Annotated in this window: 62 protein-coding genes (2 of these 62 cut by a window edge); 39 read left to right on the plus strand and 23 right to left on the minus strand. The window is 63.5% G+C overall.

Going from position 1 to position 53,359, the window contains the following annotated elements; translation table 11 throughout:
• The 4 genes from RBA95_RS08570 to msrA form a co-directional block, all read left to right on the plus strand.
• Positions 1-859: the 3' portion of a S8 family serine peptidase gene (locus RBA95_RS08570; protein WP_306016436.1), read on the plus strand. The gene continues 2,786 nt to the left of window position 1, outside the view; the window shows 859 of its 3,645 coding nt (coding positions 2,787-3,645); its start codon lies off the left edge, out of view; its stop codon occupies positions 857-859.
• A 130-nt stretch (positions 860-989) separates the two neighbouring features.
• A complete protein-coding gene (locus RBA95_RS08575) occupies positions 990-1,430 on the plus strand; it encodes a phosphoribosyltransferase (protein ID WP_306016437.1) in 441 nt (146 codons plus the stop codon).
• A 111-nt stretch (positions 1,431-1,541) separates the two neighbouring features.
• A complete protein-coding gene (msrB, locus tag RBA95_RS08580) occupies positions 1,542-2,015 on the plus strand; it encodes a peptide-methionine (R)-S-oxide reductase MsrB (protein ID WP_306016438.1) in 474 nt (157 codons plus the stop codon).
• Positions 2,012-2,542, plus strand: a complete 531-nt coding sequence (msrA, locus tag RBA95_RS08585) for a peptide-methionine (S)-S-oxide reductase MsrA (protein ID WP_306016439.1) — start codon at positions 2,012-2,014, stop codon at positions 2,540-2,542. The genes msrB and msrA overlap by 4 nt, the downstream gene beginning before the upstream one ends.
• Before the next feature lie 55 nt (positions 2,543-2,597).
• Here the strand turns inward: msrA and RBA95_RS08590 are convergent, their stop codons facing one another.
• Genes RBA95_RS08590 through RBA95_RS08600 form a run of 3 tightly spaced genes read right to left on the minus strand, consistent with a single transcriptional unit; the run spans position 2,598 to position 4,844 of the window.
• Positions 2,598-2,912: a hypothetical protein gene (locus RBA95_RS08590; protein WP_306016440.1), complete on the minus strand. Its 315-nt coding sequence runs from the start codon at positions 2,910-2,912 to the stop codon at positions 2,598-2,600.
• Positions 2,913-2,931: 19 nt separating this feature from the next.
• Entirely contained in the window at positions 2,932-4,236 is a 1,305-nt protein-coding gene (locus RBA95_RS08595; protein ID WP_306016441.1) for a pyridoxal phosphate-dependent aminotransferase, read from the minus strand.
• Positions 4,233-4,844 (minus strand): TetR/AcrR family transcriptional regulator, encoded by a 612-nt coding sequence (locus RBA95_RS08600; protein WP_306016442.1) that lies wholly within the window; start codon positions 4,842-4,844, stop codon positions 4,233-4,235. Before RBA95_RS08600 ends, RBA95_RS08595 begins: the two co-directional genes overlap by 4 nt.
• A gap of 166 nt (positions 4,845-5,010) precedes the next feature.
• Between RBA95_RS08600 and RBA95_RS08605 the strand changes: the two genes are divergently transcribed.
• The 3 genes from RBA95_RS08605 to RBA95_RS08615 all read left to right on the plus strand — a co-directional run bounded on the left by RBA95_RS08605 (position 5,011) and on the right by RBA95_RS08615 (position 8,444).
• The gene (locus RBA95_RS08605; protein WP_306016443.1) at positions 5,011-5,784 is read left to right on the plus strand and encodes an outer membrane protein; all 774 of its coding nucleotides are present in this window, start codon (positions 5,011-5,013) and stop codon (positions 5,782-5,784) included.
• Positions 5,785-5,954: 170 nt separating this feature from the next.
• Positions 5,955-6,929 carry an NADPH:quinone oxidoreductase family protein gene (locus tag RBA95_RS08610; protein WP_306016444.1) on the plus strand — a complete coding sequence of 325 codons (975 nt, stop codon included), beginning with the start codon at positions 5,955-5,957 and terminating at the stop codon, positions 6,927-6,929.
• A 126-nt stretch (positions 6,930-7,055) separates the two neighbouring features.
• Positions 7,056-8,444: a serine hydrolase gene (locus tag RBA95_RS08615; RefSeq protein ID WP_306016445.1), complete on the plus strand. Its 1,389-nt coding sequence runs from the start codon at positions 7,056-7,058 to the stop codon at positions 8,442-8,444.
• Here the strand turns inward: RBA95_RS08615 and RBA95_RS08620 are convergent.
• The gene (locus tag RBA95_RS08620) at positions 8,441-9,430 is read right to left on the minus strand and encodes a LysR family transcriptional regulator (RefSeq protein WP_306016446.1); all 990 of its coding nucleotides are present in this window, start codon (positions 9,428-9,430) and stop codon (positions 8,441-8,443) included. The genes RBA95_RS08615 and RBA95_RS08620 overlap by 4 nt on opposite strands.
• Before the next feature lie 101 nt (positions 9,431-9,531).
• On the opposite strand from RBA95_RS08620, the gene RBA95_RS08625 reads away from it, so the two are divergent.
• The 5 genes from RBA95_RS08625 (at position 9,532) to RBA95_RS08645 (ending at position 12,973) form a co-directional block, all read left to right on the plus strand.
• Positions 9,532-10,116, plus strand: a complete 585-nt coding sequence (locus RBA95_RS08625) for a hypothetical protein (RefSeq protein ID WP_306016447.1) — start codon at positions 9,532-9,534, stop codon at positions 10,114-10,116.
• 14 nt (positions 10,117-10,130) lie between these two features.
• A complete protein-coding gene (locus RBA95_RS08630; protein ID WP_306016448.1) occupies positions 10,131-10,784 on the plus strand; it encodes a GNAT family N-acetyltransferase in 654 nt (217 codons plus the stop codon).
• The gene (locus RBA95_RS08635; RefSeq protein WP_306016449.1) at positions 10,781-11,365 is read left to right on the plus strand and encodes a cysteine hydrolase family protein; all 585 of its coding nucleotides are present in this window, start codon (positions 10,781-10,783) and stop codon (positions 11,363-11,365) included. The genes RBA95_RS08630 and RBA95_RS08635 overlap by 4 nt, the downstream gene beginning before the upstream one ends.
• Positions 11,366-11,507: 142 nt before the next feature.
• Positions 11,508-12,557 (plus strand): isoaspartyl peptidase/L-asparaginase family protein, encoded by a 1,050-nt coding sequence (locus tag RBA95_RS08640; protein ID WP_306016450.1) that lies wholly within the window; start codon positions 11,508-11,510, stop codon positions 12,555-12,557.
• 2 nt (positions 12,558-12,559) lie between these two features.
• On the plus strand, positions 12,560-12,973 hold the full coding sequence (locus RBA95_RS08645) for a hypothetical protein (protein WP_306016451.1): 414 nt from the start codon (positions 12,560-12,562) through the stop codon (positions 12,971-12,973).
• Between the two features lie 45 nt (positions 12,974-13,018).
• Here RBA95_RS08645 and RBA95_RS08650 read toward each other — a convergent pair whose 3' ends face one another.
• Entirely contained in the window at positions 13,019-13,252 is a 234-nt protein-coding gene (locus RBA95_RS08650) for a hypothetical protein (protein WP_306016452.1), read from the minus strand.
• Between the two features lie 145 nt (positions 13,253-13,397).
• Here RBA95_RS08650 and RBA95_RS08655 point away from each other — a divergent pair, with 145 nt between their 5' ends.
• The 3 genes from RBA95_RS08655 to RBA95_RS08665 are packed head-to-tail and all read left to right on the plus strand — an operon-like array spanning position 13,398 to position 16,604.
• Positions 13,398-14,534, plus strand: coding sequence for a homogentisate 1,2-dioxygenase (locus RBA95_RS08655; RefSeq protein WP_306016453.1), 1,137 nt, complete (start codon positions 13,398-13,400; stop codon positions 14,532-14,534).
• Between the two features lie 8 nt (positions 14,535-14,542).
• Positions 14,543-15,553 (plus strand): hypothetical protein, encoded by a 1,011-nt coding sequence (locus tag RBA95_RS08660; RefSeq protein WP_306016454.1) that lies wholly within the window; start codon positions 14,543-14,545, stop codon positions 15,551-15,553.
• A gap of 37 nt (positions 15,554-15,590) precedes the next feature.
• Positions 15,591-16,604, plus strand: coding sequence for a fumarylacetoacetate hydrolase family protein (locus tag RBA95_RS08665; RefSeq protein WP_306016455.1), 1,014 nt, complete (start codon positions 15,591-15,593; stop codon positions 16,602-16,604).
• A gap of 76 nt (positions 16,605-16,680) precedes the next feature.
• Here RBA95_RS08665 and hspQ read toward each other — a convergent pair whose 3' ends face one another.
• Positions 16,681-17,010, minus strand: coding sequence for a heat shock protein HspQ (gene hspQ, locus RBA95_RS08670; protein WP_306016456.1), 330 nt, complete (start codon positions 17,008-17,010; stop codon positions 16,681-16,683).
• Positions 17,011-17,224: 214 nt separating this feature from the next.
• Between hspQ and RBA95_RS08675 the strand changes: the two genes are divergently transcribed.
• Together RBA95_RS08675 and RBA95_RS08680 are read left to right on the plus strand one after the other, a co-directional pair.
• Complete coding sequence (locus RBA95_RS08675; protein ID WP_306016457.1) at positions 17,225-18,373, plus strand: Ppx/GppA phosphatase family protein; 1,149 nt, start codon at positions 17,225-17,227, stop codon at positions 18,371-18,373.
• A complete protein-coding gene (locus RBA95_RS08680; protein WP_306016458.1) occupies positions 18,360-19,115 on the plus strand; it encodes an RlmE family RNA methyltransferase in 756 nt (251 codons plus the stop codon). Before RBA95_RS08675 ends, RBA95_RS08680 begins: the two co-directional genes overlap by 14 nt.
• A 32-nt stretch (positions 19,116-19,147) precedes the next feature.
• Here RBA95_RS08680 and RBA95_RS08685 read toward each other — a convergent pair whose 3' ends face one another.
• Entirely contained in the window at positions 19,148-19,693 is a 546-nt protein-coding gene (locus RBA95_RS08685; protein WP_306016459.1) for an SRPBCC domain-containing protein, read from the minus strand.
• A 175-nt stretch (positions 19,694-19,868) separates the two neighbouring features.
• On the opposite strand from RBA95_RS08685, the gene RBA95_RS08690 reads away from it, so the two are divergent.
• Positions 19,869-20,639: a Coq4 family protein gene (locus tag RBA95_RS08690; protein WP_306016460.1), complete on the plus strand. Its 771-nt coding sequence runs from the start codon at positions 19,869-19,871 to the stop codon at positions 20,637-20,639.
• Here the strand turns inward: RBA95_RS08690 and RBA95_RS08695 are convergent.
• The gene (locus tag RBA95_RS08695; protein WP_306016461.1) at positions 20,636-21,013 is read right to left on the minus strand and encodes a hypothetical protein; all 378 of its coding nucleotides are present in this window, start codon (positions 21,011-21,013) and stop codon (positions 20,636-20,638) included. The two genes, RBA95_RS08690 and RBA95_RS08695, sit on opposite strands and share 4 nt — an antisense overlap.
• A gap of 170 nt (positions 21,014-21,183) precedes the next feature.
• Here RBA95_RS08695 and guaB point away from each other — a divergent pair, with 170 nt between their 5' ends.
• Complete coding sequence (gene guaB, locus RBA95_RS08700) at positions 21,184-22,656, plus strand: IMP dehydrogenase (RefSeq protein ID WP_306016462.1); 1,473 nt, start codon at positions 21,184-21,186, stop codon at positions 22,654-22,656.
• 60 nt (positions 22,657-22,716) lie between these two features.
• On the opposite strand, the gene RBA95_RS08705 is transcribed toward guaB, so the two are convergent.
• Positions 22,717-23,466, minus strand: a complete 750-nt coding sequence (locus tag RBA95_RS08705; protein ID WP_306016463.1) for an isocitrate lyase/phosphoenolpyruvate mutase family protein — start codon at positions 23,464-23,466, stop codon at positions 22,717-22,719.
• 351 nt (positions 23,467-23,817) lie between these two features.
• On the opposite strand from RBA95_RS08705, the gene RBA95_RS08710 reads away from it, so the two are divergent.
• Positions 23,818-25,134 carry an RsmB/NOP family class I SAM-dependent RNA methyltransferase gene (locus RBA95_RS08710; protein WP_306016464.1) on the plus strand — a complete coding sequence of 439 codons (1,317 nt, stop codon included), beginning with the start codon at positions 23,818-23,820 and terminating at the stop codon, positions 25,132-25,134.
• A 50-nt stretch (positions 25,135-25,184) separates the two neighbouring features.
• On the opposite strand, the gene RBA95_RS08715 is transcribed toward RBA95_RS08710, so the two are convergent.
• The 3 genes from RBA95_RS08715 to RBA95_RS08725 all read right to left on the minus strand — a co-directional run bounded on the left by RBA95_RS08715 (position 25,185) and on the right by RBA95_RS08725 (position 28,366).
• Positions 25,185-25,982, minus strand: a complete 798-nt coding sequence (locus tag RBA95_RS08715) for a copper resistance protein B (protein ID WP_306016465.1) — start codon at positions 25,980-25,982, stop codon at positions 25,185-25,187.
• A complete protein-coding gene (locus RBA95_RS08720; protein WP_306016466.1) occupies positions 25,979-27,898 on the minus strand; it encodes a copper resistance system multicopper oxidase in 1,920 nt (639 codons plus the stop codon). Before RBA95_RS08720 ends, RBA95_RS08715 begins: the two co-directional genes overlap by 4 nt.
• A 72-nt stretch (positions 27,899-27,970) precedes the next feature.
• Positions 27,971-28,366 (minus strand): hypothetical protein, encoded by a 396-nt coding sequence (locus RBA95_RS08725; protein ID WP_306016467.1) that lies wholly within the window; start codon positions 28,364-28,366, stop codon positions 27,971-27,973.
• Positions 28,367-28,476: 110 nt separating this feature from the next.
• On the opposite strand from RBA95_RS08725, the gene guaA reads away from it, so the two are divergent.
• Together guaA and RBA95_RS08735 are read left to right on the plus strand one after the other, a co-directional pair.
• Positions 28,477-30,045: a glutamine-hydrolyzing GMP synthase gene (gene guaA, locus RBA95_RS08730; RefSeq protein WP_306016468.1), complete on the plus strand. Its 1,569-nt coding sequence runs from the start codon at positions 28,477-28,479 to the stop codon at positions 30,043-30,045.
• A 23-nt stretch (positions 30,046-30,068) separates the two neighbouring features.
• On the plus strand, positions 30,069-30,383 hold the full coding sequence (locus RBA95_RS08735) for a cupin (protein ID WP_306016469.1): 315 nt from the start codon (positions 30,069-30,071) through the stop codon (positions 30,381-30,383).
• 27 nt (positions 30,384-30,410) lie between these two features.
• Here the strand turns inward: RBA95_RS08735 and RBA95_RS08740 are convergent, their stop codons facing one another.
• From RBA95_RS08740 to RBA95_RS08750, 3 genes are read right to left on the minus strand one after another with little or no spacing between them, the layout of a single operon-like run.
• Positions 30,411-31,073 carry a hypothetical protein gene (locus tag RBA95_RS08740; RefSeq protein WP_306016470.1) on the minus strand — a complete coding sequence of 221 codons (663 nt, stop codon included), beginning with the start codon at positions 31,071-31,073 and terminating at the stop codon, positions 30,411-30,413.
• Positions 31,074-31,107: 34 nt separating this feature from the next.
• Complete coding sequence (locus tag RBA95_RS08745; RefSeq protein WP_306016471.1) at positions 31,108-31,878, minus strand: hypothetical protein; 771 nt, start codon at positions 31,876-31,878, stop codon at positions 31,108-31,110.
• Between the two features lie 2 nt (positions 31,879-31,880).
• The gene (locus RBA95_RS08750; protein WP_306016472.1) at positions 31,881-32,279 is read right to left on the minus strand and encodes a hypothetical protein; all 399 of its coding nucleotides are present in this window, start codon (positions 32,277-32,279) and stop codon (positions 31,881-31,883) included.
• 84 nt (positions 32,280-32,363) lie between these two features.
• Here RBA95_RS08750 and RBA95_RS08755 point away from each other — a divergent pair, with 84 nt between their 5' ends.
• From RBA95_RS08755 to RBA95_RS08765, 3 genes are all read left to right on the plus strand, one after another.
• Entirely contained in the window at positions 32,364-33,428 is a 1,065-nt protein-coding gene (locus RBA95_RS08755; protein ID WP_306016473.1) for an AraC family transcriptional regulator, read from the plus strand.
• Positions 33,429-33,553: 125 nt separating this feature from the next.
• Positions 33,554-33,754, plus strand: coding sequence for a SlyX family protein (locus tag RBA95_RS08760; protein WP_306016474.1), 201 nt, complete (start codon positions 33,554-33,556; stop codon positions 33,752-33,754).
• 163 nt (positions 33,755-33,917) lie between these two features.
• Positions 33,918-34,328, plus strand: a complete 411-nt coding sequence (locus RBA95_RS08765; protein ID WP_306016475.1) for a hypothetical protein — start codon at positions 33,918-33,920, stop codon at positions 34,326-34,328.
• 75 nt (positions 34,329-34,403) lie between these two features.
• On the opposite strand, the gene RBA95_RS08770 is transcribed toward RBA95_RS08765, so the two are convergent.
• The 3 genes from RBA95_RS08770 to RBA95_RS08780 form a co-directional block, all read right to left on the minus strand.
• Positions 34,404-35,087: a type 1 glutamine amidotransferase domain-containing protein gene (locus RBA95_RS08770; protein ID WP_306016476.1), complete on the minus strand. Its 684-nt coding sequence runs from the start codon at positions 35,085-35,087 to the stop codon at positions 34,404-34,406.
• 95 nt (positions 35,088-35,182) lie between these two features.
• On the minus strand, positions 35,183-35,629 hold the full coding sequence (locus RBA95_RS08775; RefSeq protein WP_306016477.1) for a DUF4126 family protein: 447 nt from the start codon (positions 35,627-35,629) through the stop codon (positions 35,183-35,185).
• Between the two features lie 60 nt (positions 35,630-35,689).
• Positions 35,690-37,231, minus strand: a complete 1,542-nt coding sequence (locus RBA95_RS08780) for a LytTR family DNA-binding domain-containing protein (protein WP_306016478.1) — start codon at positions 37,229-37,231, stop codon at positions 35,690-35,692.
• A gap of 137 nt (positions 37,232-37,368) precedes the next feature.
• Here RBA95_RS08780 and RBA95_RS08785 point away from each other — a divergent pair, with 137 nt between their 5' ends.
• The 4 genes from RBA95_RS08785 (at position 37,369) to RBA95_RS08800 (ending at position 41,116) form a co-directional block, all read left to right on the plus strand.
• Positions 37,369-38,805 carry an alpha/beta fold hydrolase gene (locus RBA95_RS08785; protein WP_306016479.1) on the plus strand — a complete coding sequence of 479 codons (1,437 nt, stop codon included), beginning with the start codon at positions 37,369-37,371 and terminating at the stop codon, positions 38,803-38,805.
• A gap of 124 nt (positions 38,806-38,929) precedes the next feature.
• Complete coding sequence (locus RBA95_RS08790) at positions 38,930-40,075, plus strand: AraC family transcriptional regulator (RefSeq protein WP_306016480.1); 1,146 nt, start codon at positions 38,930-38,932, stop codon at positions 40,073-40,075.
• Between the two features lie 120 nt (positions 40,076-40,195).
• Positions 40,196-40,984 carry a MipA/OmpV family protein gene (locus tag RBA95_RS08795; RefSeq protein ID WP_306016481.1) on the plus strand — a complete coding sequence of 263 codons (789 nt, stop codon included), beginning with the start codon at positions 40,196-40,198 and terminating at the stop codon, positions 40,982-40,984.
• Between the two features lie 6 nt (positions 40,985-40,990).
• A complete protein-coding gene (locus RBA95_RS08800; RefSeq protein ID WP_306016482.1) occupies positions 40,991-41,116 on the plus strand; it encodes a hypothetical protein in 126 nt (41 codons plus the stop codon).
• Here the strand turns inward: RBA95_RS08800 and RBA95_RS08805 are convergent.
• The gene (locus tag RBA95_RS08805) at positions 41,091-41,534 is read right to left on the minus strand and encodes a helix-turn-helix domain-containing protein (RefSeq protein ID WP_306016483.1); all 444 of its coding nucleotides are present in this window, start codon (positions 41,532-41,534) and stop codon (positions 41,091-41,093) included. The genes RBA95_RS08800 and RBA95_RS08805 overlap by 26 nt on opposite strands.
• Before the next feature lie 77 nt (positions 41,535-41,611).
• Here RBA95_RS08805 and RBA95_RS08810 point away from each other — a divergent pair, with 77 nt between their 5' ends.
• Both RBA95_RS08810 and RBA95_RS08815 read left to right on the plus strand, forming a co-directional pair.
• Entirely contained in the window at positions 41,612-42,463 is an 852-nt protein-coding gene (locus RBA95_RS08810) for a class I SAM-dependent methyltransferase (RefSeq protein ID WP_306016484.1), read from the plus strand.
• Positions 42,463-42,954, plus strand: a complete 492-nt coding sequence (locus tag RBA95_RS08815) for a DUF2938 family protein (protein WP_306016485.1) — start codon at positions 42,463-42,465, stop codon at positions 42,952-42,954. The genes RBA95_RS08810 and RBA95_RS08815 overlap by 1 nt, the downstream gene beginning before the upstream one ends.
• Positions 42,955-43,011: 57 nt before the next feature.
• Here the strand turns inward: RBA95_RS08815 and RBA95_RS08820 are convergent, their stop codons facing one another.
• Entirely contained in the window at positions 43,012-45,225 is a 2,214-nt protein-coding gene (locus tag RBA95_RS08820) for a M3 family metallopeptidase (protein ID WP_306016486.1), read from the minus strand.
• Positions 45,226-45,344: 119 nt separating this feature from the next.
• Positions 45,345-45,602 (minus strand): hypothetical protein, encoded by a 258-nt coding sequence (locus RBA95_RS08825; protein ID WP_306016487.1) that lies wholly within the window; start codon positions 45,600-45,602, stop codon positions 45,345-45,347.
• Between the two features lie 134 nt (positions 45,603-45,736).
• On the opposite strand from RBA95_RS08825, the gene RBA95_RS08830 reads away from it, so the two are divergent.
• The 8 genes from RBA95_RS08830 (at position 45,737) to der (ending at position 52,210) form a co-directional block, all read left to right on the plus strand.
• Entirely contained in the window at positions 45,737-46,321 is a 585-nt protein-coding gene (locus tag RBA95_RS08830) for an NnrU family protein (RefSeq protein ID WP_306016488.1), read from the plus strand.
• Between the two features lie 45 nt (positions 46,322-46,366).
• A complete protein-coding gene (locus RBA95_RS08835; protein WP_306016489.1) occupies positions 46,367-46,744 on the plus strand; it encodes a DUF6249 domain-containing protein in 378 nt (125 codons plus the stop codon).
• 28 nt (positions 46,745-46,772) lie between these two features.
• Positions 46,773-47,315: an RNA polymerase sigma factor gene (locus tag RBA95_RS08840; protein WP_306016490.1), complete on the plus strand. Its 543-nt coding sequence runs from the start codon at positions 46,773-46,775 to the stop codon at positions 47,313-47,315.
• Entirely contained in the window at positions 47,312-47,668 is a 357-nt protein-coding gene (locus RBA95_RS08845) for a hypothetical protein (protein WP_306016491.1), read from the plus strand. The genes RBA95_RS08840 and RBA95_RS08845 overlap by 4 nt, the downstream gene beginning before the upstream one ends.
• Before the next feature lie 90 nt (positions 47,669-47,758).
• A complete protein-coding gene (gene panB / locus RBA95_RS08850) occupies positions 47,759-48,586 on the plus strand; it encodes a 3-methyl-2-oxobutanoate hydroxymethyltransferase (protein WP_306016492.1) in 828 nt (275 codons plus the stop codon).
• An 83-nt stretch (positions 48,587-48,669) separates the two neighbouring features.
• Positions 48,670-49,404 (plus strand): tetratricopeptide repeat protein, encoded by a 735-nt coding sequence (locus RBA95_RS08855; RefSeq protein ID WP_306016493.1) that lies wholly within the window; start codon positions 48,670-48,672, stop codon positions 49,402-49,404.
• The gene (locus RBA95_RS08860) at positions 49,401-50,804 is read left to right on the plus strand and encodes a PQQ-binding-like beta-propeller repeat protein (protein WP_306016494.1); all 1,404 of its coding nucleotides are present in this window, start codon (positions 49,401-49,403) and stop codon (positions 50,802-50,804) included. Before RBA95_RS08855 ends, RBA95_RS08860 begins: the two co-directional genes overlap by 4 nt.
• Before the next feature lie 26 nt (positions 50,805-50,830).
• Positions 50,831-52,210, plus strand: a complete 1,380-nt coding sequence (gene der, locus RBA95_RS08865; RefSeq protein ID WP_306016495.1) for a ribosome biogenesis GTPase Der — start codon at positions 50,831-50,833, stop codon at positions 52,208-52,210.
• Between the two features lie 50 nt (positions 52,211-52,260).
• Here the strand turns inward: der and RBA95_RS08870 are convergent, their stop codons facing one another.
• Entirely contained in the window at positions 52,261-52,980 is a 720-nt protein-coding gene (locus tag RBA95_RS08870; RefSeq protein ID WP_306016496.1) for an SDR family NAD(P)-dependent oxidoreductase, read from the minus strand.
• Positions 52,977-53,359, minus strand: partial view of an amidophosphoribosyltransferase gene (purF, locus tag RBA95_RS08875; RefSeq protein ID WP_306016497.1) — the 3' portion only. Its footprint extends 1,090 nt past the window's final position; 383 of the gene's 1,473 nt are visible here — the last part of the coding sequence; its start codon lies beyond the right edge, outside the window — the gene reads right to left on this strand; the stop codon is at positions 52,977-52,979. Before purF ends, RBA95_RS08870 begins: the two co-directional genes overlap by 4 nt.

The raw sequence follows: 53,359 nt of genomic DNA on the forward strand, positions 1-53,359 counted from the left end.
CCCGACCCTTAAAACAAACAGGGAAACCGGGGAGCGCTATCTGCAGTCCACATGGGGGGTGTTCGGCTGGACAGGTGACGCCAATGCCCCGACACAGAGCGTGTTCAGGATCGCCGGCATACGAGGTGGCGCGCCGCGAACGATTGATGTGAGCATCGCAGGCAGTCTCAGAGGAGATTACCAAGGCGACTTTTCAGACTGTCGTCTCGATATCAATCCGGCGCGCGCGACAGACTGGGATTACCTCATTTTCGCTGAAGATTTGGAGGTCTGCGGGGACTTCGGACGCGCAGACCTGACTTTTCGCTTCACGATGGGGCGCACAGAGGTCAGCGAGTCTTCAGGATATGGAGTCGCACCAGGGCGGGTCTATATGAGACGTCTGGCGGTTGGCGCGGAGGGTGATCTGACGAATTTTTCCTTCGATATGTATCGTTATAGAGGGGTGAAGAGCAGGTCCACGCGGGCGGATGGACGCCTTGAAGTAACCAGTGAAGTCTTTGAATGGGTCGGTGATGTGAACCAGGGCACTCGGAGCATTTTCCGGCTCTCGGGCGTGACCGATATCCCTGATGAAATTCATGTCGCGCTTGATCATGCGAGTGCGGAAAGCGGGCGGTATGCCGGAGAGTTCACCGATTGTGTTCTACAACCGCGGCCCGAGCGTTTGGATGGGGACGCCTACCTGATCCTGCCCCAGGATATTGCAGAATGCGGGGCCTTTGTGCGGGCTGACCTGCAGTTCCAATTTCTCTTGTTGAGCGGGAGCCACGAAGAGCGTCCGACCTTGCGGAGATTCGCCGTGACGAATACAGGCGGACTGACGGACTTTGTGTCAGACATCTACAGGCATGACTGAAGCATCAATTGCCCCTTCTTCTCTGGCGCATCGCGAGCGGAGTTGGCATTGGAACCCACAAGCCTGACAAGAGCTTGTCGCGCTCAATTATATGTTGGATGCTGGCCGGAAATGACCCAAAGGCACGCCCATGCTCAAGCTTAGCTGGACAGATATTGAAACCCTGTCCGCCTCGATTGCGGATCAGCTGGCGCAGCGGCATGGGCCGATTGATCCTGATACGGTGCTGGTCGGCGTGGCGCGGGGCGGGTTGATCCCCGCTGCGCTGGTGGCGCACCGGCTGGGCCTTCGCAAGATGGTGTCGCTGGGGCTGATGTCCTACGCCGATGGCGTTGAAGGCGCGCAGGGTCGGATGCAGGCCTATGGCGCGGCGCCGGAGGCGGCGGCCATTGTCATTGATGACATTATCGATAGCGGGCGCACGCTGGAGGAAGTGCGCGCGCGCTACCCGGACGCCATTGTCGCCGCCCTGGTCGACAAGACCGATGGCGCTTCGGGGGTGATTGCGGGCCGCAAGACGCCCGCCGGCGAGTGGGTGGAATTTCCCTGGGAAGCCATTGGCGCGCTCTGAACTCCGGCGCTCAGCCCCTTGTCTCATCGCCAAACCGGCTCACATTGAAGAGAGCAGGGTGGCGCATCACTGGCGTCACACCCAATTGTGGTGACAGCTGAGGAGGCTGCTATGAGCTCTGATCAGAAATGGGCGCGTACGCCCGAAGCGCTGGCCAAGCTCAGCCCCGAAGAGCGCTATGTGACCCAGGAAAACGGCACCGAGCGGCCGTTCTCCGGGCCGTTGCTTGATGAGAAGCGCGACGGGATCTTCGTGGACGTGGTCTCGGGTGAGCCGCTGTTCGCCTCGGCTGACAAGTATGAGTCCGGCTGTGGCTGGCCCAGCTTTACCCGCCCGATCACCAAAGAGGCGCTGGAAGAATTGCGCGATGACAGTCATGGCATGGTCCGCACCGAAGTGCGCTCGTCACATGCCGATAGCCATCTCGGTCATGTGTTCCCCGATGGGCCGGAAGAGGCGGGCGGTCTGCGCTACTGCATCAACTCGGCCGCGCTACGGTTCATTCCGCTGGAAGAGATGGAGGCGGAAGGCTATGGCGACTACATCGACTTTGTGAAGGCAGGCCGTAAGGAGGCCGTGAAATGAGCGAGACGACCGAACGCGCCCTTCTGGCGGGCGGCTGTTTCTGGGGCATGCAGGATCTGATCCGGCGTCGTCCCGGCGTCATCTCCACCCGTGTGGGCTATAGCGGCGGCGCGACCGAGAACCCGACCTATGATCAGGTGAAGACCGGTCAGACCGGACATGCGGAATCCATCGAGATCGTCTTTGATCCCAAGGTGACGAGCTATCGCGAAATGCTGGAGCTGTTCTTCCAGATCCATGATCCCACGACCCTGGATCGGCAAGGCAACGATATCGGCACGCAATACCGCTCGGCCATCTTCTATCTCGACGAGACGCAAAAAGCCGTTGCTGAGGACACAATCAAGGATGTGGACGCGTCCGGTCTCTGGCCGGGCAAGGTGGTCACCCAAGTGACGCCGGCCGGGGCATTCTGGGATGCGGAGGATTTCCATCAGGATTATCTTGAACGCTATCCCAACGGCTATACCTGCCACTTCCCGCGACCGGACTGGGTGCTGCCCAAGCGCGACCAGGGCGCGGCCTAGTCATACCGTTAAATCAGGCTGGCGAAACCCCGTCTGTGTTGAGGCGGGGTTTTGTCTATCCGCCGGTCACCTGCCGCCAGAGAAAGAGCACGACAGCCCCCTGGATGAAGAGCGGGATGGCGAAGCCGGCGGCGCCTGCCAGGGCGGCGATGACAATCAGAATGAACCGGGTCGGCAGGCGCATCATCATGCGGGTCCGTTCGCCAGCCGTGGCATAGGGCGAGCGGATGACGTCAAACATGTCGTCAAATCCGCCGCGCAACAGCATGGCGAAGACCCAGAAGGCGCATGCCACGCCGATCCAGACCGTGATCCGGATCCAGGTCGAAACGCCCTCTGCGGTGAGGACCGCATTCCAGTCGAGATCCATGTCGCGCCCAAGCGAAGGGTCAGCCGCGCGCCCATTGCGCCATGGCCCTGATCCCCTCCATCACCCGCGGACAATGCCGGTTCAGGAAGGCTTCGTCGAGCGTTTCCCCCTCTGATAGGGCGCGGAGCGCGAGCTCGCCGTCAAAGTCCACAAAGGCCAGCCGAAGCGACAGCTCGGTCTCGGGGCGTCCGAACGCCGAACCGGGAAGGGTGGCGACACCAGTGTCTTCCAGCAAGCGCTCGCACAATTGGGTGCTGGTGGTGATGCCGCGCGCATGCAGGGTTTTGGCGATCGGGTCAAAATTGGGGAAAGCGTAGAATCCGCCCCGGATCGGATTGACCTGCGCGCCGGCGTCGGTGAGCTGCTCCGTGACGAAATGGGCCAGCGCTTCGAGCACCTGACGCGAGCGGGTGAGGTAGAGCTCCATCTCAGGACCGCCCTCAAACGCGACCCTGGCGGCGTGCTGGATGGGGGCGGATACGGAGGTGTAGGTTTCGCTCGCCGCCGCCGCCATGGCGTCCTTGAGCCAGCCCAGCGATTTGGGAAAGGCGAAGAAGCCCAGGCGCCAGCCCCCGGCGCCCGCCCATTTGGAAATCCCGTCCGAAATGATCGTGCCGCCGCGGTAATAGCGGGCGGCGGACTGGTGCTGGCCGTCAAACTGAACGCCGCCATAGATTTCGTCTGACAGCAACAGCAGGCGATGCTCGCGCGCGGCTTCGGCGATGCCCAGCATCTGGTCGGGCGTGTAGGCGGTGCCCGTGGGATTGCCCGGCGAGTTCAGGATGAGCAGGCGTGGCCGGTCCGGATCGTTCTGGCAGGCGGTGTGCAGGACCTCGGGCGTAACCCCGAGCCCGGTTTCCGGCGCAGTGGGCAGCCAGCGGATCGGGCGGCCGATGATCTGGGCCTGGGGCGCATAGCTGACCCAGGACGGCGTCGGGATCAGCAGATCGCCGTAATAGACAAGCTGCAACAGGAACATAAGCTCTTTGGAGCCCGGACCGATCAGGATGTCTTCGGGATCGAAATCGAGCCCTTGCGTGCGGGCCAGATAGCCGCAGATCTTTTCGCGCAGCCCGTAAAGGCCCTGAACCGGCAGATAGTCTTTCTGGAAGGCGTTGTCGCGCAGCGCTTTCTGCATGATGTCCGGAACCGGAAAGGGCGATTGCCCCAGGCCCAGTTTCGACACCTTGCGTCCCTGTTTCATCAAGGCGGCGGAGCGCTCATTGATGGCGAGCGTGGCCGACAGGCCCAGTCCGCGAATATTGAGATTGAGCTGGACGGAAGGGGCGAAGGCGTCGGGCGCCTTTATGTCTCTGGGGCTCATGGGGCGGCCTTTGCTTGCATGCCGTGAGTGAACAGGTCGGTGAGGTCTGCGTTGAACGCCGCCATGTCGAGCGGCCGGACCTCGTCTCCTTTGAGCAGCTGCTGGTGCAGGATCGCAATCAGGGTGGGCGCGTATAGGGCGAGCGCGGCGTGACGCACGCGATCCGGCGCGGCGCCGTCCGGGTCCACGCTGGGGCCCAGGCGGGATTCAAGGGCTCTCAGGGAGGGCTCGATGATCATTTCCAGATAGACCTTCGCGACCTCCGGATCGTGTATGGACTCCACCAGCGCGAAGGCATGCGCCTGAGCAAAGCGCGGGCTTTGCGCGCCTGCCAGCGCCAGCGCGCCATATCCTGATACCGCGTCATCAAGACGGGAGACGGGCTTTGCGCTCTCCGCGAGGAAGTCACGCGCGCCGTCCGCGAAATACCCGATCAGGGCGGTCACCACGCCTCGGCGATCGGTGAAGAAATGGCGCAGGGTCGGCTCGGACACGCCCGCCTTTATCGCGAACTGCCGCAAGCTGACAGGAGCGGAACGCTCGGCAATCGCTGTGGGCGCGAGCAGGCTGAGCAGTTCTTGGCGACGATCTTTGACGGCGGCAGGCATAGGCAGGTCTCACACAGGGCGTTCGCGACCAGCAGACGCGAGTCAGGTTGCAGAAACCTTAGACTGGGGCGTGATCCAATCCCAAGCTCTATCGTATATGCTATATGCGATACTATAGTTTCTGATGTGAGTGTCGCACCGGCAACAGCAATCGAGGATGTGACCCATGACGAAATCACTGCTTCTGTCTTTCGCCGCACTGGCTGCGCTCTCCGCCCCCGCGGCTGCACAGCAGTATGTTTCCGGCTCGGTCGGCGTGACCGTGCAGTCCGATAGCGACAATGAAGGCGCGTTCACCCGCGACTTCGTGACGGGCGATGGCGTGGCTGTGCCTCCGGGTGTTGTTCTGCCTGCGGGCACGGATGTGGGCTGGACCACCGAATTTGACACCGGCCTGTTCGCGTCGGCGGCCTATGGTTTTCGCCTGAATGAAACCTTCCGGGTGGAGGCGGAGCTGTCCTATCAGGGCGCGGATGTGGACACCCACACCGATGTCCAGGCGGGCGGGTCCGCGCTGGGCGCCGCTGACGCCGCAGTGTTGATCACCGGCTCGGCGCCTCTGGGCGTCACGGTGTCTGATCTGGTCGCGGACGGGCAGGGCGAGCTGACTTCCACCGGTCTGGCCGTCAACGGGTATTATGACCTGCCCATAGAGAATTCGCCCTTCGCGCTCTATGCCGGCGCTGGCGTCGGCCTGGCCGAGGTGAAGGTGGATTACTCCCCATCCGGCGTGCAGATCGTCGACGACACGGAAATGTCGGCCTTCTTCCAGGCCATGGCGGGCGGGTCCTACGCGATCAGCGACACCACCGCGTTCTATGCGGGTTACCGCTATCGCGCCTATGAGGATGCCGAGACGGATTCAGCGCTGATCCCGGCCTCACTGGATGTGGAAAACAACAGCCATATCCTGGAGCTGGGCGTGCGTTACAGCTTCTAGCACTGACGCATCGTTCAGCTGTATGGCTTGAAGGTGAAGCGGGGCGGGCTGCAGCATGGGGCGGCCCGCCCCGATTTCAGGCGCTTTAGCGGTTAAGGAGTTGCTTGCGCCACACGCATGCTGCTCTATCGTGCCCTCAAACAGACAGACGAGTCAGGGAGGAGCCGTTCATGCGCGCATTGGTCTGCAAGGATTTCGCACCTTACAAGAACCTCACCGTCGAGGAGGCGCCCGAGCCGCCCCTGGGCGAAGGCATGGTCATGCTGGATGTGAAGGCGGCGGGTGTGAACTTCCCCGACATCTTGCTGGTCGAAGGCAATTATCAGATGAAGCCGCCGACCCCGTTCGTGCCGGGCATGGAAGCGGCCGGCGTGCTGTCCGCGCTGGGCGAGAAGGTGCAGGGCGTCAAGGAAGGCGATCGCGTCATCGCCGCCACCATGCTGGGCGCCTTCGCCGAGAAGGTGCCGGTGCATTACAGCCAGGTCGTGCCCATGCCTGACAGCATGAGCTTTGAGGAAGGTGCAGCGCTGACCACCATTTACGGCACCAGCTACCACGCCCTGAAGGATCGGGCCCGCCTCAAGGAAGGGGAAACGGTTCTGGTGCTGGGCGCGGCCGGCGGCGTGGGCATCGCCACCGTGCAGCTGGCCAAGGCCATGGGCGCCAAGGTGATTGCGGCCGCCAGCTCGGAAGAGAAGTTGCAGTTCTGCCGTGATAATGGCGCGGACGAGACGATCAACTACACCACCGAAGACCTCAAGGCGCGCGCCAAGGAATTGAGCGGCGGCAAGGGCGTGGACGTGGTGTATGACCCGGTGGGCGGAGATTTCGCCGAACCGGCGCTGCGCGCGACCGGTTGGGATGGCCGTTATCTGGTCATTGGCTTCGCGTCGGGTCCGATCCCGAAAATCCCGCTGAACCTCGCCCTGCTCAACAGCCGTAACATCCAGGGCGTGTTCTGGGGCGCCTGGGCGGGCCAGAACCCGCGCGCCAATGCCCAGAACCTCAAGGAAATCTTTGACTTCTACGAGGCGGGCAAGATCAAGCCGCAAGTCTCCGCCAGCTATCCGCTGGAAGACTACGCCAAGGCGTTCGAGGATCTTCTCGAGCGTCGCGTGAAGGGCAAGGTGGTCCTGACGCCGTAAAGGCTTGAAGGCATAAAGCTCGATCAGGGCTCCCGGACCGTTGTCCGGGAGCCCTTTTTTTGAGCCAAGCGACGCTTACTCATCTGGCCGGGGCCGTGCACTATGCGCTCTGAGCGAGGAGATATCATGCGGCATTGTCTGACGACGCTCCTGGCGTTTTTGACGCTGGGGTCGACCGCACTTGCACAGACCTCGGATGCTCTGGACGCATTCATCGCGCAGCAGATGGCGGCTTCGGACACGCCGGGACTCGCCTATGCGGTCGTGAACTCAGATCAGTCCCGGGTTGAGGTCGCCGGCGTATTGCGAGCCGGTGAAGACGACCTCGTCACGCCCCGGACCCTGTTTCGCATCGGCTCTGTCTCCAAAAGTTTCACGGCGCTGGCCATCATGCAATTGAAGGATCGCGGGGCCCTGAGCCTGGAAGATGAGGTTTCGCGGCACCTGGCCGTGTTTGAAACCGTGGAGCCCATCACGCTTCGTCAATTGCTGGGGCACGCCAGCGGCTATTCAACCGTTCAGGGCAATATCTGGGATCCTGATGAGACCCTGTCCGACCAGGTCGTTCGTCTGGCCCGCACGGGCCCGGATCGGGCGCCCGGTGAGCGCTGGGCGTACTCAAACGCCAATTATCAAATACTCGGCGCGGTCATCGAGGCGGTGAGCGGTCAGGCCTATGCCGACTATGTCGATGCGCACATTTTCACGCCGGCGGGCATGCATGACAGTGATGTGCTCAATGGCTGGCCGGCCCGTGAGATGGCGACAGGGCATCAACCCTGGTTCTCCCGGCGCCGTCCGCAGGAGGCGCGCTGGGGCGGGGCGGTCATTGCACCCGCTGGCGGGGTGCTGTCGAGCGCGGCGGACATGGCGCTCTACCTTCAGATCATGGTCAATGGCGAGGACGATCTGGTGTCTGCTCAAAGCAAGGCGGAGATGTTCAGCCCCGCCAGCGCGGATTCACCGTTCTATGGGCTCGGATGGGCGCGGGACACTGAAAGCGGATATGTCTTTCACAGCGGACTGACGCCGGGATCCGAAGCGATCGCCGTCCTTGATCCTGCACGCGGTCGAGGTGTCGTCGTACTGGTCAATGCATCGGGCGGCATGGGGTTCAACGAGGTCGAGCCCTTGCTCTATGGCGTCGCTAATCTTGCGCTGGGAGAGCCCTATGGCGGGCCGGGTGCGGGGTTGGGACGCAAATCCCTGTTCGTCCTCTTTCTCGTCATGCCGGTGCTTTACGCCGTCGCGTCGTTCGCGGCCTGGTCCATGCGCGACGGCTTGCGGGCGAAGTCCGGCGTGGCGGGCCTGTTCAGCCTGTGGTTCCCGCTTGTGGCGTCAGGGGTTTTGGCTGTGGTGTTGCTCAGGGTTCTGCCCGGTCTGTTCGGCACGACGCTGGGCAGCCTGTCCTTTTACCAGCCAGATCTTGTGGTGCTGCTGTATGCGACGGTTGTCTCAAGCGCGTTCTGGGCCGTGTTCCGGTTGGCGCTGGCCCATACCGGAAAGGCCGACTAGTCGAGCGCCTTGGGACGGGGGCGCTCGCCGCGCACATGCACCACATCCACATCCGAGAACGTGTTGGGCGGCAGATAGTCCTTGCGGAACCACGGATAGCGGGCGCTGTCGAAAATCTCGCGCAGCCAGTCCAGAACCTTGCGCACCCGGGTCACGCGGCGCTGATCGGGGTGATAGACCATCCACAAGGTGATCGGCACTTCGAGCCCCAGATCGAGATGGACCAGGTCGGGCTGCACCTTGGCGGCATAGGTCGGGATCATGGAAATCGCCGTCCCGGCGCGCACCGCTTCCACCAGGGCCAGTGAATTGTCCGTGGTCAGGGACGGGTTCATCATCTGCTTGATGGCGCTGGCCTCCTTGGGCCAGTGGGTCTGCTGGGCGCTGTAGCTGACCAGATCCGCGATACGGTGGTTGAGCACGTCAGCCACGCTTTTGGGCGCGCCATAGGTATCCAGATACGCTCGGGCTGCGAACGGCACGTAGTGCAGAGTGCCCAGCTCGGTCGCCACATGGCTCATGCGCTTGGATTCGGTCATCTGCAGGCAGATATCGCTCTGTTCGAGCGCCAGCTCGCCATCCACCCGGGTGTTGATCTCCAGATTGATGTTGGGGTTCGCCTCCACAAAGCTGGGCAGGTGGCGCGCGATCCAGTAGCCCGCCACGCCTTCAGGCGCTGCCAGATGCACCGTGCCGGCGTCCGCGCGGTCGGCCTGGTGCGCGATGCGTTCAATATCCCCCGCCGTGGATTGCATGATCTGGACCTGAGCCCAGATGCGCTCGCCGATATCGGTCAGCTCCACGCCTTCCGCGCCCCGGGTCACAAGCCGGGCGCCAATACGCGTTTCCAGCTGTTCCAGACGCCGACTCACGGTTGGCTGTCCGATGCCGAGCTTGCGAGCGGCGCTGCTCATCGAGCCCGAGGACACCAGCGCATGGAAAATACGCAGATCGTCCCAGTCAAACAGTTGCGGCTTAGTGCTCATGAACGGGTCCGCTTTGCGGATGAATAGGGGGCATGTCGTGTTCGCTGAAGCGCAGAGGGGAGGAGTGCCGGTACCATTCAGGACATTGGATGAGGGGCTTCATGCGCGATCAGGATAAGCAACACCGGCTCGAAGGGCCAGATGCGCCAGCGACCGCTGAACTCATGCGCATCTTCGCCCGGCATGGCTTTACATCTTCTGAAGAGCCTTCGGATGTTGCAGATGCCTCCACAGTTGCAGTGACCGCACTCGGCGGGGCGCTCGCATCGTCCGATATCGTCTTGGATTGTCAGGCGCGTACAGGACGCTGCTTCTTTATTCGTCGCAATGAGCAGGGTGAAGCCAGTGGCTTTATCGCCCTGTTGTTTCTCAATGCCCTGGGGTTTGAAGCCCTGATGTACGGGCGGCTTTCACCTGACAATCCCGACCTTGATCAACTGACGGCGCGCGATGAACGCGCCTCCGCGATCTACGTGTGGTGCCTGGCGGGCGTCAGCGAAGCGGACAAGCGCGCGGTGGTGCGCGCTGTGACCGAAGCGCGGCGTCGGGCCTTTCCGCATGTGGCTCTGTTCGCCCGGCCGATGAGCCGGGAGGGACGCATGATGACCGCGGCGCTGGACGCGCCGTCGGCCGGTGCAGCCTGGCTGGGGTGGGTGCCCCAGGCTGCTGACAGCAACAAGTCTTAGGGTCGGAGGGGGCTATGGACGGAACGCGTGTTGAAGAGTTTGAACCGCCCGTGATCATTCGCGTGGCGCGGAACATGGACGATATGCAGCGGATCTCCGTTGTGCGCGCCCTGGTCTACATGGCCGAACAGGACTGCCCCTATGACGAAGAGTTCGACGGCAATGATCTGGCCGGATCGACCCATCTTCTGGGTGAAGCCGGTGGGGAGCCGCTGGGCTGTCTGCGCATTCGCTGGTTCGCCGATTTCGCCAAGATCGAGCGGGTCTGCGTGCGCAAGGGGCATCGCTCGGGCCGCGTGGCGCGTCAGATGATGACCGAGGCGATGGATCTGATCCGGCGCAAGGGCTACCGCAAATTCGTGGGTCATGTGCAAGAGCACCTGATCCCGTACTGGAAGCGCTATGGCTTCATTCACCGCGAGCACCGGGGTGTCTTCGTATTCTCGGATAGGGCGTATGCGGAAATGGAGGGGCGTCCCGAGCCCCACCCCAAGGCGCTTCACATTGATACCGATCCGCTCATTCTGGATCGGCCGGAAGGCGACTGGGATCGTCCCGGTCCGCTCGATAAATCAGTCAAACGCGGCGCGTCGCCGCTACAGGGGAGGGAGCCAGGACGCGGGGCGAAAGCCGCGGCTGCGCTCAAAGAGACGGAGAAAGCAAAATGAGCCTGGGGGTTCCCGTACTGGTCTGTCTGGATCTGCAAATGGAATTCGTCGCGGAAGGTCGTCCCTGGACGGACCCGCAAGGCGAGCGCATTGCTCAGGTCAGCGCATCCATCCTGTCTGAAGCCCGGGCGGCCAACTGGTCGATCGTGCACGCACAGCTGCATCCGGGTGGCCCGATCATGTCCGACAACGGCCTGCATCAGCCGGCGCCGGGCTGCGAGCCGCGGCCGGGCGAGATCCTGCTGCGCCGCGCCGGGGTCTCCGCCTATGCGCACCCGGATCTGTCCGGCATCCTCGAAGGCGCCATGGGCGCGCCGGCCTATGTGATGGGCTTTTCCGCGCCCACATCCCTGACCGCGACCTTGTATGACGCTGAGGAGCGCATGCACCCGCTCAACCTCATCGAAGAAGCCGTGGGCTCGGCGGAAGTCGGGGAATGGTCTGCAGATCACGCCCGTGAGCTGTGCATGGATACGGCAAGCCGGCTGAATCGCCTGGTCTCGCGCAGTGCGCTTTTCGGCGAAAAATCCCAGTATGCGCTTGGCCGCATCAATATGCTGACCCAGCCACGACTGAGCTAGACTGCAGACAGCTCTATCGTGCGGAGAAAGGCGAGGTCGGGGGGCCTCGCCTTTCATTTTTTGAGACTCGCTCCGCCTCGAACGCTTGCCTTGAGACGGCCAAGCTGATCCTCTTCGGCCAACACAAATCGGGGAGAGTGAAATGCGGCGTCTTTTGATGAGCGTGTGTGCGGTGGTTCTGGCGAACGGGGCGGCCTTCGCCCAGGACGAGTCCGAGGACTGGGCGATCGTCCTGCATGGCGGCGCCGGCGTCATTGAACGCGGCGACATGGATGCGGCCACCGAGGCCGCCTATCGTGAAGCGCTGGACGCCGCGATCCGACTGGGCGGCGACATGCTGGCTGACGGCGCTTCGGCCATGGATGTGGTGGAAGCCGTGATTCACACGCTGGAAGACGATCCCAAATTCAATGCCGGACGCGGCGCGGTGTTCACCTCGGGCGGGCGCAATGAGCTGGATTCCTCCATCATGCGCGGCTCGGACATGCAGGCCGGGGCTGTGGCAGGGGTCACCAATGTGCGCCATCCGATCTCGCTGGCGCGCGCCGTGCTGGAGCATAGCCCGCATGTGATGCTGCAGAGCGAAGGCGCTGAACAGTTTGCGGCGGACCAGGATCTCGAGCTGGTCGACAATTCGTATTTCTTCACCGAGCGGCGCTGGGCCTCCATGGTGCGCGCGGTGCGCCGGATGGGCCTGCCGATCCCGCCGCGCCCCGAGGGCGCCCCGGAAGCCGAGCCCATTGAAGAAGGGGCGCTCGACCTGATGGAGCGCGAACACGCTTTTGGCACTGTGGGCGTTGTGGCGCGCGATGCGAGCGGGGAAATTGTCGCCGGCACCTCCACCGGCGGCACCACCGCCAAGCGCTGGGGCCGGGTGGGCGACAGCCCGATCATTGGCGCGGGCACCTACGCCACATCCCAGTGCGGCGTTTCGGCCACGGGCACGGGCGAGTACTTCATTCGTCTGAACATCGCGGCGCGCATCTGCACCTATATCGAGGGCGGCGATACGCCGGATGCTGCGCTTGATGCCGTGATCATGGACGAGCTGACCGATATGGGCGGCGATGGCGGGGTGGTGATCCTGGCGAATGACGGCCCGCACTGGTCCTTCAACACGCCGGGCATGTATCGCGCCAGCTGGACGCCGGGTGAAGCGCCCGTGGTGTCGATCTATGGGGATGAAGAGTAGGCATGATGGCGCGGGCCGCGCTTGCCGGTCTGGTCTATTTCGCGATTGTTTTCGCCATCGGATTTGTTCTGGGCAGCATTCGCGTCCTGCTGGTCGCGCCTGTGTTGGGCGCGCTGGGCGCGGTGCTGGTCGAGCTGCCGGTTATCCTTCTGGCATGCTGGCTGGCCGCGGGCTGGCTCGCGAGATGGCTCAGCCCGCAGAGCGCTTCCGACGCGCTGATCATGGGCGCTGTCGCGTTCATGTGTCTGATGATCGCGGAATTCAGTCTTGCCGATTTGGCGTTTGATCGCAGTCTCACGGACCAGATCCGTCACTGGGCCACGCTTGAAGGCGCTTTGGGGCTGGGCGGACAGATCCTGTTTGCCATTCTGCCATGGGTGCAGGGGCGCCGAACTGCGGCGGTCAGGCCTCGATGACACCGCGCATGCCAGCCAGACCGTTCAACGGATAGGGCGGAGCGGTTAGCCGCCTCCGCCATCGCCGCCACCCCCGCCGTCCACACCATCGCCGCTACGCCCGATGGTGAGGAACACGCCGACGCCGACGAAAATCACCGCGATCGTGGTGGAGATCGGGTCGCTGATGGCTTGATGGGCGAACAAACCGGCGATCAGAGCGGCGAGAACGGCCAGTCCGGCGCGCAGCGGCAGGCTCATCTGTCTGCGCTCGTCATCGTCTTTGTCTTGATCTGTCATGAGGCACCCCGCTCTTTGGTTCAGCCTGCCGTCCGGTTCAACGGTGTCAAGCGGATCGTCGAAACGCATCGCGGCCCTCTTTCATTTAGTTTCAAATGTAACTAACTTGTTCGATATATGGTTTTCGCCAGTCAGGGAGCGCCTCATGGCTCGCAAATGGATTTACGCATCTCGTGTGGAAGGCAATGCCTCGCGTCAGGCTCATGCCGACATGCCCGAAGGCACCTATGAGCGGGAGATGAGCAAGGAGGGGTTCTTCGGTCCCGCCGCTTTCCTGCACCACAAGCGCCCGCCCACGAGCTGGGTGGACTTCGAAGGCCCGCTGCAGCCGCGTGCGTTTGATCTGAACAAGCTGGGCCAGGCGGAAAGCTCGCCCTGGAGCGCCGCATCGGTCCTTTACAACAACGCCACCGATATCCGGTTCTGGTCGCTGGCCGAGCCGATGACTACGCTGGCGCGCAATGCCGATGGCGACCAGCTCCTGTTCATCCATCGCGGCGCGGGCTCGCTGTTCTGCGATTTCGGCCATCTGGAATACGAGGCGGGCGACTACATCGTCCTGCCGCGCGGGACCCTGTGGCGTCTGTCGCCGTCCGGGCCGACCCTGGTGCTGATGGTGGAAGCCACCAACACCCACTACACCCTGCCGGACAAGGGGCTGGTCGGCCCGCACGCCGTGTTCGACCCGGCCATGTTCGACGTGCCCGCCATGGATGACGCCTTCAAGGCGCAACAGGCGGACGAGGATCACGAATGGAAGGTGCTGATCAAGAAACGCGGTCAGGTCTCCACCATCACCTATCCCTATAATCCGCTGGATGCGGTGGGCTGGCATGGCGAATTGCACCCGGTGCGCCTGAATGTGCGCCATATCCGGCCGCTGATGAGCCACCGCTACCACTTGCCGCCGAGCGCGCACACGACCTTCCTGTCGGATCGTTTTGTGGTGTGCACCTTCGCCCCGCGTCCGTTCGAAACCGATCCGGGTGCGCTGAAGGTGCCGTTCTTCCACAATAATGACGACTATGATGAAGTGCTGTTCTACCATGCCGGCGACTTCTTCAGCCGCGACAATATCGATGCGGGCATGATGACCTTCCACCCGGCCGGCTTCACCCACGGCCCGCACCCCAAGGCGCTGGCCAATATGCTCGAGCAGAAGAAACCGGCGACCGACGAATACGCCGTGATGATCGACACCCGCGACCCGCTCGATGTGGGCGAGGGGGCTTCGCGCGTTGAAAATCTGGATTATGTGAACAGCTGGAAGCCAAAGGGCTGAACACCGGCATGACGTCATCTGATGTGTATCTGGACCCGGCCTGGCGGCTCGACCGCTTTGATCAGACCGGGACCGAGGCGATCTTCATCCGCGCCGATCGCGACCGGCTGAGTGAGGCTCCGTTTCTGGATCAGAGATGGCGTCAGCCGCATGACGAGCTGGCCGCGTTGAGCGTTCAGAACATGGTCAGCCACGCCCCAAAAAGCGCGCCGCCGGCCTTTATCTGGCACAGTGCCTTCTGTTGCTCGACACTGCTCGCTGGCGTGCTGGACCATGAGGGTGCGGCGCTGGGCGTGCGAGAGCCGGACATGTTGATGACGCTCGCCAATCTCAAACGGCAGGGGCAGGGCGTCTCGGGCGTCTTGCCCGCCGTGCTCAATTGGCTGTCTCGCGGCTATGACGCGGGTGAGCGCGCGGTAATCAAGCCGACCAATCTCGCCAACAACCTGATGAGCGATGCGATGGCGGCCAGCCCGTCCAGCAAGGCGATCCTTCTGACGTCGTCGCTTCGGGCCTTCCTTGTGTCGATCGTGAAAAAGGGCGAAGCCGGACGCGCGTTTGCACGCTTCATGTATACGGTTTTCGCCATGGATGGTCGGGCGCTTTCGATCAGCGAAATCGACCGTCTGCGATTGACCGATCTGCAAATCGCCGCCCTGGTCTGGCACATGCAGATTGCGGAAATGAACGCCCTGTCCCAAGGCGAGGGCTCTGGACGGGTGGCATGGCTCGACGGGGACGCCTTCATCGCCAGGCCCGAGCCCGTGCTGGCCCGGGTGGCGGAGTTTCTGGAGCTCGATCTGACTGCTGCACAGATTGCACAAGCCGCCAGCGGACCCAAGATGTCCCGCAACGCCAAGGCGCCCGAGCAAGGCTTCGCCGCCGCAAGTCGTGCCGAGCAAAATGAACAGATCGCGCGGTCGCTCGGCCCTGATCTGGACCGTATCATCGAGTGGAGCTACGGGCTTCACGCCGACACCCCGTCTGACGCCCCTGTCGCGCCCGCCCTTCTGGGATGACGGCGCAACAGATCACCTACCTACAAAGGATAGAGTCATGAAACTCGCGACGCTGAACAATGGAAAACGCGACGGCCGCCTGGTGGTCGTGTCCAAGGACCTCGCCTGGTGTGCGGACGCCAGTCACATCGCGCCGACCTTGCAGGCGGCGCTTGACGAGTGGGAGGACAAGGAGCCGGCCTTGCGCAGCCTCGCCGAGGAACTGGAGCGCGAAGCCATTCCGCGCGAGCGCTTCCATGAGCGTGACGCCCTGTCTCCCCTGCCGCGGGCGTTCCAGTGGGCGGACGGGTCGGCCTATGTCAATCACGTGGAGCTGGTGCGCAAGGCGCGTGGCGCGGAATTGCCGGACAGCTTCTGGACCGACCCGCTGATGTATCAGGGCGGCTCGGACAAATTCCTGGCGCCGCGTCAGGACATTCCGCTGGGCGATGACAGCTGGGGCTGTGACTTTGAAGCCGAAGTCGCCGTGATTACAGGCGATGGTCCGGCCGGGCTGAGCGCGGATGACGCCGCCAAGGAAATCCGCCTGGTGATGCTGGTCAATGACGTGTCCTTCCGTGGTCTGATCCCCGGAGAACTGGCCAAGGGCTTTGGCTTCTTTCAGTCCAAGCCGCCGAGCGCCTTCTCTCCGGTGGCTGTCACCCCGGACGAGCTGGGGGATGCCTGGGATGGCCGCAAGGTGCACCTGCCGCTGCATTCGTGGCTGAACGGCGACAAGTTCGGCGAGCCTGAATGCGCGGTCGACATGACCTTCGACTTCGCTCAGCTGGTCGCACACGCCGCCAAGACCCGTCCGCTGTCGGCGGGCTCCATTGTCGGCTCTGGCACCATCTCCAACAAGCTTGATGACGGGCCCGGCAAGCCGGTTGCCGAAGGCGGCAAGGGCTATTCCTGCATCGCCGAGATCCGCATGATCGAAACGATCTATGACGGCGCGGCGAAGACCCCGTTCATGACGCCGGGCGACACCGTGCGCATCGAGATGCTGGACAAGGATGGCAAGTCCATCTTCGGCGCCATCGAACAGAAAGTGGTTCGCTACGAGGGCTAGCCTTCATACTGGTTCGACAAGCAAACGCCCGGATGTTTCATCCGGGCGTTTGTTTTGGCGGCTCAGGCGAGAGCGCTCAGTTCGTGGAGAAGCCGCCCGTCTTCAACGTGTAGCGCTTGCCGTCAAAGCCTTCGAAGATCTCGATCGTGTCGGGATGACCTACTGCGCCGTTCTCCGCGTCTGGTAGAAGATTGCCTTCGGAGACATAGGCTTCGTAATGGCCGTCCTCGTTTTCCGCGAGCAGGTGGTAGAAGGGCTGGTCCTTTTCCGGTCGCAGGGATTCTGGAATGGACAGCCACCATTCCTCGGTGTTCGCAAACACCGGATCCACGTCAAAGATCACTCCCCGGAACGGGAAGAGCCTGTGGCGCACCACATCACCAATTGTGAACTTGGCCTCACGCAAGGCGGACCTCCTGTTTTCGGGACCGTCAATGTAGTAGCCAGCGCATGCAATTCCAGTGCCTGACACTGTCACAACCGGGTTCTGCGCTTTCACAAGCGTGAAAGGCGAGCTATCCTTAACGTCAAACTGAAGGATCGCCCGCCACTTGCGTGTTGGCCGTCGCCGGATCCCGGCGCGCTGCATGCGTTTCGCGGGCGCGATGAGGACGAACACCATGGCGAAGGACGCGGCCGGCTCAGAGCCAGCGCGCCAGCGCCCGAATCGAGGTCGGAAACCCGCCCGCCAGGATCCCGTTTACGGGGCCATCGATCTGGGCACGAACAATTGCCGCATGCTCTTGGCGCGGCGCACGCGGGGCGGTTTCCGTGTGGTCGACGCCTATTCCCGCATCGTCCGTCTGGGCGAGGGTATCACGGCATCTGGAGAGCTGTCCGAAGCGGCCATGGATCGCGCCGTTGAAGCGCTGGGCGTGTGTGCGGACCGCATCAAGCGCCGCAACGTCACCAAGCTGCGCGCCATCGCCACCGAGGCCTGCCGACAAGCCAAGAATGGCGAAGTCTTCCTTGAACGGGTGAAATCCGAAACCGGGCTCGATATGGAAATTATCGGACCGGAGGAGGAAGCGCGTCTGGCCGTGCAGGGCAGCCTCGACCTGCTTGATGAAAGCATGGACGCGGCGGTGGTCGTCGATATTGGCGGCGGCTCCACAGAGCTGTGCTGGGTGGATCTGGCCGAGTGGCGCAATCGCGGCGGCTATGAGAGCGGCGGGCGTCCGCCGCTGCGGGGCTGGTCGTCCATGCCTCTGGGCGTGGTGACCCTGTCCGAACGGTTTCCGGAACCCAAGAACGCCGATGATGCGGGCCGCGCTGAATGGTACGGCCAGATGAAAGCCTTCGCCCGCAAGCATCTCAAGCCGCCCAAGGGCGCGCGGCGTTTGAGGCCCGTATTCGAGTCGGGCCGTGCTCATATGGTGGGCACGTCCGGCACGGTCACCTCGGTGGCTGGCGTGCATCTCAACCTGACCCGCTATATGCGCGACAAGGTGGACGGCATGTGGATGACCTCTGAAGAGGCCCATATCGCCTGCCAGCGTCTGGCGACGCAGGATCGCGCCGGTCGCGCGCGAGAGGGCTGTATCGGCCATGACCGCGCTGATCTGGTGCTGGCCGGTTGCGCCATTTATGAAGCGGTGATGGAAGCCTGGCCGACGGAACGCGTGCGGGTCGGGGATCGGGGCTTGCGTGAAGGCATGTTACTGAACCTGATGCGGCCCAAGCGTCGGCGCGGCCGCCGCGGCGCGGGCAAGCGCTCGGACGCAGCGAGCCCACAATCTGAGAAGAGAGACGGCCATGAGCAAGGATGACGACAACGGCGAGGGGGAACCCGAACGCCGCCGCCGCCGGTCCGGTCCGGTCACCAAGGGCGGTGACGCCCGCTCGGCCAAGCAGTTCCGTACGCGCGTGAAAACCGCTCGCGGGCGCAAATATTCGTCCAAGCTCTGGCTCGAACGCCAGCTCAATGACCCCTATGTCGCCCGGGCCAAGCAGGAGGGCTATCGCTCTCGCGCGGCCTACAAGCTCATCGAGCTGGATGACAAGTTCGGCCTGATCAAGCCGGGCATGCGTGTGGCGGATCTGGGCGCGGCGCCGGGCGGCTGGGCGCAAGTGGCGCTCAAGCGCGGGGCTGAGCATGTGGCCGGTGTCGACCTGCTGGAGATCGAACCCATTGCAGGCGCCATCCTCATGCAACTCGACTTCACCGAGGAGGGCGCCGAGGACAAGCTCAAGGAAGCGCTGGGCGGGCCGGCCGATCTGGTGATCTCCGACCTGGCGCCCTGGACGACCGGGCACAAGTCCACGGACCATTTGCGCATCGTGGCGCTGGTGGAGACGGCGGCCTATTTCGCCCTCGACGTGCTCAAGCCGGGCGGCGGATTTGTCGCCAAGGTGTTCCAGGGAGGCGCAACCGGTGAATTGCTGGACCTGCTCAAGCACCGCTTTGAAAAGGTGCGGCACTACAAGCCGCCGGCCAGCCGGTCTGAAAGCGCGGAGACCTTCCTGATCGCGACGGGCTTCCGGCCCGAACGCAAAGAGGATGAGGACTGAGAGGCATCAGCCGGCGTTCAAGGCGCCGGCGATCAGTCCTCCACAGTGGCGAGATAGGCGCTGAGTTGCTGCATCGACCAGGCATTGCCTTGCAGGAAGAACTGCTTGAGCGCTTCGTCTGACTCCTCATAGCCGACGCCATGCACGGTCAGACGCGTGGTCTGCGCGTCTATCGCCTGAAATTCAAAGATCGACACCAGACGATCCAGCGTGTTCTGATCGATGGTGCCCGGCGGCGCCTGCACGGTTTTGAGCACCAGCAATTCTTGCGGCAGATAGGCTTGGATCTCGATGACGATACTGTCGGGCGACCCCGCCTGGGGATTGTCGGCGTAGGACGCCTCGATCTGCCCGCCGACCGCCAGGTCGATGCGCGCGAACGGCGCCGCCCAGCCTTCATACCCCGCTTCGGTGGTGAACGCGTCCCAGACCGCTTCCGCGCTGGCCTCCAGCACGACGGTCTGGGTGACAACGGGGGACAGGCTCAGGGTTTCGACCTCGCCGACGGGCGTGTCCGCGGCGGCGACCGGCGCCAAGCCTACGAAACCGATCAGGGCCATCAGTTTGATGAACCGCATGCGCTCGCTCCTCCATGAAGTGTGGGCGTCAGAATGCCTGATTGCCGAGGGCGTGGCGAGCGCTCCGTAAGAATGTCCAAGAGGTAAACGCCGTTCACTTTTTGCTTGGCGTGTTCATTCATATGTGGATACTCCCATGCAGGGCGGTATGGAAAAGACCGCCGGGAGGACAGACATGACTGAACAGCCAGCGGCTTGCCCGCCCTATCCGTGGGAACCCTTCAATCCGATTCGCGCCTGGAACGCGTTCTGGGGGCTCGTCGGAGATCGGGATGATACACGCTATGTCTTCGCCTTTTTCCGGGCGGTGAACGGGCAGAGCATGGGCAATATCTTCGAGCGCTTCGTCGCTTGCGAGTTTGGTCAAAGCCAGATCGAGGACCGCACGCGCTTCGCTGACAAGCTGCTCGACCGCAAGACCCTGGAATCCTACGGACCTGGCACATTTGCGGCGGCGTATCTCAAATATCTCGACAGCGAGAATCTGGATCCGCTCGGCGTGCACACGGCGGCGGTGGAGAACGCGCCCGAGCTCTATGCGCAGCTTGAGCGGGACTATCCCGAATTCGCCGCCATGACCTACACCTTCCACCTCGCGCACGACCTGCATCATGTGCTGACCGGCTATGGTCGTGATCCCCTGGGCGAGGCGCTTTTGCTGACCTTCAACGGCAATCAGAACGGCACGCGCGGCTCACGGCTTCTGGGCATGTTCGCCGGTTTGCGGATTCGATCGGAAATCTGGCAATGGCCTGTGGGGCGCATGATGTCGAACGCCCGTCATATGGCGCGCGAGGCGCGCGATTTCATGACGGTGGACCTGACCGATTATCTTCATTTGCCGCTGGAGGAGGCGCGTGAGCGTCTTCAGGTTCGGCCGGATCCGCTTTATCGCCAGGTCCGGGATGAATGGACGGGCCCCGAACCGGTGACCGCCAAGGCCTAGAGCCCCGGCGCCGGACGCCCGTTGAGCAGGTATTCCATGACCTCGGGGTCCTGGATGTCGAGCTTTTCGTAGGGGCCCAGAAGCCGCAGCCGGCTTTTGGGCTTGCCCGGCCCGAGGCGGCGCGCGGTCAGCATCACGACAATCCCCTCAAACCCGCATTCTTCGAGTGCGGGCAGGCTTTCGACGTAATCGCTATGAGGCGGGACGCGACGATCGAGAAAGACGAGGTCGTAGCCGGGCGCCTTGCTGTCTTCGCAGAACTGGTTGACGGAACTGTAGTGGTCGAAATCGAACGAGCCGCGAACATGTTCGGCCAGCCCTGACAGAATTGTCATCTCGACCGGATCGTCATCAATCACCGCAACGCGTCGCATCAAAGTTTCCTTATACCTGTCAGGGGGGTGCGCGAGTTTCGCGCTCAGGTTGGTTAAGCATAACCTTGCGCAGCTATAGGAGCAATCCATAGCACGATGCGGCTAAATAGCCTTGCGCTCGGCTTCAAACCTGCTAAAGCGGCCACGCAAGAGACAAGGAGGCCTCCCCCATGCAGATTCGCGAGGGGCTCACCTTTGACGACGTGCTCTTGCAGCCCGGTTCGTCTGAGGTTTTGCCCGCTGACGCTTTGGTGCAGACCCGGCTGACGCCGTCTATCACCCTGAACATTCCCATCCTCTCGGCCGCCATGGATACGGTGACTGAAGCTGGTCTGGCGATCGCCATGGCCCAGGATGGCGGCCTGGGCGTGATCCATCGCAATCTGACCAATGAAGAGCAGGCCGAAGAAGTCCGCCGGGTCAAACGCTATGAAAGCGGCATGGTGGTCAATCCGATCACCATTTCGCCCAAGGCGACCCTGGCCGAGCTCCAGGCGCTGATGAACCACCACAAGATTTCCGGCATCCCGGTCGTCGAGGGCGGCGAAGGCGTGAACGGCAAGCTGGTGGGCATCATCACCAACCGCGATGTGCGTTTCGCCGACGACATGAACCAGCCGGTGTCCTCGCTGATGACCCATGAGGGTCTGGTGACGGTCAAGCCGGGTGTGGATCAGGGTGAAGCTCGCCGTCTGCTGCACAAGCACCGCATCGAGCGCCTGCTGGTCGTTGATGATGAAGGCCATTGCGTGGGCCTCATGACCGTCAAGGACATGATCAAGGCGGAAGCCTATCCCAACGCGGCCAAGGACGAGCATGGCCGTCTGCGCGTCGCCGCCGCCTCCACCGTGGGCGATGCCGGGTTCGAACGCGCCGAAGCGCTGATCGACGCTGGCGTGGATGCGGTTGTCATCGACACCGCGCACGGCATGTCCGCCTCGGTGCTCGAACAGGTCAAGCGTATCAAGGCGGCTTCGAACGCCACCCAGGTGATCGCCGGCAATGTGGCGACCTATGACGGCGCGCGCGCCCTGTTTGATGTGGGCGCGGACACGGTGAAGGTGGGCATCGGCCCGGGCTCGATCTGCACCACGCGGGTCGTCGCCGGCGTGGGCGTGCCCCAGCTGACCGCCGTCATGGAATGCCGCCGCGCCGCGGACGGGTTTAACGGTTCGATCATCGCCGATGGCGGTATCAAGTATTCCGGCGACCTGGCGAAAGCCATCGCGGCGGGCGCCGATTGCGTGATGATGGGCTCGATGCTGGCCGGCACCGAGGAAGCGCCCGGCGAGACCTTCCTGTACAAGGGCCGGGCCTATAAATCCTATCGCGGCATGGGCTCTGTGGGCGCCATGGCGCGCGGCTCGGCGGACCGGTATTTCCAGAAGGAAGTCACCGACCGCATGAAGCTGGTGCCTGAAGGGATTGAAGGCCAGGTGCCGTACAAGGGACCGGTCGCGCCGATCCTGCACCAGATGGTCGGCGGTCTGCGCGCCGCCATGGGCTATACTGGCGCCAAGACGATCAAGGACTTCCAGGAGAAGGCCGAGTTCGTGCGCATCACCAATGCGGGCCTGAAGGAAAGCCACGTCCATGACGTGACGATCACCCGCGAAGCGCCGAACTATCCCACGCCGTCCTAGGCCGAAGGATTGATCTCAACGCAAAAGCCCGGCGCGCGCGCCGGGCTTTTTGTTTTGGGGTCAGAGCGCGAGCGCCTCTCGGGACCGCTCGGTCAGCATCTCCATCGCTGCCAGATAGGGGGCGGGACCGAAGCTGAGGCGACGAGCGCCCGCCTGTTTCATGATCCGAAGCTGGTTCACATCGCCGACCATGACATTGATCGGCGCGCCGATCCGTTCGACCAGCTTTGCGACGAGGTCGGGATCTTTCAAGCCGGGAAAGAATATCCCGTCCGCGCCTGCATCCACATAGGCGTGGGCGCGCTCGATGGCGTGCTCCATCCGTTCGCTGGGGTGGGTCGGGTCTTCAGGATCAAAGAAGACTTCGCTACGTGCATTGATGAACAAGGGCTCACCTTCAGACGACTGAGCGCTGACGATCGCGCGTAGCTTGGCGGTGAATTTCTCGATCAGCACGGGGCTTGCCGTCTTGCGATCGCGATCCTCGATATTGATGCCCACCGCGCCGGTATTGCGCATTCGCAAGGCGTGATCGGCGACTTCGGCGGGGTCTTCGGAATAGCCGGTTTCGATATCCACGGTCAGGGGCACGGACAGGGTTTTGGCCATGCGGCGGGTGATGCGTTCAAGCCATTCAAGCGGCAGGGATTCGCCATCCTCAAATCCAAGCGCGGCGGCGACCGCCCAGCTGGAGGTGGCGATGGCCTTGGCGCCGGAGCGTTCAATGGCGAGCGCACTGCCCGCATCCCAGGCGTTGAACAGCACCAGCGGATCGCCGGGCGCATGCAGTTTGGCGAATTTTGCGTACATGAAAATGCTCCCTCATCATCCAGAACGCGTTTCGCCGCAATGACGGCAGGCGCGCTCGTTTATGTGTCTTTCAGGTCGATAATTGAACAGGTTCAGCGTTAAGGGATTCTTTGGGATTCTGGCGGCGCTTGCTGTCTGGTCCTGGATGTGATGAGGGAAGAGCGTGAAATTCACGCCGCGCCTGTGTATCAGAGCTCCCCGGAGCGTAGCTCCGCAAGCGCAAAGCGCGCCCGCCGCATGGCGGAACTAAAAAACAAACCGGAGCTTTGCTCCGCAAGCGCGATCGCGCGTCGGCCGAATGGCTGAACACCTAAAGGCCTGAACGGCCTGGAGAAGAAGAGAGACCTTCCCATGCGTGACGCAGGACGGATCGCGGGCGCCATAGAAGTGCTCGATGCGGTGATGAACCGGCACCAGCCGGTGAAGGACGCCCTGCGCGACTGGGGCAAGGCGCATCGCTTTGCAGGCTCGGGCGATCGCGCTTGGATGTCGGGCCTGGTGCTGGACGCGCTGCGCCGCCGGGGCTTTCTGCGCCATGTGATGGGCGAGGATACGCCGCGCGCGCTGGTGCTGGGCGCGCTGACCTATGCCTGGGGCATGGATGCAGCCGCAATCAGTGCGACCTTTGAGGGGGATGAGCATGCGCCTGAGCCGCTGACCGAGGCCGAGATTGCGGGCCTCTCAAACGGTGCGCCTGATGATACGCCGCTTCATATTCTCGCCGATGTGCCTGAATGGCTGGGGCCGAGCTTTGAGCGCGCCTATGGCGCGGATGCCGCCGCCGAAGGTCAGGCCATGGCGGGTCGGGCGCCGGTGGATCTGCGGGTGAACCGCCTGAAAGCCGAACCGGAAAAAGCGTTCGGCGCAGTTTCGTCCAAGATCAAGGGTATTGAGGCCTCTGACCTGACGCTGGATGGCTTGCGCATTCCCGAAACCGATCCGCGCGCCAAGGCGCCGGGCGCTGAGAGCATTCCCGCCTTCGGCAAGGGCTGGGTCGAGGTGCAGGATATCGGCTCCCAGCTCGCCGCGCTGGCGGCGGGCGATATCAAGGGCGCGCAAGTGCTTGATTATTGCGCCGGGGCGGGGGGCAAGACCTTGGCTCTGTCGGCGCTGATGGAAAACACCGGCCAGCTTTACGCCTGGGATTATGACGGGCGTCGCCTGCGCGCGATCTGGCCGCGCCTGCAACGCTCGGGCGCGCGCAATGTGCAGGTGCGTGACGGCAAGGAAGCGGAAACGCTGGGCGATCTCGAAGGCAAGCTCGATTGCGTCTTCATGGATGCGCCGTGCTCGGGCTCGGGCACCTGGCGGCGCCGTCCGGACAGCAAATGGCGTCTCAAAGAAGAAGCGTTCAAACGCCGTCAGTCCGAACAGGATGAAGTGCTGTCCAAGGCCTGGCGCTTCGTCAAACCGGGCGGGCGTCTCGTCTATGTGACCTGCTCGGTCCTGCCCGAAGAGAACGAGGACCGGGTGGCGGGCTTCCTTGAGGCGCACCCCGAATTCACGCCCGTGCCCGCCAGCGAGGCCATGGCCCAGTCAGGCCGCCTGTCCGAGGGCGCGCAGGATCGCCTGAAGGCCATTGAGGGCCGCTTCGGCGCCCTCCAGCTCACCCCGCATCGCACCGGCACGGACGGCTTTTATGTCTGCGTGATGGAGCGGGCGAAGTAAGCGCTGATCAATCGAAGAAAAAAGGCCCCGGCGTTGCCGGGGCCTTTTGTTTAGAACCAGATGCGCACACCGGCGAGGAGGGCGGTTTCCTCCACCTCATCGCCCAGGGAGCGGGCGAGGCTGGCGGTTTCGCCCAGCTTGCGCTCCCAGCTGACGCCCACATAGGGGGCGAACTGGCGGCGGATTTCATAGCGCAGGCGTAGCCCCGCCTCGACATCGGTAAATCCCGTGCCCTGATCGAGCGTTGGCGCGTCACCGAAGGCAAAGCGGGTCTCGACGACCGGCTGCAGGATCAGGCGCTGGGTGAAGAGGATTTCGTACTCCACCTCCGCCTCGATGGCGGCGCCGGCCTCCCCGCCCAGATAGGCATGGGCGTTCACCTCGAACCAGTAGGGCGCAAGCCCCTCGACCCCGATCACGCCCTGGGTCTCGTCCGGGCCGAACTCATGGCGCAGGCCAGTCTGGACGTTGAAATAGCGGGTCGCAGCGCGGCTGTAGAGAAGCTCCACCTCGCCGCCGTCAAAGCTGTCCTCGTCAGGCAGATACGCGCCCTTGACGTTCATGACGAGGCGATTGATGTCGCCGCCGGTCCAGACGCCGCCTTCCCATTTGAGGGCGGTCTCGCCGTCATGGTCCTGCCATTCAAAGCGTTCCAGCATCGCCATGGAGTGTTGCGTGGCGCCGGAATGGTGCAGCACGTCATGACGCGCCTGGGCCATTACATCGGCGTCGAAATACCGGTCCGCGGCGTTCCATAGCGGTTCGTCATGACCCTCGTCATGGCTTTGCGCGAAAGCGGGGGCGGCGATAAGGGCGCAGGCCGCGCCCAGAAGGAATGAGCGGATCATTGGGCGCCTCCGCCATGGTGACCGGAGTGATGGTTGTGGTGCGTCGGCGCCGGTTCAGGCTCTGGCGCGGGGGCGTGATGGCCCTGATGACCGCCGCCATGTCCGGAATGGCTGGAATGATCCATGGCCGCCGGTTCGGGCTGATGATGGCCGGAATGACCACCATGGCCTGACTGGTCCATCGGGCCGGGCCGCACCGAGACGACCTGCATCATGCCCGCATGCATGTGGTACAGGAGGTGACAGTGGAAGGCCCAGTCGCCCGGCTCGTCGGCGGTGACGTCAAAGGCCAGCCGCTCGCCCGGTTTGACGATCACGGTGTGCTTGCGCGGTTTGTGATCGCCGCCGCCATTCACGAGCTCGAAGAACATGCCGTGAAGGTGGATCGGGTGGGGCATCATGGTGTCGTTCACCAGAGAGACCCGCAGGCGCTCGCCTTCGTGGAAGATGATGGGCGCGTCGATCTCGGTGAAGCGCACGCCGTCAAACGACCACATATAGCGCTCCATGTTGGAGGTGAGATGGATCTGCATCTCACGCCCCGGCGCGCGGAGGTCGGGATTGGTCTCCAGGCTGCGCAGCTGCGAATAGGTGAGGACGCGGTGGTCCACATCCTCCAGCCCGATCCCGGGTTCATCCAGGCGACTGATGGGCGCCATGTTGAGATTGGCGACGCCGGGCCCCTCGGTGTGGTTGTGGGTGACCGGCGCGCTGTCCTCCATCGCCATCGCGGCATGGCCGGACTGTCCGCCATGGCCCGAATGGTCCATTGAACCGTGGTCCATCTGACCGTGGTTCATTGACCCATGATCCATGCCCATGTCGCGCATGGTCAGAAGCGGCGCGGCGCGCAGCTCGGGCACCGCCGCGGTCATGCCTTCGCGCGGCGCCAAGGTGGCGCGGGCATAGCCCAACCGCTCGATGCTTTCAGCCATGATGGTGAAGGCGCGGTCCTGGCGCGGTGTGACCACCACGTCATAGGTTTCCGCCACGCCGATCTGAAGCTCGTCGGTCTCCACCGGCTGGAGGTTCTGGCCGTCCGCCTGCACCACGCTCATGGGCAGGCCCGGAATGCGGAAATTGAAGATCGTCATCGCCGAGGCGTTGATGATGCGCAGGCGCACCCGCTCGCCCGGTTCGAACAGACCCGTCCAGTTGCTGTCCGGCCCCTTGCCGTTCACGAGATAGGTATAGGTCTCGCCCCCCACATCGGAGATGTCGGTGGGCTTCATGCGCATCTGGCCCCACATGGCGCGGTCCGACAGCGCCTCGCGCACGCCGTCCTCGCTCATATCGCCCAACAGATCCCCCAGCGTGCGATGATTGAAGTTCAGGCTCTCGGGATTGGTCTTGAGCCGGTTGAACAGCGCCTCGGGCGACAGGAAGGTCCAGTCGCTCAGCACCAGCACATGCTCGCGGTCATAGCCGACCGGATCATGATGGGCCGGATCGACGATGATCGGACCATACAGCCCTTCCTGCTCCTGCAGGCCTGAATGGCTGTGATACCAATAGGTGCCGGTCTGGCGCAGGCGGAAGCGATAGCTGAAGGTCTCGCCGGGGCGAATGCCGGGGAAGCTCACGCCGGGCACGCCATCCATCTGGAACGGCAAGAGAATACCGTGCCAGTGAATGGAGCTGTCCACATCGAGATGGTTGGTGACATTCAGCGTCACCTCATCGCCTTCGCGCCAGCGCAGGAGCGGGGCGGGCACGCCGCCATTGACCGTGATCGCTTCATCGCGGCGGCCATCCACGCGGAAGGGCGTGCGGGCGATATCAAGGTTGAAGACCGTACCGGTCAGGGCGTCGGGGGCGCGCTGGGTCAGCGCGCGGCTCGCCTGCGCCCAGCCGGGCGTCAGGCTTGCAGCTGTCAGCGCGCCGGCGCCGGTCAGCCAGGATCGTCTCGTAATCATCAGGAAGCTCGTTCAGCTCATCAAACAGACAGGGTTCATCGTCCGCCAAGGGGGCGGGGCGCCTGTCCGGGCTTAATTGAGCTGAACGGTGAAAAGCTGGACCGGGGTTAGCCAGGGCTGCGGTCGCGGCCGGTTCGGATCAAAGACCGGCGCCTTCGCGGCCACGTCACGCAGGGCCTTCAGATCAGGCCTGGGCGCGTCGGGCAGGATGACCGGCAGATCGAACTGGGGCGCGTCATTGAGCACCAGCGGCGCGCCGCACAGGGCGTTCGGTTCACACTCGGGGTCCGCTTGCTGGCTCTGGTCGCCGTGATGGGCGTGCGCGCTCATCTGATGATGCGCATGGGCGCCGGGGGCGTCCTGACCCGAAGGAGTCACTGGTTGTGCACACACCTGCAGGGTCCAGCACGCGATGAAGATCATCGCGGTCAGGATCTGGGGCAGGGGTGTGGCGGAGCGCAGACTCATACCGATTATATAGCGCCTGGATGCGCGCGGGAAAACCATCACCGCAAACATGTCGCGCTTGCGTGCGGATACCCTCTGGCGAAAACGGCCTGTCTGCGCTATGCGCAGCCATGACCGAGATTCAGGCCCACCATGAAAAAGCGCTGGTGATCGACTTTGGCAGTCAGGTCACCCAGCTGATTGCTCGCCGACTCCGCGAAAGTGGCGTCTATTGCGAGGTTCACCCCTTCAACCGCGTGGACGACGCCTTCCTGGACGCCTTTGCGCCCAAGGCGATCATCCTGTCGGGCGGTCCCAATTCCGTGCATGGCGAAGGCACGCCGCGCGCTGCGCAAAGCGTGTTTGAACGCGGCCTGCCAGTGCTGGGCATCTGCTATGGCGAACAGACCATGTGCGCCCAGCTGGGCGGCAGCGTGGAAGCGGCGGAAGAACGCGAGTTCGGCCGCGCCGATATCGAAATCGTCGCCGAAAGCCCGCTGTTTGAAGGCCTGGGCGAGGTTGGCCATCTCGAGCGCGTGTGGATGAGCCATGGCGACCGCGTCAACGCGATCCCGCAGGGCTTCCACCCCATCGCCGCGACCACCCATGCTCCCTTCGCCGCCATCGCGGATGAGGGCCGGCGCTTTTACGGCGTGCAGTTCCACCCCGAAGTGGTGAACACGCCGCGAGGCGCGCTGATCCTGCGCAACTTCACGCACAATATTGCGGGCATGAAGGGCGACTGGACCATGGCCGCCTTCAAGGAAGAGGCGATCGCCAAGATCCGCGAGCAGGTCGGCTCGGGCCGGGTGATCTGCGGCCTGTCCGGCGGCGTGGACAGCTCGGTCGCCGCCGTGCTGATCCACGAAGCCATTGGCGATCAGCTCACCTGCGTCTTCGTCGATACCGGCCTGATGCGCTCGGGCGAGGCCGATCAGGTCGTGACCCTGTTCCGCGAGCACTACAACATCCCGCTCGTGGCCGCGGATGAGGAAGAACGCTTCCTCTCGGCGCTGGCGGGCGAAAGCGATCCGGAAAAGAAGCGCAAGACCATCGGCAAGCTCTTCATCGATGTCTTTGAAGACAAGGCCAAGGGTGTGGGCGGCGCAGACTTCCTGGCGCAAGGCACGCTCTATCCGGACGTGATTGAAAGCGTCAGCTTCGACGGCGGCCCGTCGGTCACCATCAAGTCGCACCACAATGTGGGCGGTCTGCCCGAGCGCATGAACATGAAGCTCGTCGAACCGCTGCGTGAACTGTTCAAGGACGAAGTCCGCGCGCTGGGTCGCGAGCTGGGCCTGCCGGAAAGCTTCATCGGTCGTCACCCCTTCCCGGGGCCGGGCCTCGCCATCCGTATTCCGGGCGAGGTGACCAAGGACAAGGCCGACATCCTGCGCAAGGCGGATTCGATCTATATCGAGGAAATCCGGAAAGCCGGGCTCTATGACAGCATCTGGCAGGCGTTCGCCGTGCTGCTGCCGGTCCAGACGGTCGGCGTGATGGGCGACGCCCGCACCTATGACAATGTGCTGGCCTTGCGCGCTGTGACCTCCACCGATGGCATGACGGCGGATTATTTCCCGTTCGATCATGACTTCCTGGGCCGCGTCGCAACCCGCATCATCAACGAAGTGCGCGGCGTGAACCGGGTCGTCTACGACGTCACCTCTAAACCGCCGGGAACCATTGAGTGGGAATAGGCCGGCCCTGAACGGAGCTGCAGATGAGACTGATCAAGCCGGACGCCTATACAGGTAATCGCGCCTGGGCGGCTCTGGATATCGAGCGCTTTGACGCAGCGACCGTTCGCATGCACTGGACCGACCAGCCCTATAAATGGCACGTCAATGACGGACCGGAGGTGTTTGTCCTGCTCAAGGGCAAGCTCGACATGCATGTCAGGAACGCCGAGGGCGAGGTCACGGTCTTGCCCATGGCTGAGGGCGATATATTCCACGCCGAATCCGGAGACGCGCACGTCGCCCACCCGCAGGGGGCGACGCGCGTGCTCGTCATCGAAAGACCCGGCAGTGTCTAATGACCGATGTCGGTCTCGACCGTCGGCTCATTCGTCCGCTTCGATCGGGCGAAGGTTGGTGATCAGAACTCTCTGGTTCATCGACATCGTCTGAAACAGGGCCGCCACTTCAATATCCATCGTCATCTCAGAGCGATAGCTCCGCCCGTTGAAATGAGGGCTCAGCACGCAGGAAAAGGCGAGGTCCATTGCCGTCACCCGGGCGGCGAGGTTGGGCTTGAACGGTTCATTTAGCGTCATGATGAGGTCCGATACGCGCCAGGGGGCGTCCATCGTGTCGCGTCGAACCGTCAGGGTGCTCATGGAGTGTGCGAAGAATTTGCGCTCCATCTCGTCTTCAGCGCTGGCTTCGGACGGTTTGTAGCGATAGCGCGCCTCTAGCTCGTCTTCATGCAGCGTGGTGACGGTATCGGGCACTTGTGAAGCGAATCCATCGCACCAGATCCGCCCCTCAATATCATCGCCATTATCCTGCATGAGCCGGTCCCGCGCTTCGGTGTCGGGCACGTTCGCATCCACAATGGTCAGCGACGGTGTCTCTCCGGTCCGAACGGCGCCGACAGCGCGGAAATCGTCAGATACGACTTCCAGCTCGAAGCTGGCCCGGCGCTCTTCCGTTGAGGGGGCCAAGGCTTGCGAGAGGGGGGCAGGCCATGCGGCGGCGATGGCGATCAATACGGTCGTGATCATGATCCGGCTTTCGGTTGTTGGAGAGGAGACAGGGTCAGGCAGGCGCCGTGCGGCGTCGGCGAAAGAAGACAAGGCCTGCCCAGATCGGGATCGCGACCAAGGGCAAGAGCGCCGGGACGTACTGCAGCGGCGTGTCGATGATGGCTTGGGGTAGAACCTGCGCCTGGCCGAAAAAGAACGACCCTGCCGCGATGAAGAGCGACATGCACATCCGCCAGAGATGGCGCAGGATGCGGGCCTTGCCCGTCATGGATCCGCTCAGGATGACATGCGCATCGCCCAGAGCCGCCAAGGCGCCTGAAACCAGCACGAAGCGCAGGCCGTCCGCGCCGGAGACTGTAACGTTCAGACCCGCGGCGATCGCGTAACCGGCGGCGCCCGCGCAGCCCAGAGAGGCGCACAGGCTCGCCCACACGGGCCAGCCGAAAGCGGCGGCGGGCCGTCCTACGGCCAGCCAGCCTGTCGCCAGCAGGTTCAGCGCCATCAGCGCCGCGATCGTATTGACGAGCCGGTCCTGGGTCAGAAACGGCGCGACGACCGCTGCGATCACGTAACAGACCGCCATCGAGATGAGGAAAACCTTGCCCGCCGCGCGATGCACGGGGCGGCCCTTGGGCGAGAGAATGGCCAAGGCGCCAGAGGCCAGACCGATCGCGCCTGCGCCCACATGGCCGTACAGAAGGAGCGCCGCTCCGGCCCGTTTCCAGACGGGTGCATCTTCGGCGAGCTGGAGCGTTTCCGCCGATGCGGACGGTAACAGCGCCAGCATCGCCAACACACTGATGAAGAGGAGGTGTCCGCGCATGCTCATCTCCACCGCTCGGGGCGAGTGAAATAAGCCGCCGCCAGGCTGCGCCATGGAAGTGCAAGGACCACGGGGAGGACCACAAGACAGGCATAAAAAGCGCTCATATGCGCTTCGCCCATCTCGCCGGCCTGCCAGCGGGGAACCGCCACAAAGACCATCCAGAGCGCCTTCCAGACGATATCCACGAGCAGGACCGGGATCATGGCGACGGGGGAGATCAGGCCAATGATCGACAGCAGGCCGAGCGCTGACAGCATGGCGAGCGCTGCGCCGTCCATGACGGGAAGCCACGCGCCCTCCCGGACCAGCACGGGCCAGAATTCCAGTCCGATTCCAACGATGAAGAGGACAAAACAGGCGCGCAGGGCATACAGTCGCGCTAAGGACAGGGGCGGCATTCATCTCCTCCGAGACGGGGTGTTTCCGTATCGGCAGGATTCAGGAACGCGCTCTCGCTTGCGATGATCGTAGGTATCGATGACATGATCGAACGTAACACTGTGCGGAGCGCGACGGTTTCGGCCAGCCTCTTCAGCGGCTTCCTGGACTATGCGGATCAGCAGGGCCTTCAGCGCGCGCGCATTCTCGAGCGTACGGGGGTGCGCGAAGCCGCTCTCATGGACCCTGACAGCCGCATTCCCCTGAGCGCCTATATCGACATGCTGGATTTTGCGAAAACCGCGCTGGGGGATCCCGCCCTGATCGTGCGCTTCGCCCAAGACATCGCCATGTCGCGAATCTCCATTGTCGCGCTGATCATGGAATCGGCGCCGGACATGGGTGAGGCGTTTCGACAGATGCAACGCTATGGACGCTTGGCGCTTCATCTGAAGGAGCAGGATCCCGGTGGCGGGATGGAGCTGGATATTCGGGACGGTCGCCTGTTCATGGTGGACCGCCGTATGTCATCGCGTCTCTATCCCGATCTTGTGGAGATGGACTTCATCCGTCTCACATGCGGACCCAGACGCTTTCTGGCCCAGTCTCATGTCTTGTCGGTGTCGTTCATGCACCCCGAGCCGCCCCATGCCCGCGTTTGTGAAGACGTGTTCCAGTGTCCGGTGAGCTTTGGCGCGCCTCAGAACGCCCTTGAGCTTCACCCCGAAGTGGCCAATTGGCCCGTGGCGCAGAACGATGGCTATGTGCATGGCGTGCTGAAAGAACGCGCGGACACGTTGATGGACGCGCTGACCACGGCGCCGACGATCCGGGCGGCGCTGGAAGCGGAATTGCTCGGCGTGCTGCACACGGGCGAGGTGAGCTCAGAAACAATCGCCGGACGGCTTGGCTATACGCGTCAGACGCTGTTTCGCAAACTGCGTGCGGAAGGCACGAGCTTTCGCAAGGTCCTGGCGGAATTGCGCCGCGAGGTGGCGATGGATTATCTTGACCAGACCGGCTCATCGGTGAAGGAAACGGCCTATCTGGTCGGCTTTTCCGAGCCGGCCGCCTTTTCGCGCTGGTTCAGGCGTTCGACGGGGTTGAGCCCGAAGCAGTACCAGGCCCACACACGGTCCGAGCGTAACGGCAATGCCCTTGAAGACTGAAGCGCACACGGACCAGGGGCTGGAGTGCTGAGGCAGAGCGAATTAAGATGCGTGTCAGGTCAGAGGCTCGTTCGGGGCCTTGGCCTTCTTCGTCACAAACCCTCCAGATTTCACGGTGATCGACCATGACTTCCGACCGTATCGACCGTCTTGAAATCCATGTCGCCGAGCAGCAGCAAATGCTCGATGACCTGTCCGAGGTTCTGACCCGTCAGACCCGCGAGATCGAAGCGCTCAAAGCGCGTTTGAGCCAGTCTGACAACCGCATTGCGGAGCTGGAGGCGGGGCTTCCGGCGCCGGGAAATGAGAAGCCACCGCATTACTGAGTGCGCCTGCGCCGAGGAGCGGACATGACAAGTGTCATGCCCGGAGGGTGACACCTCTCCCTGTGACGCGGCTCGCTTTGACGCCATCCTGTCTGAGCTGACCTAAAGCACCGGTCAGTCAGGACGCGCCGCCCCTGGCGCGCAGCAGACAGGAGAGCCAGCCATGGACAGCGTCGTCACCCTTTTCAGCGCCTATTGGTGGTTGCTCTTTCCGTTCGGCTTCCTGCTGCTCGCAGGCTGGAACAGCCTGATGGAGACCAAGCGGGCACAGGCCCGGTTCGAGCTTCTGAAGGCTTATGCGAAATCGGGGCAGGAACCGCCCCGGTCATTGCTGGCGGAGATCCGGGCCATGGAGCAGGGCGAGGATGAGACCCCTGCGCCCCAGAACGGCGCGACGGGGTTCCTGGTGACCCTGTTCACGGGCCTGGCCGGGGTCTTCGCCATCCTGGGCTATACGGGCGCGCTGGGCGCTTATGACGCCGAATTCTATGTCGCCGCAGCGTGTCTGGGCGTGCTCGCTCTGGCCTATTTTGTCTCGGGCATCGCCACGGGCGGTCGTCGCCGGAACGCCTGAACCCCTTTTGTCTGAAGATCATGAAAAAGCCCCCGCCGGCGCGCCAGCGGGGGCTTTGTCGTTCAGGCGGACCGCCTAGCCGATCTTGAGCTGGGCGAGGATCGCTTCGGCCACCGGCTTGGAGGAGGCCGGGTTCTGGCCGGTGATCAGGCGGTGATCGGACACTGCGAACGGCGCCCAGTCATCGCCCTTGTGATAATCCGCGCCCTGTTCCTTGAGGGCGTCTTCCAGAAGATGCGGGACGACATCGGTCAGGCCCACAGCCTCTTCCTCTGAATTGGTGAAGGCGGAGACCTTGCGGCCTTTGACGAGCGGATTGCCGTGCTCATCCTTGACGTTCAGCAGGACCGTCGGCGCGTGGCATACTGCGCCCACCGGCTTGTCGGCTTTCCAGAAGGCCTCGATCAGGGCGACGGAATCCTCGTCATTGGTGAGATCCCAAAGCGGGCCGTGACCGCCGGGATAGAACACGGCGTCGAAGTCTTCGGAGTTCACAGTGTCGAGCTTGACGGTGTTGGCGAGGGCTTTCTGGGCGTCCTCGTCCGCCTTGAAGCGGCGAGTGTCCTCGGTCTGGGCGCTTTCGTCATCGCTTTTAGGGTCAAGCGGGGGCTGGCCGCCCTTGGGCGAGGCGAGGGTGAGTTTCGCGCCGCCATCCTTGAAGGCGTAATAGGGCGCGGCGAATTCCTCGAGCCAGAAACCGGTCTTTTCGCCGGTGTCGCCGAGTTCGTCATGGGAGGTGAGGACCATCAGGACATTCATGGGGGAGCTCCTTTGGGGGACAGGACAGTCTTGGGATCGGTGCGTAAGACGTAAGAGCGCGCCAGACCGCTTCAACCGCGCGCCGAGTGGGGGTATCAGACAAGCAAGATCAGCACGGCGAGGGTTCCGCCAATCGCGAAGGCATCCTCGACCAGCGCCGCTTGCAGGTCAGATTTGAACCGTTTCGACAGGACATTGCGTGCGTAGGCGCAGCCATAGGCGCCGCCCGCAGCCCCCACTATGCCCGCGATGGCGGCGGGGATGCCGCCCAGGGCGGCGCCCGCAACGGCGGCGGCGATCAGGCGCGCCAGCACGCCGCCGATCCGGGTGCGTGACGGGGTGCGCGGTTGCTTGTCGCCCCACAATTCAAGACCGGCCAGGGCGATCAGGGGGATGAAGGCCCACCACTCGCTCAGCCAGGCGAAGGACTCAATCAACGGATCGGGCGCGATAACGAGCGCATAGCCGCTGACAAGCGCCAGCGCCATGAAGGTGCGTGCGCCCGTGAGTAACCCGAGCAACAGGGCTGCCAGTAGGATCATGTTCGGCCTGTCATCCGCTTTTGACTGACAGGCTAACGAGTGTCGTACGCGATGGTTCCCTTAGACGGGCTTGACCGCGTCGGGATCAGATAACGCGTTCTTGACCCGGGGCAGGATGCGGCGGCTGACCGGAACCTCGCCGCCCGCGCGCAGGATCAGGCGACCTCCGCCGCCCGGTTCACGCTCCAGCGTCTCGACATGGGCGGTATTGACGATATGAGAGCGATGCACGCGCAGGAAGGTGGGGGGCAATTGCGCTTCGAGCCGCGCCATAGTGAGGCTGTAGAGCACGCAGCGCCCGTCCTCGTAATGCAGCTCCACATAATCGCCGGCGCCCTGGATCCGGGTGATCTCCTGGGTGCGCACATAATCGGTGCGACCGCCGCTATCGAGTTGCAAGGTGGCGGGATCGGCCGCCTGTCGCGCCAGGGCGAGCGCGGCGTCCAGGGCTTCGGCGCGACGGGTTTCTGACAGGCGGATGCGTTGTTCGCGCAGCAAGGTCAGCGCCTGCTGGACAAACAGGGTGATCAGGAACAGGCCGGCCAGCCAGAACAGGTGAAAGTCGATGAAGGCGCTGTGGGTGAACACCGCGATGAGCGCAGCAAGGGCGAATGCGCCGGCAAAAGCCAGTGCATCCCGACGGCCTTTCAGGCCCTGATAGCCGCAAAGCAGGGCGCACAGCGCCAGGGCCAGCGCAAGCACCGCCCAGGTCTTGCCGTCAAAGCCCCGGGTCAGGAACACAGGGAGCAGCAAAACCAGCCCGCCGGCGCCGAGCGCGGCGAGACGGGTCCTGAGCGCCAGCGCAGTGAACCGCTTGAGCGCGAAGGCGATCAGGCTGAGCGAGGTGAGCAGGGCGCTGGCGACGATGCCGACCAGTCGGATGTCATGAAGAGGATAGGGGTAGCTGATCAGCCCGCGCGCCGCTTCTATCAACAATTGCGCGCCGAGCGCGGCGCTCAGAATGGCGAGGATGACGGCTTCCTCGCGGTCCTCGGCTCTCGCCGCCATGGCGGCGAACACCAGAACGCCGAGCGCAAAAACGCCGAACATGATCAGGCTGCGCCAGTAATGGCTGAGAATGCGATCCGTCGGAGAGCCGTATTCGGCCAGGAACGCGCCCTGCATGGGAGCGGTCAGGGTCAGGAACCCATGATGGGAGGACATCTGAAAGGTCAGCGTGTTCTCCCCGACCCGGAACAAGTCTCTGGGGGCGTGGGCGGCGTAGTCGATCAGGCCGGGATTTTCCTCGGCGGCCGAGGCGCCGGGGATGCCGTTCGTCCCGATCCGGACGCTATTGAGATGGATGTCGCTGGCGGCGAGCCCAGACAGGTAGACCCCTTTGGGTCCCGGCGAGTCGATCCAGGCGCGGTCCAGGAAGACTTGGGTGCGTACCCAGAGATGCCGGCCCTGCGGGTCGAGATCGTAAAAACGCAGGATTTCACAATCCGCCGCGGAGAAGTCGGGCGGGCCCTGTGTCCCGCTCGCGGCCGGGCAGGCCGTGAAGGGCGCGTCCGTCAGGCTGATTGTGTGTTGGCCCCAGGCGGCGCCCTGCGCCAGCACGGTGAGCGCCAGGGCGCAAAGGATCAGGACAATTCGGGTCATCTTGCAGTCAGGGTCAGGGGCGCCATTCGTCGATCCGACCGCGCCGTTCACCGATAGGCGCCTGACGAAGCCGGGACATGGAACAACCATGCCGGATGTCCCGCCGCAAGAGCGGGAGGCCAATTATGGAGACAATCATGCGGTCAGGACTTCTCTCCCTCATCCCCGCTATCGCGCTCGTCGGCGCCGCTTCGGCGGAAGAGCCCATCACCTTCACCAGCCAAGAGGGCGCGTCGGTCGATGCCTTTCAGGGCGCGTTCACGGTGCCCGAGGATCGCAGCAATCCGGACAGCCGGATGATCGAGATCGGCTATGTGCGGTTTCCCGCGCTCGACGGCGCGGACGGCGCTCCGATTGTCTATCTCGCCGGCGGGCCGGGCGGCTCGGGCACCGGCACGGCGCGCGCGCAGCGCTTCGAGCTGTTCATGCAGATGCGTCAGCATGGCGATGTGATCGCCTTTGACCAGCGCGGCACGGGCCTGTCGAGCAATGACTTGCCCAGCTGCGTGTCCCATGTGGCCGTGCCGGAAACCGAACCCACCACGGATGCCGAGTTCGCGGACGCCTATCGTCAGGCTGCGCTGGAATGCCGGGTGTTCTGGCATGAGCAAGGTGTGGAGATCGACGGTTACACCACGGCGCAGAGCGTTGAGGACATTTCCGATCTGCGCGCCCATCTGGGCGCAGAACAGGTGACGCTGTGGGGCATTTCCTATGGCACGCACCTGGCCATGGCGGCGCTCAAGACGATACCGGACGAGATCGATCGCGCCATTCTGGCCAGCGCGGAAGGGCTCGATCAGACCGTCAAACTGCCATCACAGACAGAGGCTTATATTGAAAGGCTGCAGGCGGCTGTGAACACCCAGCCGGCGGCGGCTGCGACCTATCCCGATATTGCGGGCCTGATGGCGCGGGTGCATGCCAAGCTCGAGGCCGAGCCCATGATGATTCAGGTGCAGACCCGTGAGGGCGTACATCCGTTCTTGCTGCAACGCCGGGATCTGCAACAGATGGCGTCCGGTCTGATCTCGGATCCGGGCTTTGCGGCGATCGTGCTCGCCATGTATGCCGAGATTGACCAGGCGGACAGCGCCTTCATCGCGTCCGGGATCGTGGGACGCTTCTACGAGCTGGGCCAGCCGATCATCTTGCGCCCGATGTCCACCGCCATGGACCTGGCGTCGGGGATCAGCGAGGCGCGCCTGACCCGGGTTGAACACGAAGCGCGGACATCGCTTCTGGGCGCCTATCTGAACTTTCCGATGCCCCAGCTGAACGGGGTGTGGAGCGGTTTCGGACTGGATGACGATTTCCGTGCAGCCCCTGTCGGCGATACGCCCATCCTGCTCCTGTCGGGCACGCTCGATGGCCGCACCTATCCCGACAGCCAGCGCGAGGCGCTGTCCGGCATGGCGAATGTGGATTGGGTGATCGTCGAGAATGCAGGACACAACCTGTTCATGACGACGCCGGAGGTGCACGCCGTCATGCACCGCTTCATGGCTGGGGAGACGGTGGACGGGGAGCGCATCATCGCGCCACTGCCCGATCTCACAGACCTGCCGTTCTAGGCGCTGTCCGGCCGGGTTCGAGGACCCGGCCGGATTCTCCCGGGCGGGCTGCAATGCGGTGATTGCCAGCCCATCTGATCGCCGCCACTCTTCGGCCCTTCTTGGATGGCGGGACGGCTTGGAAATGATCGAGCTCTGGGTGCAGTTCATTTCAGCCGGTGCGGCGGGTATCGCGCTGTTTGCGGCGCTCCAGCTGTGGTTGCTGGACCGTCGAGAAACCAACACTCACCCACGGCACGCGCGTAAGGCGCTGGCCGCGTTTCTGGTCCTGAGCGCGCTGTCCGGACTGGAGTTGCTGTTCGAGCAGTCAGGCCTATACGAGCATGCGCCTGCGCTTGTTGGGGTCCTGTGGCCCTTCCGGCTGTTTTATGGGCCGGTTCTGTTGATCTATGTGCTGGACATGACGCGCCCGCCCCAGGCGGTCTGGCCTGCTCGACTGAGTATTCTTGTCTGGGGTCCGGCGCTGGCCGCCTTTGTCGCGAGCCTGAGTTTCTTTGTGTTGCCCGGCGCCATTCGCCACAGCGTGTACGGGCTGAGCGAGGCTGAAAGTCCGCTCGCGTTTGTCGTGGTTGTGGCGTTCAGCGGCCTGTTCCTGCTGCTGACGCTGGGATATCTGGGCGTCGCGTTCTGGGTGCTGACCCGCAATCTCCAGACCGTTCGGCACATCTTTTCCAATATCGAGAACCGGACCCTGTCCTGGCTGCGCGCGGTTCTGTTGCTGATGCTGGCCGCGTGGGGCTGGGGTGCGATCAAGACCTTCCTGCCGGTTCCGATGATCTCGAATCCGGTCACCGATCTCGGCGATGCGCTCGTGGAGGGGCTCTGGATTGTGACGGTGGGGTTGTACGGCTTGTGGCAGAAGCCGGTCTATCAGGATCCGTCAGATGCGCCCCAGGCTGTGCAGCCAGTCGAGAAGTACGCGCGATCTGCGCTATCGGCTGAACGTCAGGCGCAAATCGCGGGGCGGCTCGAAGCCCTCATGCTCAAAGACAAGCTCTATCGCGATCCCATGTTGTCGCTGAGCACGCTGGCGTCGCGGCTTGCGGTGCGTCCCAACCATCTGTCTCAGAGCCTGAATGGCCATCTGGGCGTGAGCTTTTTTGACTATATCAACCGCTTGCGGGTGGAAGAGGCGGTGACGCGTATCGCCCGGACGTCTGACCCCCTGCTGACGATCGCCTATGATGTGGGTTTCAACTCGCGCTCCACCTTCAACCTCGCCGTCAGGAAGGTGACCGGGCAGCCGCCGAGCGCGTTTCGCGACAGCTGAGCCGTGTCCGACCCGTCCCGTTCGGACACCGCACAGGTCTGATCGTGCCCGATCGGACGCTTGCCGGATGCAGTCTTGATAGAGCCGACATGTCATCTCCCCCAATATAAGAGACATGTCATGACAAAACTCCTGACGGGCGCCGCCCTTGTTCTGGCGGCGGTCGCTCTGCCTGCTTCCGCTTCCGCCCAGTCTGATGAGCGCGCGCCTGGACGCGTCCTCATGCTTGGCGCGGGCGCTTATGCCGTCACCAATCCGTATGAAAGCGCGAAGGATGATGTGGCGCTGGGCGGATTGCCCTTGTTCGTGTTCCAGCAGGGACGCCTCAATATCGATCTGAGCGGGCTGAGCTGGACGGCTCTGGATGGCGGAGCGGTGCAGCTTCATGCCCGCATCAGCCCGCGCATTCCACTTGTCGATCCGGATGAGACCGAGCTCTTTGACCATCTCGACCGCGATGTCGGCGTGGATGCCGGCTTCCGGCTCAGCCTGGATCAGGGCGCCTTCAGCGTCAGCGCGGAATACCTGGTTGATATCAGTGATCAGTCTGGCGGCCAGTCGGTGGATCTGGCCATGGGCTGGCGCGTGGCCGCCACGCGGAAGCTGGAGCTTGAAGCCTCCGCTGGCGCGGTCTGGAGTGATGCGGACCTGTCCACCTGGTTGTATGGGATCGGGCGCAATGAGGCCCAGAATGGACGGGTTTACGAGTTCGGCGAGACGCCTGGCGCGCCCTCGGGCGGGGTCTGGACGCCGAATCTGGGGCTTCAGGCTCGCTATCAACTGACCGAGCGGACCGTCTTGATCGGCGGCGTGGAAGCGGATTTCTACAGCTCTGATGTCACCGACAGCCCGCTCATGGCGGATGACAGCTCGGCCGGGCTGTTTCTTGGCGTCATGCGCCGGTTCTGATCCGGTATGCGGCGTCGTGTAAACGGGCAGGGCGGCGCCAAGGCGCCGTTCCTGTCATTCGTCCTGCGCATGACCGAATGGGCGCTCGTGCTGATCTGGGTCGTGATCAACGGGGCGTCGGGTGCGGTTTGAGCGGTGCGGGTTGAACCCGGGAGAGTGCGCCACGCGCCGCCGCATTCACAATGCGCTGGAATTTCGGACAGTCCATATGCCGCGGATGCGGACAGTCGGCGGCATGGCGCAGCCCGTCCCGCATGGCGGTGAGCCGCCTGATGGTCTGGTCGAGTTCGTCCGCCTTCGCCAACAGCCTGCCTCGCTCGATACGCGGCTCATCGGCCTCTCCGAACATGACCGCGATTTCGGACAGGCTGAAACCGGCCGCCTGTCCCAGGGCGATCAGGGCCAGACGTTCAATGATTGAAGGGTCAAACAGACGTTTCAGGCCCCGCCGACCAATGGCGCGGATCAGTCCGCGCTCCTCGTAATAGCGCAAGGTGGACGCGGGCAGGCCGGTCTGGCGCGCCACTTGGCTGATATCAAGATCGGGCATGGCTTGACCTCAAGTTCGCTTGAAGTGGCACCTTGCTCCTATTGCGAGTTGTTCGCAATTTCTTTTCAGGAGTTTTCATGTCCAGCAGATACACTCACCCCCCGGACCAGACGCAGATCTGGAATGGACCGGCCGGACGCGCCTGGGTCGAAGCCCAGAACGTTCTGGATGACATGTTTTCCGAGATCGCCGGTTATCTCGCTCAGCAAGCGGTCCAACTGGGCGCCAGACGCGTGCTCGACGTGGGCTGCGGCGCGGGCGCGACGACCTTGCAGATCGCTGAGGCGACAGGCGAATGTCTTGGGGTTGATATATCCGCGCCGCTGATCGAGCAGGCACGTCAGCGCGCGGCCCGCTCTGGCGTCGCTGCCAAGTTCGTCCAGGACGATGCCCAGACCCATTGGTTCGAACAGGCCCGGTTCGATCTCGTCACCTCCCGGTTCGGTGTGATGTTCTTCAAGGACCCGGCCGCGGCCTTCGTCAATCTGCTGGGAGCGACGCGACCGGGCGGGGCGATGCGTCTGGTCGTCTGGCGCAGCGCGCGGGAGAACGGCTTTCTGACTGCGGCCGAGCGCGCCGCCGAGCACATGCTGCCGGAGCTGAACCGGCGTCAGGATGGAGCGGTCGGCCCCTTCGCCTTTGCCGATCCTGATGCGGTCCGTCCTCTGCTGGCTCACGCTGGCTGGCGCACTATCACGTTCGAGCCGGTGGACTTTCCTGCCTGTTTCGCCGCCAGCGCCCTGGAGCTGTACATGACGCGGCTGGGCGCGGTGGGGCTGGTATATCAGGAGCTCGAACCGGCGCTTCAGACGGCCTTGCTGGACTGTCTGCGCCAGGCTTACGCCCCGTATGTCGTTGAGGATCGCATCTGCTTTACGGCGAGCTGCTGGGTGATCAGCGCCGAGGCGCCAGAAAGCGCGTGTAGCTGATGTCGGGTCTGTTCATCGACAGTGTGGTCCTGGGGCTGGGCGCAAGCCTGATCATGGATGGCTGGGCTGTGGCGCGGTGGAGGCTGACTGGCGCGCCCATGCTCGATTATGGCTGGCTTGCGCGATGGCTGGCGGGCGTGCCCGCAGGGCGGGTCAGTGTGAGCCCCGGGCAGGGCGCGCCGCTGACAGCCCTAGAGCGTTGGATTGGCTGGACGCTGCACTATGGGATCGGCGTATTCTACGCCGCGGTGTTCCTGGTGTTAGTGGGCGAAAGCTGGCGGTTCAGCCCCGATCCGGGGCCAGCGCTCGTCTATGGCGCGGTGACGTCGCTAGCGCCCTTTGTGATCCTGCAGCCCGCGCTGGGCCGGGGCGCCTTCGCATCGCTGACGCCTGCGCCCTGGATGGCGCGTGTGCAGACGGTCCTGACGCATCTGATTTTCGGAGCCGGGCTCTATTGGACGGCCCTGATCCTGACGATGCTCGGGCTTTGAATGCAAAACGGGCGGCTCGATGAGCCGCCCGCCTTGTCTTGTCGCACTGAGGTCGGCTTATTCGCCGTCTTCCTCTTCACCCGGCACCGGGAAGCCGCGGTCGCGCATCAGCGGCTCGACCGTGGCGTCGCGGCCGCGGAACTCGCGATACGCTTCCGCCGGATCGACCGAATTGCGTGGCGCGAACAGATACTGGACCATACGTTCCGCCATCTCAGCGTCATAGAAGCCGCCCGGGGCTTCCATGAAGGCTTCGGTGGCGTCCGAGGTCAGAACGTCAGCCCACATATAGCCGTAATAACCAGCCGAATAGCCTTCACCGGAGAAGATGTGCCCAAAGTGCGGGGTGCGGTGACGCATCGGCAGCTCTTCAGGCATGCCCAGACGCTCCAGCGTTTCACGCTCGAACGCATCGGGATCAAGACCTTCGGGATCGGCGGTGTGCAGGTACATGTCCACCAGTGCGGAGGCCAGGTATTCGGTGGTCGCGAAGCCCTGGTTGAAGGTGGAGGCGGCGCGGATGCGGGCCACCAGATCATCCGGCATCGGCTCGCCGGTTTCGGCGTGGCGCAGATAGTTCTCGATGACCGGCTCGGTCAGCACCCAACGCTCCAGCAGCTGGGACTGGAACTCGGTGTAGTCGCGAACGCCACCATTCAGTGTCGGATAGGCGACGTTGGAGGACAGGGCGTGCAGGGCGTGACCCATTTCGTGGAAGAAGGTCGTCGCGTCATCAAAGCTGATCAGCACCGGTTCGCCGGGCGCACCCTTGATGAAGTTGGAGTTGTTGGACGACAGCACAGTTTCTTCACCGTCAAAGGTGGTGTGACCGCGATAGCTGGTCGCCCAGGCGCCCGAGCGCTTGCCCTGACGGGCATAGGGGTCAAGATACCACAGGCCGATATGCTCGCCGCTTTCGTTGTCCGTGACTTCCCAGACGCGGACATCGGGATGGAAGACCGGCACCGAGCCGTCGGTGATCTCTTCAAACGCGAAGCCGAACAGCTCGCCCGACACGAAGAACATGGCTTCGCGCAGGTTCTCGATGTTGAAGTACTGCTTCACTTCTTCGGAGTTCAGGTCGTATTCGGCCTGACGCACCTTTTCCATGTAGTAGCGATAGTCCCAGGGCTCGATCGTGATGTCGTCGCCGCGCTCATCGGCCAGCGCCTGCATCTGGGCGACTTCTTCCTCGACGCGGGCGATGGCGGCCGGCCAGACCGTCTCCATCAGCTCGAGCGCATTCTCCGGATTGCCGGCCATGCGGTTCTCGAGACGCCATTGGGCGTAATTGTCATAGCCCAGAAGCCCCACGCGCTCGTCGCGCAGCTGCAGGATCTCGGCGATGATGGCGTTGTTGTCGTACTCGTCGGCATTGTCGCCGCGATTGTAATAGGTGCGCCAGACTTCCTCGCGCAGATCACGCTCGTCTGAATAGGTCAGGAACGGATCCATGGAAGAGCGGGTGTTGAGCACGGCGTACTCGCCCTCGCGGCCCCGCTCGGCGGCCAGGTTGGCCGCGGCGGTGATGAAGCTGTCCGGCAGGCCCGAGAGCTCGTCTTCGCTCAGATAGGTGACATAGTTTTCCTCGTCCGCCAGCACATTGTTGGCGAAACGGGTGTGCAGCTCGGCCAGGCGCGCCTGAATTTCGGCGTAACGCTCGGCCTCGGCGCCCTCAAGGGTCGCGCCATTGCGGGCGAAGCCGTCATAGGTCAGTTGGACCAGGCGCTGCTGATCGGGACGCAGCGTGTCCATCTCGTCGCTGTCATGGACCGCCTGAATGCGGGCGAACAGCGCTTCGTTCTGAGTGGTCTCGGAAAAGAAAGCCGACAGGACCGGCGCCATTTCGCGCTGGATTTCCCGGAATTCCGGCGAGCTCATGTTCGACGACCAGATGCCGTAATAGACAAAGACGCGGTCCAGCGTGTCGCCAGCGCGCTCCATGGCCACAATGGTGTTCTCGAACGTCGGAGGCTCGGGATTGTTGGCGATCTCGTTGATCTCGGCGCGGCTGCGCTCCATGCCGATTTCAAGCGCTTCGCGCAGATGATCGAGATCCATCTGGTCAAAGGCGGGCACGCCGCCATAGGGGCCGGACCATTCGGCGACCAGCGGGTTGCTGGTTTCCGCTTCGGCGGATGCGGCCATGTCCTGCATCTGGGCGTCGCCGGCCTGTGATGCGGTGGTCTCGGTGTCTGCAGAGGTGTCCGCCGGCTGGCTGCAGGCGGCGAGTGCAAGGCCGCTGGCGGCGGCGAGAAGCAGAGAACGCATGAAATCCCCTCCCAAAGGATACAGAGTCAATTGGCGCACACCATAGGCGACAGGCCCGCGCGAGCGAAACCGTCCACACAGCGCGTGCGCATTACGAATTGGACAGATGGGAAAGGCGGTCAGTCTTCGCCAGCCCCCCGGTCGTCGTCATCACCGCCCGGCGGTGCGTACATGACGGCGATTCCCATCTGAAGACTGGCGAAGGTAGACCCGATGAAGAAGGCGAGAAGAAGACGCACCCCTGTTCCGGTGGCGTCGCCTTCCGTCAGGCTGCGGATCTGGCCGATGTCCAGCACCAGGATCACGGCAGTGAACGCAATCCCCATCGCCATGCCCAGCACGGCGTGACGCAACAGGAAACGCAACAGATCCGACATGGGGCCTCCTCGGCCATGAAAATAAAGCTGCACGGGCGCGCTTCAATCTGACCAGACGCCGCACATGGCCAAGCCCACTCGCCAGCGAGAAGAGAGTCGGTTTAGACTTCTCGCGCTCAAGGGGAGGGCGGCTTATGGGCGTGCTAATCACGGGCCTCGTGATCTTTATCGGGGTGCATCTGACACGGGTCCTGGGGATCAAGGCGCTTATGGTCAAGGTGACCGGTGAAGCGCTTTTCGCGATATTCTATTCCGTCATCAGCACGATCGGCCTGACGCTTATTATTTATGGTCAGATCCTGGCTCACCCGTCGGTGACGATCTGGTGGCCGCCCGCCTGGACCCGCACCGTGGCGCTGATCGCCGTGCCGATCTCCCTGGTGCTGATTTTCGCAACCTATCTGCCCAGCCATATCCGCTCTGTCACCCGTCACCCGATGACGCTGGGCGTGTTCCTGTGGTCGGGGTCTCACCTTATGGCCAATGGCGAGCTGGCCTCGATCATCCTGTTCGGCGCGTTCGCCGGCTGGTCGCTGATCTTGCTGGTCGAGGGCTATTGGTCCGGCGGGCACTTCGCGCGGCCGGGCGTTTTGTGGGCGGATCTGACCGCAATCCTGCTCGGTTTGCTCTCGGCGGCTCTCATTGCGTATTTCCACATGCAGCTTTTTGGCGTTGCTGTCGTAGAGTTTGCATCCAATCGCGCCGCACCCGGCATCTAAGCGGTATCGGACGCGAACACAGCGTCCTCATTCTGGAGGTTGATCATGGAAGATATTCTGGTGCCGCTGGGCCTGTTCGGGATGGTGGTGGCGATTGTCGCCATCAATGTCGCAGGGTCCGCATCGCGTCGCAAAGCGGTTCTGGCCACGGTCCAGGAAGCGATCCGCTCGGGTCAGGAACTCAAGCCGGAAACCATCAAGGCGTTGGGCGTTCAGGAAAAGCCCAAGGGCGGCGATCTGAAATCGGGTTCAATCCTGCTGGCTGTGGCGGCGGCTCTGATCGTATTGGGCTTTGCCGTCAGCGGCATGGAGCCTGATGAGGACATTCTGTCTATCATGACCGCAATTGCAGCCTTCCCGGGCTTCATCGGCATTGTGCTGATCCTCTTTGGTCTGTTCTCGAAGAAAAAAGACCAGGACTGAACCGGTCTGACGACGAGGAGTGCAGGGCATGACGCCCAGTGACGGCGAACTGATTGCGATGGTGATCGCGGGCAAGGATCAGAGGGCGTTTTCCTCTCTGGTCTCCCGCCACCAGTCCGCTGTGCGCGCCGTGCTGATGCGCCTGTGCCGCAACGCCGCCCTCGCCGACGATCTGGCGCAGGAAACGTTCATCAAGGCCTATAACAAGATGTCCGCCTATACCGGGGCAGGGACGTTCAAGGCCTGGCTGTGCCGGATCGCCTATACCGAGTTTTTGATGAGCGCGCGCAAGCGCAAGGCGATCGACAAGACGATGGAAAAGCTCAAGGCCCAACCCATGGAGACCCACCAGGCGCCCGCCGATGGCGGCGCCCGGGTGGATCTGGATCGCGGCCTCGCCACGCTGGGCGAGGAAGAGCGCACCTGTGTGATCTTGTGTTATGCGTCAGGGCTGTCGCATTCTGACGCGGCGGAAGTCACAGGGCTTCCCCTGGGCACGGTGAAGAGCCATGTGAATCGCGGCAAGGCCAAACTCAAGGCCTGGTTCGAACGGAAGGAGGCGGCGGCATGACGGACGATCTTGATCCCATGAATGATGACGCCTTTGACGCGGAGCTTTCGGCGATGTTCGCCGAGGTCGCGCCGCCTCAGGAGGATCCGGTCTTTGTCGAGCAGGTCAACAAGCGACTCGCCAATCCCGATCGCATGCGGTTTCTGGCGCTCGGCGGCGCCGGCGCCACGGGCTCGGCGGTGGCGGGCACCCAGCTGGAAAACCTGGTGGGGCTGATCCCGGCCGATCAGGTCAATGGCGTGCTCGGCCAGGCGCTGGGTTTCTTTGGCCCCGAAGCGATCGTCACGGCCTTGTTCGGTGTGATGGCGCTGGGGTTCGCCTGGGTTCTGCCGGGCATGCGCAGCGCGATCTGATCCGGACACACGACAGTGAAACAGGCTGACTTGTGCGCCTGCGAAAGCGCGATAGGCTGCGCCTCTCTGACGATCTAGGGAGACGCCGTCATGTCCGCTCAAACACAAGCTACCGTCAAACGTCTGACGCCGCCGGACATTCGCGCCCGCAAGGGCGGAGAGCCCATCGTGTCCCTGACCGCTTACGACGCGCCCATGGCGTCGGTGATGGATCCGCACACCGATCTGATCCTGGTCGGCGATTCGGTGGGCATGGTTGTCCATGGCCTGCCCAACACCATTTCGGTCACGCTCGAGATGATGATCCTGCACGGCCAGGCGGTGATGCGCGGCTCGAAGCAGGCGCTGGTCGTGGTGGACATGCCGTTTGGCAGTTATGAGCAATCCAAGGAGCAGGCCTTCGCCAACTGCGTGCGGGTGCTGCAGGAGACCGGGGCCGGCGCGGTCAAGCTCGAAACCAGCGTGCAGATGGCTGAAACCGTACAATATCTTGTCGAGCGTGCGGTTCCGGTGGTCGCCCATGTGGGGCTGCGTCCCCAGGCGGCGCTGGCGGATGGCGGCTTCAAGGCCAAGGGACGCGATGCGGACAGCCGCGCCAAGGTGCTTGAAGAAGCGCGCGCCATGGATGCGGCTGGGGCTTTCGCCATGGTGGTCGAGGGCGTCGCCGAAGATGTCGCTCGTGAAGTGACCGAAGCGGTGTCCGCGCCCACGATTGGCATTGGCGCATCTTCAGCGTGTGATGGTCAGGTGCTGGTCATGCAGGACATGCTGGGCCTGTTCGACTGGACACCGAAATTCGTCAAGAAATACGGAAGCTTGCGCGAAAATGCCGACGCGGCCTTCAAGGCCTATGCTATGGATGTGCGCAGTCGTGCCTTTCCAGGACCCGAGCATGTCTACAGCGCGAAGAAGCGCTGATACCGCAAGCGCGTATTGCTCGTTGCGAAGCACGCGGCTAGGGTCCGGCCCACTGAATTTTATAAACAAGTGGAGCGCCCCCAGTGGTCGACGTTTTCGACGAAGTTGAAGAAGAGCTGCGCCAGGAACGGTACAACGCCCTTCTCAAGAAATGGGGGCCGTGGGTCGGCGGCGCAGCGGCGGCGATCGTGCTCGGCGTGGGCGCCTACCAGTTCATGGAATGGTCGTCCAAGAATCGCGCCGATGCAGCGTCGGACCAGTACCAGGCGGCGGCTGAGCTGTACGAGGCCGGCAATCTGGCGCAAGCGGACAGCCAGTTTCAGACCCTGATCGACTCCGCCCCACGCGGCTATGAAACGCTGGCTCTGATGCGGCGCGCGGATATAGCCCTGTCTCAGGGCGAAGCCGAAGAGGCGGCCCGGCTGTTCAATCGGGCGGCCGAGCTCAGCCCCGAGCCGTTGATCCGGGACCTGGCACGCTATCAGGCCGCGCTCGCCCAGTTCGAGTCCCTGTCTTACGATGACATCGCCAACCGGCTTGAGCCGCTGACGGATGGCGCTGCGCCGGTCGGTCTTCTGGCGCGAGAGCTGATGGCGGCCGCCGCCCTGCGCGATGAACGCTGGGATGAGGCGCGCCAGCGCTACCAGCTGCTGTCGATCGCGCTCGACCTGCCGGAGGGCATGAGCCAGCGCGTCATGCAGGCCCAGTCCTATCTCAACCAGAATGCGCCCGCACCGGAAGCCAGCGCCGAAATGTCGGAGCAAGCCCCGGTGGATGCCGCGGCCGAGCCCGCTCAGCTAGAGGAGGACGGGCAGTGACCGTGTCTCGCACCCTGCCGCTTTTCGCGTGTCTGGCCGCCAGCCTAGTCCTGACGGGCTGTGGCGCCGGCGAACGCCTGAGCAATCTGAACCCGTTCCAGGGTGAGGAAACCGATGATCCCAATGCGCCGCCCGAATCCGAGCGTCGCTCGGTTCTGGAGCTGAGCGATACGCTGCAAGTGGGCGAGGCGGGCGTCGCCACCTTGCCGCGGGCCTATGTGAACACGGCTTGGCCGCAAGCGGACGGCTATCCGACCCACGCCATGCAGCACACCCAGGCGACCGGTGATCTGAACGTGGTCTGGCGCGAGCGCATCGGCGCAGGCTCCAGCCGCAATGCGCGGATCAATGCGCGTCCGGTTATTTCTGATGGTGTCGCCTATGTGATTGATGCGGAAGGGCGCGTGTCTGCGCTCGAGCTGTCGGATGGCGACGAAGTCTGGCAAACCCGGCTTGATGACCCGTCCCTGCACGAAGCCGAAGGCGATGGTTTCCTGCCGTTTTTCCGCGGCGGCGATCGGGTGCTGACCTTTGGCGGCGGTCTGTCGTTCGACAATGGCCGCATCTACGCCCATTCGGGCGGCGGGTTCTTTGTCGCGCTCGACGCGGCGACCGGGGACGAGATCTGGCGCGCGCATTCGCTGACGCCCTTCCATTCCGCGCCGACGGTCGTGGATGGCCGGGTGTTCGTCTCCACCGATGACAACGAGCTTCTGGCGCTCGACGCCAGCAATGGCGACGTGCTGTGGTCGCACCGGTCCATCGCCGAAACCGCACGCATTCTGACCGCGCCGAGCCCGGCCGTGCTGGGCGATGTGGTCATCGCGCCGTATTCTTCGGGCGAGATTGTCGCCTTGCGGGCCCAGAACGGTACCGTTCTGTGGTCGGATTCCCTGACACGCGCGGGCGGGCTGACCCCGCTTTCCACCATCAATGATATCGCCGCCAGCCCGGTCATTCTGGGGGATGCGGTCTACGCCATGAGCCATTCGGGCTCCATGGCGGCGTTTGACATCCGCACGGGCGAACGGGTCTGGGAACAACCGGCTGGCGGACTGAATGCGCCTGCAATCGCAGGGGACTATCTGTTCCTGGTGTCAGTGAACGCGGAACTGGTGGCGATCGATCGCACGACCGGCGATGTGCGCTGGCTGACCCAGCTCCAGCAGTTCCGCAATGAGCGCAAGCGCAAGAACCGTATTTCCTGGGCGGGGCCGATCCTGGCCGGCGACCGGCTGGTTCTGGCCTCCTCGGAAGGCGATCTCGTCCTCCATGACCCGGCTACCGGGGAGCGGATGGGTGATCGCGATCTGGGAGATTCGGTTTACATTGCGCCTGTGATCGCAGATGAAACGGTGCTTGTGCTGACCGATGAAGGCCGCCTGATCGCGCTACGCTGATTTCAGGGGGCTCTGGAGCCCGGTAATTGAAATCGACCCTGCCTGCCCTCGCTATCGTAGGACGGCCCAATGTGGGCAAGTCCACGCTGTTCAACCGCCTCGCTGGCAAGCCGCTGGCGATCGTGGACGACCGTCCGGGCGTGACGCGCGACCGGCGTGAAGCGCGTGGCCGTATTGGCGACCTCGAACTGCGTCTTGTGGATACCGCCGGTTATGAAGACGACAAGGCCGGGATCGAGGCGCGCATGCGCGCCCAGACCGAGGCCGCGCTGGATGAAGCGGATGTCTGTGTCTTCCTGATTGATGGCCGCGAAGGCATCACCGCCATGGATGAGCGCTTCGCCGAAGTGCTGCGCAAATCCGACAAGCCGGTCATTCTCGCCGTCAACAAGTGCGAAGGCGCCAAGGGCGAATACGGCGCCATGGAAGCATGGAAGCTGGGCATGGGCGAACCCGTGCCGGTGTCCGCCGCCCATGGCGAAGGCATGGGCGATCTTTACGCCCGCCTGACCGACGCCATCGAGGCCGCCCAGGACCGCATCCGCGCCGAGCTGGAGGCCGACGGCCTGGGCGAGGACGCGGACGAAGAAGATCCGCCTCTGCGCCTCGCCGTCGCCGGTCGCCCGAATGTGGGTAAATCCACGTTGATCAACGCCCTGATCGGGGAAGACCGCCTGATCACCGGGCCGGAAGCGGGCCTGACCCGGGACGCCATTGCGGTGGAATGGGAATGGGATGGCCAGCGCGTGCGCCTGCACGACACCGCAGGATTGCGCAAGCGCGGCAAGGTGGATGATCGGCTAGAGCGCATGAGCGCCGCCGATACGCTGCGCGCCATCAAGTTCGCCGAGATCGTGCTGTTGCTGGTCGACGCCGAACGTCCGTTCGAGAAGCAGGACCTGACGATCGCCGACCGTGTGGTCACCGAGGGGCGGGGCCTCGTGGTGCTGATCACCAAATGGGATCTGATCGAGGATAAGCAGGCCAAGCTGGTGGAACTGCGTGAGGAGTTCGAGCGCCTTCTGCCGCAGATCAAGGGCGCGCCCCTAATCCCGATCTCCTCGATTTCCGGTCGCGGGCTTGAGAAGATCATGCCGTCGGTCACCGCGCTGCACAAGAACTGGGACGTGAAGGTGAAAACCCGCGATCTCAATGACTGGCTGGCGGAGATGGTCCAGCGTCACCCACCGCCCGCTGTGGACGGGCGCCGCGTGAAACCGCGCTATCTGAGCCAGACCAAGGCGCGGCCGCCGACTTTCGTGCTGATGGCGAGCCGAGCCTCGCATCTGCCCGACAGCTACAAGCGCTATCTGATCAATGGCCTGCGTGAGGCATTTGAATTGCCCGGCGTGCCGATCCGCCTGATCGTAAAGGGGCAGAAAAACCCCTACGCCAAGGACAAATAAAAAAAGGCGGCCTTCGGGCCGCCTTCTTCGTCTCGGTCTGTCGGGGCGTCCTAGCCCTGCGCGCTGATGATCTCGCCATTGCGGGTTTCTGACGGCAGGCACAGCTCCACCACTTTCGGAGCGATTTCGTCGGGCGTGGGCAGGGTTTCAGGGTCTTCACCCGGCGCCGCCTTGGCGCGCATGCGGGTGCGGGTCGCGCCCGGATTGAGCAGATTGGCCCGCAGGGGTGTATCTTGAAGTTCCTCTGCCCAAGATTGCACCAGATTGTCGAGACCGGCCTTGGACGCGCCATAGGCGGCCCAGTAGGCCTTGGCGCGCTGGCTGCCCACGCCGGAGGTCATGAAGACGGCGCGACCGGCGTCTGAGGCCTTCAGCAGGTTCTCGAACGCGCGGATCATGCGCGCGGGCGCAATGAGGTTGGTGGCCAGCACTTCGTTCCAGACCTTGGACTGGATCTGGGCGGCGGGCGTCAGCACGCCCAGCACGCCGGCATTGGCGACCATGATGTCGAGCTTCTTCCAGCGATTGGCCACCGCTTCGGCGAGCTTTTCAATGCCGTCCTGGGAATTGAGATCGAGCGGGACAAGGGTGGCCTTGCCGCCCATCGCCTTGATGGCGTCATCAAGCTCTTCCAGGCCGGCCTGGGTGCGGGCGGTGGCGATCACCTCGGCCCCGGCTTCAGCCAGTTTCAATGCAATAGCGTAGCCCAGCCCGCGCGAGGCGCCGGTCACCAGCGCCACGCGGCCTGCAAGCGGTTTCGTATCGGTCATGCGTCAACCAGAAGTGAGAGTTGCTCTTCCTTGGAGGACGCAGCGCGATCGTGGTCCACAAGGCGAGTGGGGTAATCCCCGGTGAAATAATGGTCCGCGAGCTGCGGGCGCTCGGCATTGCGCGCTTCGCCGTGAACGGCCCAGTACAGGCCTTCGACAGAGAGGAAGCCCAGCGAGTCGCATTCCAGCATCTCACCCATCTTTTCAGGGTTCAGGCTGGCGGCCATCAGCTCTTCGCGCATCGGCATGTCGATGCCGTAGAAGTCGGGATGGGTGATCGGCGGGCAGGCGGAGCGGAAATGCACTTCCGTGGCGCCGGCTTCGCGCACCATGCGGACGATCTTCTTGGACGTGGTGCCGCGCACGATGGAATCGTCCA

This window comes from Oceanicaulis sp. MMSF_3324 (genome assembly GCF_030733545.1).
GTDB lineage: Bacteria > Pseudomonadota > Alphaproteobacteria > Caulobacterales > Maricaulaceae > Oceanicaulis.

Coding starts and splice junctions, on each gene's coding strand:
- RBA95_RS08575 (WP_306016437.1), top strand. CDS start 990: ATGCTCAAGCTTAGCTGGACAGATATTGAAACCCTGTCCGCCTCGATT.
- msrB (WP_306016438.1), top strand. CDS start 1,542: ATGAGCTCTGATCAGAAATGGGCGCGTACGCCCGAAGCGCTGGCCAAG.
- msrA (WP_306016439.1), top strand. CDS start 2,012: ATGAGCGAGACGACCGAACGCGCCCTTCTGGCGGGCGGCTGTTTCTGG.
- RBA95_RS08590 (WP_306016440.1), bottom strand. CDS start 2,912: ATGGATCTCGACTGGAATGCGGTCCTCACCGCAGAGGGCGTTTCGACC.
- RBA95_RS08595 (WP_306016441.1), bottom strand. CDS start 4,236: ATGAGCCCCAGAGACATAAAGGCGCCCGACGCCTTCGCCCCTTCCGTC.
- RBA95_RS08600 (WP_306016442.1), bottom strand. CDS start 4,844: ATGCCTGCCGCCGTCAAAGATCGTCGCCAAGAACTGCTCAGCCTGCTC.
- RBA95_RS08605 (WP_306016443.1), top strand. CDS start 5,011: ATGACGAAATCACTGCTTCTGTCTTTCGCCGCACTGGCTGCGCTCTCC.
- RBA95_RS08610 (WP_306016444.1), top strand. CDS start 5,955: ATGCGCGCATTGGTCTGCAAGGATTTCGCACCTTACAAGAACCTCACC.
- RBA95_RS08615 (WP_306016445.1), top strand. CDS start 7,056: ATGCGGCATTGTCTGACGACGCTCCTGGCGTTTTTGACGCTGGGGTCG.
- RBA95_RS08620 (WP_306016446.1), bottom strand. CDS start 9,430: ATGAGCACTAAGCCGCAACTGTTTGACTGGGACGATCTGCGTATTTTC.
- RBA95_RS08625 (WP_306016447.1), top strand. CDS start 9,532: ATGCGCGATCAGGATAAGCAACACCGGCTCGAAGGGCCAGATGCGCCA.
- RBA95_RS08630 (WP_306016448.1), top strand. CDS start 10,131: ATGGACGGAACGCGTGTTGAAGAGTTTGAACCGCCCGTGATCATTCGC.
- RBA95_RS08635 (WP_306016449.1), top strand. CDS start 10,781: ATGAGCCTGGGGGTTCCCGTACTGGTCTGTCTGGATCTGCAAATGGAA.
- RBA95_RS08640 (WP_306016450.1), top strand. CDS start 11,508: ATGCGGCGTCTTTTGATGAGCGTGTGTGCGGTGGTTCTGGCGAACGGG.
- RBA95_RS08645 (WP_306016451.1), top strand. CDS start 12,560: ATGATGGCGCGGGCCGCGCTTGCCGGTCTGGTCTATTTCGCGATTGTT.
- RBA95_RS08650 (WP_306016452.1), bottom strand. CDS start 13,252: ATGACAGATCAAGACAAAGACGATGACGAGCGCAGACAGATGAGCCTG.
- RBA95_RS08655 (WP_306016453.1), top strand. CDS start 13,398: ATGGCTCGCAAATGGATTTACGCATCTCGTGTGGAAGGCAATGCCTCG.
- RBA95_RS08660 (WP_306016454.1), top strand. CDS start 14,543: ATGACGTCATCTGATGTGTATCTGGACCCGGCCTGGCGGCTCGACCGC.
- RBA95_RS08665 (WP_306016455.1), top strand. CDS start 15,591: ATGAAACTCGCGACGCTGAACAATGGAAAACGCGACGGCCGCCTGGTG.
- RBA95_RS08675 (WP_306016457.1), top strand. CDS start 17,225: ATGGCGAAGGACGCGGCCGGCTCAGAGCCAGCGCGCCAGCGCCCGAAT.
- RBA95_RS08680 (WP_306016458.1), top strand. CDS start 18,360: ATGAGCAAGGATGACGACAACGGCGAGGGGGAACCCGAACGCCGCCGC.
- RBA95_RS08685 (WP_306016459.1), bottom strand. CDS start 19,693: ATGCGGTTCATCAAACTGATGGCCCTGATCGGTTTCGTAGGCTTGGCG.
- RBA95_RS08690 (WP_306016460.1), top strand. CDS start 19,869: ATGACTGAACAGCCAGCGGCTTGCCCGCCCTATCCGTGGGAACCCTTC.
- RBA95_RS08695 (WP_306016461.1), bottom strand. CDS start 21,013: ATGCGACGCGTTGCGGTGATTGATGACGATCCGGTCGAGATGACAATT.
- guaB (WP_306016462.1), top strand. CDS start 21,184: ATGCAGATTCGCGAGGGGCTCACCTTTGACGACGTGCTCTTGCAGCCC.
- RBA95_RS08705 (WP_306016463.1), bottom strand. CDS start 23,466: ATGTACGCAAAATTCGCCAAACTGCATGCGCCCGGCGATCCGCTGGTG.
- RBA95_RS08710 (WP_306016464.1), top strand. CDS start 23,818: ATGCGTGACGCAGGACGGATCGCGGGCGCCATAGAAGTGCTCGATGCG.
- RBA95_RS08715 (WP_306016465.1), bottom strand. CDS start 25,982: ATGATCCGCTCATTCCTTCTGGGCGCGGCCTGCGCCCTTATCGCCGCC.
- RBA95_RS08720 (WP_306016466.1), bottom strand. CDS start 27,898: ATGATTACGAGACGATCCTGGCTGACCGGCGCCGGCGCGCTGACAGCT.
- RBA95_RS08725 (WP_306016467.1), bottom strand. CDS start 28,366: ATGAGTCTGCGCTCCGCCACACCCCTGCCCCAGATCCTGACCGCGATG.
- guaA (WP_306016468.1), top strand. CDS start 28,477: ATGACCGAGATTCAGGCCCACCATGAAAAAGCGCTGGTGATCGACTTT.
- RBA95_RS08735 (WP_306016469.1), top strand. CDS start 30,069: ATGAGACTGATCAAGCCGGACGCCTATACAGGTAATCGCGCCTGGGCG.
- RBA95_RS08740 (WP_306016470.1), bottom strand. CDS start 31,073: ATGATCACGACCGTATTGATCGCCATCGCCGCCGCATGGCCTGCCCCC.
- RBA95_RS08745 (WP_306016471.1), bottom strand. CDS start 31,878: ATGCGCGGACACCTCCTCTTCATCAGTGTGTTGGCGATGCTGGCGCTG.
- RBA95_RS08750 (WP_306016472.1), bottom strand. CDS start 32,279: ATGCCGCCCCTGTCCTTAGCGCGACTGTATGCCCTGCGCGCCTGTTTT.
- RBA95_RS08755 (WP_306016473.1), top strand. CDS start 32,364: ATGATCGAACGTAACACTGTGCGGAGCGCGACGGTTTCGGCCAGCCTC.
- RBA95_RS08760 (WP_306016474.1), top strand. CDS start 33,554: ATGACTTCCGACCGTATCGACCGTCTTGAAATCCATGTCGCCGAGCAG.
- RBA95_RS08765 (WP_306016475.1), top strand. CDS start 33,918: ATGGACAGCGTCGTCACCCTTTTCAGCGCCTATTGGTGGTTGCTCTTT.
- RBA95_RS08770 (WP_306016476.1), bottom strand. CDS start 35,087: ATGAATGTCCTGATGGTCCTCACCTCCCATGACGAACTCGGCGACACC.
- RBA95_RS08775 (WP_306016477.1), bottom strand. CDS start 35,629: ATGATCCTACTGGCAGCCCTGTTGCTCGGGTTACTCACGGGCGCACGC.
- RBA95_RS08780 (WP_306016478.1), bottom strand. CDS start 37,231: ATGACCCGAATTGTCCTGATCCTTTGCGCCCTGGCGCTCACCGTGCTG.
- RBA95_RS08785 (WP_306016479.1), top strand. CDS start 37,369: ATGCGGTCAGGACTTCTCTCCCTCATCCCCGCTATCGCGCTCGTCGGC.
- RBA95_RS08790 (WP_306016480.1), top strand. CDS start 38,930: ATGATCGAGCTCTGGGTGCAGTTCATTTCAGCCGGTGCGGCGGGTATC.
- RBA95_RS08795 (WP_306016481.1), top strand. CDS start 40,196: ATGACAAAACTCCTGACGGGCGCCGCCCTTGTTCTGGCGGCGGTCGCT.
- RBA95_RS08800 (WP_306016482.1), top strand. CDS start 40,991: ATGCGGCGTCGTGTAAACGGGCAGGGCGGCGCCAAGGCGCCGTTCCTG.
- RBA95_RS08805 (WP_306016483.1), bottom strand. CDS start 41,534: ATGCCCGATCTTGATATCAGCCAAGTGGCGCGCCAGACCGGCCTGCCC.
- RBA95_RS08810 (WP_306016484.1), top strand. CDS start 41,612: ATGTCCAGCAGATACACTCACCCCCCGGACCAGACGCAGATCTGGAAT.
- RBA95_RS08815 (WP_306016485.1), top strand. CDS start 42,463: ATGTCGGGTCTGTTCATCGACAGTGTGGTCCTGGGGCTGGGCGCAAGC.
- RBA95_RS08820 (WP_306016486.1), bottom strand. CDS start 45,225: ATGCGTTCTCTGCTTCTCGCCGCCGCCAGCGGCCTTGCACTCGCCGCC.
- RBA95_RS08825 (WP_306016487.1), bottom strand. CDS start 45,602: ATGTCGGATCTGTTGCGTTTCCTGTTGCGTCACGCCGTGCTGGGCATG.
- RBA95_RS08830 (WP_306016488.1), top strand. CDS start 45,737: ATGGGCGTGCTAATCACGGGCCTCGTGATCTTTATCGGGGTGCATCTG.
- RBA95_RS08835 (WP_306016489.1), top strand. CDS start 46,367: ATGGAAGATATTCTGGTGCCGCTGGGCCTGTTCGGGATGGTGGTGGCG.
- RBA95_RS08840 (WP_306016490.1), top strand. CDS start 46,773: ATGACGCCCAGTGACGGCGAACTGATTGCGATGGTGATCGCGGGCAAG.
- RBA95_RS08845 (WP_306016491.1), top strand. CDS start 47,312: ATGACGGACGATCTTGATCCCATGAATGATGACGCCTTTGACGCGGAG.
- panB (WP_306016492.1), top strand. CDS start 47,759: ATGTCCGCTCAAACACAAGCTACCGTCAAACGTCTGACGCCGCCGGAC.
- RBA95_RS08870 (WP_306016496.1), bottom strand. CDS start 52,980: ATGACCGATACGAAACCGCTTGCAGGCCGCGTGGCGCTGGTGACCGGC.